The following is a 55,912-nucleotide window of genomic DNA, read 5'->3' on the forward strand; positions in this document are numbered from 1 at the left end:
CGTCACCCGGAGATCGGCGGTTTGCTGACGTTCGGCATCCCGGCGTTCAAACTGGAAAAGTCGGTGATGACTACCCGCCGTGAAATTTTCACCGGCATGGGCATTGAGTTCCAACTGAACACCGAAGTCGGCAAAGACATCATGATGGAGGCGTTGCTGGCGGAGTATGACGCGGTGTTCCTCGGCGTCGGCACCTATCAGTCGATGCGCGGTGGCCTGGAGAATGAGGATGCGCCGGGCGTGTACGATGCGCTGCCGTTCCTGATTGCCAATACCAAGCAGCTGATGGGCTTCGAAGCGCAGCCGGACGAGCCTTACATCAACATGGAAGGCAAACGCGTGGTGGTGCTGGGCGGTGGCGATACGGCGATGGACTGCGTGCGTACTTCCATCCGTCAGGGCGCATCGCATGTGACCTGTGCCTACCGTCGTGATGAAGAGAACATGCCGGGCTCACGCCGCGAAGTGAAAAACGCGCGTGAAGAGGGTGTGGAGTTCAAATTCAACGTGCAGCCACTGAGCATTGTGCTGGATAGCCAGGGCCGGGTGTGCGGCGTGAAGATGGTACGTACCCAATTGGGTGCAGCCGATGCGGCCGGGCGTCGCCGGGCTGAAATGGTGCCGGGCTCCGAGCATACGATGGACGCCGACGCCGTGGTGATGGCATTTGGTTTCCGCCCGCATAAAATGGAATGGCTGGCGGCGCACGATGTGGAGCTGGATAACCAGGGCCGCATCGTGGCACCGGAAGCGGTCGAGAACGCGTTCCAGACCAGCAACCCGAAAATCTTCGCCGGTGGCGATGCGGTGCGCGGCTCTGATCTGGTGGTCACGGCGATTGCTGAAGGCCGGAAAGCGGCCGACGGCATCATGAACTACCTGGAAGTCTAAGCGGCGTTCTTTACCGCGTACTCATCCGATAAGGGGCCTTTGCGGCCCCTTTTTTATTGCGCTCGTGTCAGCGCCATAAAAAAAACCCCGCCGGAGCGGGGCTTTTTGAGGCGTGTGCGTAGTTACTTCACGACCCGCAGGGCCGGGCGGCCGCCACGTGGCGGTTGCGGCGGCTCGTCATCCGAATCATTGCTGTTATCGGGACGGTCGCCGTCAATCACAGACATGGTCGGTTCAGGCGCGGCACCCTCTTCTCCAGGCGCTTCAAACATGCCTTCTTCTTCGTAGGCAGGTTCCGGCTCGAACATCGTACCGGCCCCGTTTTCACGGGCATAGATTGCCAGCACAGCGGCAATCGGGACATTCACCTGACGCGGCACACCCCCGAAGCGGGCATTAAAACGGACGTCGTCCGTGCCCAACTCCAGATTCCCTACCGCGCGCGGCGCAATGTTCAGCACGATTTGGCCATCACGGGCAAACTCCATCGGTACCATAACACCTGGGCGCGTGACATCCACTACCAGGTGCGGCGTCAGCTGGTTGTCGAGCAACCAGTCATAGAACGCACGCAACAGGTACGGACGACGCGGAGACATGTGCGACATCTCCATCTGAATTAACCCCGAGTATGTAAACGCATTTCGCGTTCAGCTTCAGTCAGCGACGCCAGGAAGGCATCACGCTCAAAGACGCGGGTCATGTACCCTTTCAGCTCTTTGGAGCCCGCGCCGGTAAGTTCAATACCCAGTTGCGGCAAACGCCACAGCAGCGGTGCCAGGTAGCAATCCACCAGGCTGAATTCGTCACTTAAGAAGAAAGGTTTTAACGTAAAGACGGGCGCGATTTCAATCAGTGCTTCACGCAGCTGTTTACGGGCTGCTTCTGCTTCCTGGCCGCTGCTCTGTTCGATTTTGTACATCAGCGAATACCAGTCTTTTTCAATGCGGCGCATCCACAGGCGGCTTTCACCACGCGCCACCGGGTAAACCGGCATCAGCGGCGGATGCGGGAAACGCTCATCCAGGTATTCCATGATAATGCGGGATTCATACAGCGTCAGTTCACGATCAACCAGAGTTGGGACAGATTGATAAGGGTTGAGGTCAATCAGATCCTGCGGCAGATTTCCCATATCTACCTGCTCGATCTCGACACTGACACCTTTTTCCGCCAGTACGATACGTACTTGATGGCTAAAGATGTCGGTCGGGCCAGAGAACAGCGTCATTACCGAACGTTTGTTGGCAGCGACAGCCATGTAAACCTCCAAGTTTATCTAGAAAACAGTGCGAATAGCCAACGATCAGGCTGCTATCCTGAATCATGCATCGCCAGCCAGCAGCCTCGCAGACCAGCCTGAAGAACAGGCGATCCTCAGGGCAAAGAACCAACAAAACTGCTCGGCGCTCGGGCGCAAAAGTGTTGTTAGTTTACCAGATTTTGCCTGTTTTGTGGCGGGGCAACGGTGATTTCGGCGTGAATTGTATGTCAACCGGCAAATAAGGATAGGAATGGCCGGTTTGCGGGCATAAAAAAACCCGGTGAGACACCGGGTTTTTGACGTTGTTTCTGCGCTGCGTAAGCAGCCAGAAATTAACGCTTGGAGAACTGAGGACGACGACGTGCTTTACGCAGGCCGACTTTCTTACGTTCAACCTGACGCGCGTCACGGGTAACGAAGCCAGCTTTACGCAGCTCCCCACGCAGAGACTCGTCATATTCCATCAGTGCACGGGTGATACCGTGACGGATAGCACCAGCTTGACCGGAGATACCACCACCTTTAACGGTGATGTACAGGTCAAATTTGCCAACCATGTCGACCAGTTCCAGCGGCTGACGAACTACCATGCGGGCAGTTTCGCGACCGAAGTACTGTTCCAGGCTACGCTGGTTAATTACGATGTTACCACTGCCCGGCTTGATGAAAACGCGAGCGGCGGAGCTTTTGCGGCGACCAGTGCCGTAGTATTGATTTTCAGCCATTGCCTATAATCCCGATTAAATGTCAAGAACTTGCGGTTGCTGTGCCGCGTGATTGTGCTCGTTACCCGCGTAAACTTTCAGTTTACGGTACATAGCACGACCCAGCGGGCCCTTCGGCAGCATGCCTTTAACCGCGATCTCAATCACACGCTCAGGACGGCGGGCAATCATCTCTTCAAAGGTCGCTTGTTTGATACCACCGATGTGGCCGGTGTGATGGTAATAAATCTTGTCATTACGCTTGTTGCCGGTTACAGCAACTTTCTCAGCGTTCAGAACGATGATGTAATCACCGGTATCAACGTGCGGAGTGTATTCCGCTTTATGCTTGCCACGCAGACGGCGAGCCAGTTCAGTGGCCAGGCGACCCAAGGTCTTGCCGCTTGCGTCAACTACGAACCAGTCACGCTGTACTGTTTCCGGTTTAGCTGTAAAAGTTTTCATTAAAAGCTTACCCAATTTAAGTTACACGTTGGCGAACACCCAAACGCTTAATTAACAGTGTTGGAGGTTCACACGACCATCAAGTCCAGCAAACCTACCCCTTCGAATAGCCTATGCCGGCACTAATAAAGTTTCGGGAAAAAAACTTTGTTGTAACGTGGGGTCGCAAGATTATAGAGAAGTCACCTGCAAAGATCGACTGCTTTTTTGGCGTAAATGCATAAATTCTGCCCGCCGGCCGGCGGGCAGAGCAACGGCCGCGATCAGGGCAGATGCGGCAGGCGCAGATACTCTTCGCTCTGCATCTCCTGCAGGCGTGACAGGCAGCGCTGGTACTCAAATTTCAGCCGGTCGCCGCGGTAGATGTCATGCATCCCCGCCTCGGCCGACACCACCAGTTTCACATGACGCTCGTAGAACTCATCCACCAGCGCCAGGAAGCGGCGGGCGGCATTTTCGTTGTTGGCACCCATGACCTGCACATTATGCACCAGCACCGTGTGGTAGAGCGTCGAGAGCGCGATGTAGTCGAGCTGGCTGCGCGCCTCTTCGCACAGGGTGTGGAAGTCGATCGCCACCACGCCCTCAGCCTCCTTCAGCACCGGCAGCGGCCGGTGGTTAATCTCCAGCACCCGGCCCGGGTCACCCGGTTTGCCGGCCAGGCGGGCAAACATGCTGCCGAGCTGGTCGTCTGCCGCATGCCCCAGCGGCGAGAGCCAGAGGTTGGCCTGGGTCAGGGTACGCAGGCGGTAGTCGATCCCGGCATCAACGTTCATTACCTGACAGTGGGCGTTGATAAGGTCGATGGCGGGCAGGAAGCGCTGGCGTTGCAGGCCGTTGCGGTAGAGCTGGTCCGGCGGGATGTTGGAGGTGGCGATAAGCGTGATGCCGCGCGCAAACAGCGCCTGCAACAGGGTCGCCAGCAGCATGGCGTCCGTAATGTCAGAGACGAAAAACTCATCGAAACAGAGCACATCGGTTTCAGCCTTGAAGCGGTCTGCCACCGTGTCCAGCGGGTTCTCCTGCCCCTGCAACTGCGTGAGCTGTTCATGCACCCGCAGCATAAAACGGTGGAAGTGCAGCCGCATTTTCCGCTCGCCCGGCAGGCTGTGGAAGAACATATCCATCAGCCAGGTTTTGCCGCGCCCCACGCCCCCCCACATGTACAGCCCCTGTACCGGCTGCTGCGGGGCCGGTTTTTTCCCCATCAACCGGGCAAACAAACCACCGGATGCGCGGGGTGCCTCTGTTTTTTGCGCAATCAGCGCATGGTAGATGGCATCAAGTTGCGTGACGGCCTGACGCTGCACGTCATCCGGTTGATAATCCCCGGCGTCCAGCGCCTGGTGATAGCGTGCAAGGGGCGTAATGGATTGCATGTTTTTCGACGTTCCGTGAGAAAAAAGTTATGGGTGTTTCACCGCGCTTCGGAGCCTGATCCCCCCGATTTCGCTGCAATTGCCTGCTGTGCCGGTCATGAAAAATCCGTCTTCCCTCAGGTTCAGACCCGTCAGGATTCCACTGAGACAAGGTTAACGGTTATAGTGAGTATTATTAAGTGAAAAAGTTAAGTGAAAAAGCCCTACTGGACAACGAGAGTAACATAGGAGTCATTATGACCTGGGAGTATGCACTTATTGGTTTGGTCGCCGGCCTGATTATCGGCGCGCTGGCGATGCGTTTCGGCAACCGTAAATTGCGGCAGCAACAGGTACTGCAAACCGAACTGGAAAAAAGTAAAACCGAGCTGGAAGAGTACCGCCAGGAGCTGGTCAGCCACTTCGCACGCAGTGCGGAACTGCTGGATAACATGGCGACAGACTATCGCCAGCTTTATCAGCACATGGCGAAAAGCTCCAACAACCTGCTGCCGGACATGCCGACGCAGGACAACCCGTTCCGTTACCGCCTGACGGAAGCCGAGGCGGATAACGACCAGGCACCGGTAGAGATGCCGCGCGACTACTCCGACAGCGCCTCCGGCCTGTTGCGGGGTGACCGCCCGCGCCGTAACTGATTCTCTGCACGCCGGCAGCCCCCTGCTGCCGGCCCTCCCTTCCCTCACGACCCGTCAATTTCGCACGTCAGACATGACAACCGAAAATCAGTCCCTTATTGTTAAAAGATACCCTGTTGATTGCACAAATATGTCACCACTGAGACATCATCGCGTAACAGGTGATTTTCTTTCTTAGCGTTTTTTGCCGCAGGTTGCGGGAGAGCCCACCGATGAAGATAAAATTATTATCCACTGCCCTGAGCCTCGCCATTGCCCTTGGCCTGTCCATGCCGCAGGCGGGTGCGTCTGCGCTGCCGGTCGCCGTAGACGGGCAGCCGCTGCCAAGCCTGGCCCCGATGCTGGCGAAAGTGTTACCGGCCGTGGTCAGCGTGCATGTGTATGGCACGCAGGTTGAACATCAGCGCCTGCCGGAAGAGTACAAATATTTCTTTGGCCCGAACGGCCCCTCAGACAATGAAAGCGTTACCCCGTTTGAAGGCCTGGGCTCCGGCGTGATTATCGACGCGGCCAAAGGCTATGTGCTGACCAATAACCATGTGGTCAACGATGCTGAAAAGATCCAGGTGCAGCTGAACGATGGGCGCGAATATGACGCCAGACTGCTTGGCAAAGATGAGCAGACCGATATCGCCCTGCTGCAACTGAACAACCCGAAAAACCTGACCGCTATCCGGATGGCGGACTCCGATCAGCTGCGGGTCGGGGATTTTGCCATCGCGGTCGGCAACCCCTTCGGCCTCGGCCAGACAGCCACCTCGGGCATCATCTCTGCATTGGGGCGCAGCGGCCTGAACCTCGAGGGGCTGGAAAACTTCATCCAGACGGACGCCTCAATTAACCGCGGCAACTCCGGCGGGGCGCTGATTAACCTGAACGGTGAGCTGATCGGCATCAACACCGCGATTCTGGCCCCAGGCGGCGGCAGCATCGGCATCGGTTTCGCCATTCCCAGCAACATGGCGCAGAACCTCAGTAAGCAGTTGATTGAGTTCGGGGAAGTGAAGCGCGGCATGATCGGCATCAAAGGCAGCGAGATGAACGCCGATATGGCCAAAGCCTTTAAGCTGGATGCCCAGCGCGGTGCCTTTGTTAACGAGGTGCTGCCGGACTCCGCCGCCGCCAAAGCCGGCATCAAGGCGGGCGATGTGCTGGTCTCCCTGGATGGCCGGGCCATCGAGAGCTTCGCTGAATTGCGCGCCAAAGTGGGCACCACCGGGCCGGGCAAAACCGTGAAAATTGGGCTGTTGCGTGCCGGCAAAGCGATGGAAGTCAACGTGACGCTGCAAACCAGCACTGAAATCGCGTCTGCCCTGCCGCTCTCCCCGGCCCTGCAAGGTGCGGCGATGAGCGATGGCGCGACCGAGGCCGGTGACAAAGGCATCGCGCTGGTGAGCGTGGAACCCGCTTCGCCCGCCGCGGCTATCGGCCTGCAAAAGGGTGATGTGATCATCGGGGTTAACCGTGAGCGCACCCGTAACCTGACGGAACTGCGCAAAGTGCTGGATGCCAAACCGCAGCTGGTCGCGTTGAACGTGGTACGCGGCACTGACAATATCTATTTGTTGTTGCGTTAATTTCCGTTAAAAGTGGGCACGGCGCGCTGCCGTGCCCTAAAACTTCATGCTATCCTCGCCCCCATTCTCTCCCCCTGATGACCTGAGCCGATGCTTGCTAAGTTACTGCGTTCCATTGTTCTGGGCTTAATTGTCGCCGGTATTTTGCTGTTCGCTTTGCCGACCTTGCGGCTGCCCATGGCTGAATCTTTGTTTCCGGCGCAATTCAGCGGCGATGATGAGCAGCCCCTCAGTTATAACAAAGGGGTGCGCCACGCTGCCCCGGCGGTGGTCAACGTCTATAACCGCAGTATGGGCACCTCGTCCCATAATGAGCTGGAGATCCGTACCCTCGGCTCCGGCGTCATCATGAATGACAAAGGTTATATCCTGACCAACAAGCATGTGATCAATGATGCTGAGCAGATCATTGTGGCGTTGCAGGATGGCCGGGTGTTTGAGGCGCTGCTGGTAGGGTCTGACAGCCTGACCGATCTGGCGGTGCTGAAAATTGACGCCGCCGCCCTGCCGTCCATCCCGATCAATACCCATCGCGTCCCGCGCGTCGGGGATGTGGTGATGGCGATCGGCAACCCCTACAACCTCGGCCAGACGATTACCCAGGGCATCATCAGCGCCACCGGGCGCATCGGCCTCAGCCCGTCGGGGCGGCAGAACTTCCTGCAAACTGACGCCTCCATCAACCGCGGCAACTCCGGCGGCGCACTGGTGAATACGCTGGGTGAGCTGGTCGGCATCAACACCCTCTCTTTCGACAAAAGCAACGACGGCGAAACGCCGGAAGGCATCGGGTTTGCCATCCCGACCGCGCTGGCGACCAAAGTCATGGAGAAACTGATCCGCGACGGCCGCGTGATCCGGGGTTATATCGGCATCGGCGGCCGGGAAATCAGCCCGATGCACACGCCGAACAGCGGCCTGGATCGCATCCAGGGCATTGTGGTGAATGAAGTGACGCCGGGCGGCCCGGCTACCAAAGCGGGGATGCAGGTGAATGACGTGATTGTGAGCCTGAACCACAAACCGGCCCTCTCCGCGATTGAAACCATGGATCAGGTGGCGGAAATCCGCCCCGGCTCGGTGATCCCGGTGGAGATTATGCGCAACGGCAACAAACAGACGCTCCAGGTCACGATTCAGGAGTATCCGGCCCAGTAAGCGATGCGGCGCCATAAAAAAAGCCGGCCAGGTTTCCCTGTGCCGGCTTTTTTGTTGCCGTCTGGCGGAGGCTTACGCCTGCTCGCCGCTGATGCGTTCGATGTTGGCACCCAGCGCGCGCAATTTGTCTTCAATGCGCTCATAACCACGATCGATGTGGTAGATGCGATCCACCACCGTGGTGCCTTCCGCGATGCACCCTGCCAGCACCAGGCTGGCGGAGGCGCGCAGATCGGTCGCCATCACCTGTGCGCCCGACAGCTGCGCGACGCCGTGGCAAATCACGGTGTTGCTTTCGATTTCCGCGTGCGCGCCCATGCGGATCAACTCCGGCACATGCATGAAGCGGTTTTCGAAGATGGTTTCCGTGATCACGCCGGTGCCTTCTGCCACCAGGTTCAGCAGGCTGAATTGCGCCTGCATGTCGGTCGGGAAGCCTGGGTGCGGCGCGGTGCGGATGTTAACGCCTTTCGGGCGCTGGCCGTGCATGTCCAGGCTAATCCAGTCTTCACCGACTTCAATATCCGCCCCGGCTTCACGCAGTTTTGCCAGCACCGCGTCCAGCGTGTCCGGGCGCGTTTCGCGGCAGACCACTTTGCCGCCGGAGATCGCCGCCGCCACCAGGAAGGTGCCGGTTTCGATGCGGTCCGGCAGCACGCGGTAGACGCCGCCGCCCAGGCGTTCCACGCCCTGGATGGTGATCTTGTCGGTGCCTGCGCCGCTGATTTTCGCGCCCAGCGCATTCAGGAAGCCCGCCGTATCGACGATTTCCGGCTCACGCGCGGCGTTTTCAATGATGGTGGTGCCTTCTGCCAGCGTTGCGGCGCTCATGATGGTCACGGTCGCGCCAACGCTGACCTTGTCCATCACGATATGCGCGCCCTTCAGGCGGCCTTCCACCGAGGCTTTCACATAGCCCTCTTCCAGCTTGATCTCCGCGCCGAGCTGCTCCAGGCCGGTGATGTGCAGGTCAACCGGGCGCGCACCGATGGCGCAACCGCCCGGCAGGGAGACCTGACCACGGCCGAAACGTGCCACCAGCGGGCCAAGCGCCCAGATGGAGGCACGCATGGTTTTCACCAGATCGTAGGGCGCGGTGAACTCGTTCACGCCGCTGGCATCGACAAACACCGAGCCGTTGCGCTCGATTTTGGTGCCGAGCTGGCTCAGCAGCTTCAGGGTGGTGTCGATGTCTTTCAGGTGGGGAACGTTTTGGATCTCTACCGGCTCTTCAGCCAGCAGGGCGGCAAAGAGGATCGGCAAGGCGGCATTTTTGGCCCCGGAGATGGTCACTTCGCCACTCAAACGGGTACGGCCCTGCACACGAAATTTATCCATTATGACAGCTCTCAGTGTTTAACTTTATAAGGATCGCAAAGGGCGGAACGGGCGCGGGCGTCCGGCGTCAGAAGCCGTTCAGCAGGCGGTCGCGCTTCCACTCTTCCGGCGTAAAGGCTTTGATTGACAGGGCATGGATGCGATTGTCGGCGATGTACTCCATCAGCGGGGCGTACACGGTCTGCTGCTTTTTCACACGGCTCATGCCGGCGAACTGCTCACCCACCACGATCACCTGGAAATGGCTGCCGTCACCGGTGACATGGGCTTCCTGCAGCGCCAGTGCCTGCATCAGAACATCTTTGATTTCTTGAGTATCCATAGGAGTCGATTCTGTCTAAAAGGGGATCATATCAGCCGACCATCTTAGTTGAATCCGGCGTACTCTTAAACAAAGAAAAAGCCCCTGCAAAGGCTTTCTTACAGGGGCTTTGGGGGTATTCCACTGTAAACCAGCAGAAAATGGCGGCTAAGTCGCCGCATTCACAGGGATTATCTCATCCAGATTGTAAAGCGTAATCAACGTTTCCAGCCGGTCGGTAATGCCGGTCAGCGTCAGCGGCGCACCGCGTTTTTCCGCTTCATCGCGCAGATGCACCAGCATCGCCAGGCCGGTGGAATCCACCCGGCCCAGTTGCGAGAGGTCAAGCACCCGCTTACCGGCCAGCAGCGTGTGGCGCTGCTGCCATAACGGCAGCAGCGTTTCGCGGTCAAGATCCCCTTTCAGCACCAGCGTCTGCGGCAGGGTCTCCCACTGCAACGGTGAGGTGTCGCCCATCATTTCTGCTGGTCGAGGGTGATCGGCTGGGCGGCCGCACTTTTCAGGCGGGCGGTCAGGCCGTCAACGCCCTGCTGGCGCAGGATGTCTGCCCACTCATTCTGCTTGGTGGTGATCATGCTCACCCCTTCGGCGATCATGTCATACGCCTGCCAGTTGCCGGTTTTGCTGTTTTTACGCCATTGGAAATCAAGGCGTACCGGTGGGCGGCCGCCATTGTCCACGATGGTCACGCGGATGGCGATGATGTTCGCATCCCCCAGCGGCTGGTCCGGGGCGATCTGGTAGGTCTGGCCATGGTAGAGCGCCAGCGCCTGGCCATACGCCTGTGCCAGGTAGTCTTCAAACGCCTTGAAATAGGCCTCGCGCTGCGCCGGGGTCGCGTCTTTGTAGTAGCGGCCCAGCACCAGCGCACCGGCATATTTCACCTGCACGTAGGGCAACAGCTCCTGGCGCACAACTTCACGCAGGTAGTTCGGATCCTGCTTGATTTTCGGCTGCTCGTTTTTCAGGCGGGTGAAGGTTTTCTGCGCCGCCTCTTCCATGACCCGGTACGGGTTGGTCTGATCTACCGCGTTTGCCAGCGGGGCCACCACCAGTAACGCCACCATCAATAAACGTTTAAACATGCAGGTTTCCTCTTAATTGCTGGGCGCAGCAGGCGCAGCAGCCGGAGCCGCTGCCTCCGCACCCGGTTTGGCGGCGTCATTGCCACCGCTTTTGTACAGGAACTGGCCGATCAGGTCTTCCAGCACCATGGCAGATTTCGTGTCCTGGATTGTGCCGCCCTCTTTCAGGATAGCAGTGCCCATGTCCGGGTCTTCAAACCCGACGTTGAGCGCCAGATACTGCTCCCCCAGTAGGCCGGAGGTGCGGATCGCCAGCGAGCTGGTGTCCGGGATCTGGTTATAGGTTTCGTCGATGTCCATCGCCACACGCGGCGAATAGCCTTTGTCGAGGGTGATGTCTGCCACCCGGCCGACCACCACGCCGCCGATTTTCACCGGCGAGCTGGCCTTCAGCCCGCCGATGTTGTCAAAGGTGGCGTAGATCCGGTACGTCGGCGTAGTACGCATCGACGTAATGTTTGCCACTTTCAGGCAGAGGAATAAGATCGCGCCCAGCGCAATCAGCATGAATACCCCAACCCAGATTTCACTCTTTTTCGTTTGCATTATCAGTTCCCAAACATCAGTGCCGTCAGCACAAAATCCAATCCCAGCACCGCCAATGACGAGTGCACCACGGTACGGGTCGTTGCCCGGCTGATCCCTTGTGAGGTCGGTACCGCATCGTACCCGTTGAACAGCGCAATCCAGGTCACGGTAATGGCGAAGACCAGGCTTTTAATCAGGCAGTTAACCAGATCCTGCCGCCAGTCAACGGCGTTTTGCATCGCTGACCAGAAGAAGCCGCTGTCGATGCCTTTCCAGTCCACGCCCACCAGCGAGCCGCCCCAGATGCCGACCGCGACGAAAATCGCCGTCAGCAGCGGCATGCTGATAAGCCCCGCCCAGAAGCGCGGTGCCACTACCCGCCGCAGCGGGTCGATCGCCATCATCTCCATGCTGGAGAGCTGCTCGGTGGCCTTCATCAGGCCGATTTCCGCCGTCAGGGCAGATCCGGCACGCCCGGCGAACAGCAAGGCGGTCACTACCGGCCCCAGCTCACGCAGCAGCGACAACGCCACCATCATGCCTAAGCTGCTTTCGGCGCTGTAAGTAGTGAGGATCAGGTACCCCTGCAACCCCAGCACCATGCCGATAAACAGCCCCGACACCGCAATGATCAGCAGCGACATCACGCCGACGCTGTAAAGCTGTTTCACCAGCAGCGGCCCATGTTTGCGCGGCTGGGGTACCCCCGCCAGCGCCCCGAACATCATCAGCCCGGCGCGCCCAAAGGAAAGGCACAACGAAATTCCATGGCGTCCTAATGACGCCAGCGCACGAATAAACATCAGTGTATTGACTCCCTCATCCTAGCAGCCCGGCTTTGTAATCACCGGCAGGGAAACGGAACGGCACCGGCCCGTCGGCGATGCCGTCGAGGAACTGGCGCACACGGGGGTCGGTATTGGTTTGCAGCTCGGCCGGGGTTCCTTCCGCCACCACACGCTGCTCCGCCACAATATAGGCATAATCGGCGATGCTCAGCACTTCCGGCACATCGTGCGAGACTACAATGCAGGTAACGCCCAGCGCGTGGTTCAGTTCATCAATCAGCTTCACCAGCACCCCCATGGTGATCGGGTCCTGGCCGACAAACGGCTCATCGAACATGATCAGCATCGGGTCAAGGGCGATGGCGCGCGCCAGGGCAGCCCGCCGTGCCATACCGCCCGAGAGCTCGGAGGGCATCAGTTTCGCTGCCCCGCGCAACCCGACGGCCTCCAGTTTCATCATCACCGTGGTGTGCAGCAGTTCCGGCGGAAGCTGGCTGTGCTCACGCAACGGGAAGGCTACGTTTTCATACACATTGAGATCGGTAAACAGCGCTCCGGACTGGAACAGCATGCTCATTTTCTTGCGCGTCGCGTAGAGTTTGCGGCGTGAGAGGGTGGGAATGTTCTCCCCATCAAACCAGATCTCACCCTCGTCAGGCGCGAGCTGCCCGCCAATCAGGCGCAGCAGCGTGGTTTTACCAATACCGGAGGGGCCCATGATGGCGGTGACTTTGCCGCGCGGCACCGTCATATTGATTTTTTCGAAGATAGGGCGATCGCCGCGCACAAAACTAATGCCTTTGATCTCCACCAGATTCGATGCCTTCTGGTTCATTCTTGCGGTCCCTTTTGGGGTGATTTCGCCGAGACGATACCCCTGATGTTAAAGCAAAGGCGCCAGTGCGCCGTATTTTTACAAAACCTTACTGCTGTTCCCGCTAAACTTGCCCTACGTTTTACTTTTAGGGCCTGCAAGGTCAAAATTAGCGGATAAATCTTAGCGTTATCGCCGGTGCGGGTTCGCGGCCGGCTTTAGTCAGTTTATCATTGATTCGGACAATAGGTTTTGACCTTCTGATTCACCAACGGAACAGGGGATTATACCGAATAAAGGACTCCGCATGCTGCTTGCGACCGTACTATTGATCGTTGGTTTACTTCTCCTATGTTACGCGGCTGATCGTCTGGTGTATGGTGCAGCCGTGCTGGCCCGTGCAATCGGGGTGCCGCCGCTGGTCACCGGCATGACGATTGTGGGCATCGGTATCTCCCTGCCGGAGCTGGTGGTGTCGGCCACGGCGGCGGTGGGCGGCCAGCGCGATCTGGCGATCGGTAACGCCCTGGGTTCCACGATTGTGAATATTTTGCTGATACTCGGCGGCGCGGCACTGATCCACCCGCTGCGGGTGCAGTCGGCGATTTTGCGCCGTGAATTACCGCTGATGCTGGCGATTACCGTGATGTGCGGGTTTGTGCTGTCAGATTTACAGCTCACGCGGCTCGACGGCGTGATCCTGTTGCTGGGGGCCGCCTTCTTCTGCCTGATGTCGCTGAAAATCGCCCGGCTGGCGCAGCGTGAAGGCAGTGACCCGCTGACGGCGGAGCAGATGGCCGAGCTGCCGCAGGACAGCAGCAGCACCGTGGCGGTGCTCTGGCTGGTGCTGGCCTTTATCATGATGCCGCTCTCCGCCGGGATGATTGTGGATAACGCCACGGTAATCGCCCGCTATTTTGGCGTCAGCGAGCTGGTGATTGGCCTGACGGTGATTGCGGTGGGCACCAGCCTGCCGGAGCTGGCCACGCTTGCCGCGGGTGCACTGAAAGGCGAGGATGATATTGCTTTGGGAAATATCATAGGCGCCAATATCTTTAATCTCTGTATAGTGCTCGGCATCCCGGCCCTGATCGCACCCGGCCGCTTTGCACCGGCGGCTTTTCAGCGCGATTACTGGGTGATGCTGGCGGTCAGCGGCGTGCTGGCCGGCCTGTGTCTGATGCGGCGGCACCGCATCGGCCGCCTGGCGGGCGCGCTGTTATTATGCGGTTTTATGGCTTATCTTGCGTGGCTGCTGTGCGTTCCGGCCGGCCCCGCCCTGTAAAACAGTCAGGATATCACCATGGCGAATTTTGAACTCCAACCCGGTTTCAACTTCGAGCAGGCCGGTAAAACCGTGCTGCAGATTGAGCGGGCGGGGCTGGCCCAGCTGGACCAGTACATCAACCATGACTTCACCCGCGCCTGCGAGATGATGTTCTACTGCCCCGGCAAAGTGGTGGTGATGGGCATGGGCAAATCGGGCCACATCGGCCGCAAGCTGGCAGCCACCTTCGCCAGCACCGGCACCCCGGCCTTTTTTGTGCACCCGGCGGAGGCCAGCCACGGCGACCTCGGCATGGTCAGTGCGCAGGACGTGGTGATCGCCCTTTCCAACTCCGGCGAATCCAACGAGATCCTGGCGCTGGTGCCGGTGCTGAAACGGTTGCATGTGCCGCTGATCTGCATGACCGGCAACCCGGAGAGCGCGATGGGCAAAGCGGCTGACATTCACCTCTGCGTGCATGTGCCGCAGGAGGCCTGCCCGCTGGGGCTGGCCCCGACCACCAGCACCACTGCGGCGCTGGTCATGGGGGACGCGCTGGCCGTGGCGTTGCTGGAGGCGCGCGGCTTCACGGCTGAGGATTTCGCCCTCTCCCACCCCGGCGGCGCACTGGGCCGCAAACTGTTGCTGCACGTCAGTGATATTATGCACAGCGGCAGTGAGCTTCCGCATGTCAGCCGGGATGCCTCCCTGCGTGACGCGCTGCTGGAGATCACGCGCAAAAATCTCGGCATGACCGTGATCTGTGACGACCTGATGAAAATCGAAGGCGTCTTCACCGACGGCGACCTGCGCCGCATTATTGATATGGGCATCGACTTCAACCAGGCGCGCATCGCCGATGTGATGACGCCCGGCGGCCTGCGGGTCCGCCCCGGCACCCTGGCGGTGGATGCCCTGAACATCATGCAATCCCGGCATATTACCGCCCTGATGGTTGCCGATGGCGACCAGTTGCTGGGTGTGGTACATATGCATGACATGCTGCGCGCTGGCGTAGTTTAATGAAGGAAAGGGTAAATGAGTGAGACTACAGCAACAGTGAATACCTGCTACGGCCCGGTCAGCGCCGACGTGCTGAACCGCGCGCAGCAGATTCGCCTGCTGATTTGTGATGTGGATGGCGTCATGTCTGATGGCCTGATCTATATGGGTAACCACGGCGAAGAGCTGAAAGCCTTCAACGTGCGTGACGGCTACGGCATCCGCTGCCTGCTGACCTCTGATGTCGAGGTCGCGATTATTACCGGCCGCTCGGCGAAGCTGCTGGAAGACCGTGCCGCCACGCTGGGCATCCGCCACCTTTACCAGGGGCAGTCTGACAAGCTGCTGGCGTTCCGCGAACTGCTGGAGACGCTGGCGCTGCGCGCCGATCAGGTGGCCTATATCGGTGATGATTTGATCGACTGGCCGGTGATGGCGGAAGTCGGGCTGTCTGTGGCCGTGGCCGACGCCCACCCGCTGCTGCTGCCGCGCGCCCACTACACCACCCGCATCAGCGGCGGCAAAGGGGCAGTGCGTGAACTGTGTGACCTGATTCTGCTGGCGCAGGGCAAGCTGGAGGATGCCAGGGGGCTTTCCATATGAGCAGACCAAAACTGTGGCTCACCCTGCTGCTGGGCCTCGCCGCCCTGATCCTGATTGGCCTGAACCTCACGGACAGCGATGATGACGCCGCGCCTGCGGCACTGAACACCCAGGACCCGACCTACCAGAGCCAGCATACCGTGACCGTGGTCTATGATCCGACCGGCAAGCTGAACTACAAACTGGTGGCGGACGAAGTGAAATACTACACCACGGACGAACTGAGCTGGTTCACCACGCCGGTGATGACACTTTATGATGCCAATACCGTGCCGACCTGGTCGGTTCGCGCCGATCGTGCCAAGCTGACCAAAGACCGGATGCTCTACCTGTATGGCCATGTTGAGGTCACCAGCCTGACCGCCACCTCGCAATTACAGCGGATCAACACGGATAATGCCCAGGTAAACCTGGTGACCCAGGATGTCTCCTCGGATGATGAAGTGACCCTGTACGGGGCGGCTTTCACCTCCAAGGGTTTGAAAATGCGCGGCAATTTGCGGAATAAAACAGCACAGCTGATCGAAAAGGTAAACACCTACTATGAAATCCAGAATTCAACCCCCGCTCCGTAACCTGCTGATGGTCAGTTCGCTTCTGGCTGTGAGCGTGCCGGCCTTTGCGCTGAAAGATGACACCAGCCAGCCTATCCATATCGACTCCGCGCAGCAGGCGCTGGACATGGAAGGCAACACCGTGACCTTTACCGGCAATGTGGTCGCCAAACAGGGCAGTATCGAGATCAAAGCCGACAAAGTCGTGGTGATCCGCCCGCAGGGCCAGCAAGGCAAAGAAGTGATTGAAGCCTACGGCAACCCGGTGACGTTCTACCAGTTGCAGGAAAACGGCAAACCGGTGAAGGGCCACTCGCAGAAGATGCGCTATGAACTGGCCAATGACTTCGTCACCCTGACCGGCAACGCCTATCTGGAGCAGCTGGACAGCAATGTGAAGGGTGACCGCATTACCTATCTGGTTCAAAAACAGCAGATGGAGGCCTTCAGTGATGAAGGCAAACGTGTTACCACTGTGTTAATCCCGACGCAGCTCCAGGACAAGGGCAACACGTCCGGCACACAGAAGAAGAGCAACTGATTATTTATGGCCACCTTAATCGCAGAAAAACTCGCCAAATCATACAAAAACCGTAAAGTGGTGGAGGACGTCAGCCTGACGGTCAACTCCGGTGAGATTGTGGGGCTGCTCGGCCCGAACGGGGCCGGCAAGACCACCACCTTCTACATGGTGGTGGGCATTGTGCAGCGCGATGCCGGGCGGATCATCATCGATGATGAGGACATCAGCCTGCTGCCGTTACATGCGCGGGCGCGCCGCGGCATCGGCTACCTGCCGCAGGAAGCCTCGATTTTCCGCCGCCTCAGCGTCTATAACAACCTGATGGCGGTGCTGGAAATCCGGGACGACCTCAGCAGCGAACAGCGCCGCGACCGTGCCGATGAGCTGATGGCAGAGTTCCACATCACCCATCTGCGCGACAGCCTGGGCCAGTCGCTCTCCGGCGGGGAGCGTCGCCGGGTGGAGATCGCCCGTGCGCTGGCCGCCAACCCGAAATTCATCCTGCTGGATGAACCTTTCGCCGGGGTTGACCCGATCTCGGTGATCGACATTAAGAAAATCATTGAACACCTGCGCGACAGCGGTCTTGGCGTGCTGATTACCGACCACAACGTGCGTGAAACCCTCGATGTGTGTGAACGTGCCTATATCGTCAGCCAGGGGCACCTGATTGCCCACGGCTCACCCAGCGATATCCTGGCCGATGAACAGGTAAAACGCGTCTACCTCGGCGAAGAGTTCCGCCTCTGACCGGCCGCTTCCGGCGCCGTTACCCGTAAGGACATTGAATCCATTCTATGAAGCAAGGTTTGCAACTCAGGCTTAGCCAGCAACTGGCCATGACACCCCAGCTCCAGCAGGCCATCCGGCTGCTGCAGCTCTCCACGCTTGAACTGCAGCAGGAGATCCAACTGGCATTAGAGAGCAACCCGCTGCTTGAACAGACGGACATTCACGACGAAATCGACGCCAAAGAGAGCACCGACAGCGAAGCCCTCGACACCCGCGAAGCCCTTGAGCAGAAAGATATGCCCGAGGAGCTGCCGCTGGATGCCACCTGGGATGAGATTTACACCGCCGGCACCCCGTCCGGCACCGGCACCGATTACAGCGATGATGAGCTGCCGGTCTACCAGGGTGAAACCACCCAGACGCTACAGGATTACCTGATGTGGCAGGTGGATCTCACCCCCTTCTCCGACACCGACGCGGCGATCGCCACCTCCATTGTGGATGCGGTGGATGACACCGGCTACCTCACCGCCACGCTGGATGAAATCCTCGAAAGCATGGGTGACGACAACGTCACCATGGACGAGGTGGAAGCGGTGCTGAAACGCGTGCAGCGGTTTGACCCGATCGGCGTGGCCGCGCGTGACCTGCGCGACTGCCTGCTGATCCAGCTCTCGCAGTTTGTGCCCGGCCTGCCCTACCTGGCGGAGGCGAAACTGATTGTCAGCGAACACCTGGATCTGCTGGGCAATCACGATTTCAGGAGCTTAATGCGTTCGACCCGGCTAAAAGAGGATACACTTAAAGGGGCGATGCAGCTGATCCAGTCGCTGGACCCGCGCCCCGGCCAGTCGATCAACACCGGTGAATCGGAGTATGTGATCCCGGATGTGCTGGTGCGCAAACACCAGGGCGTCTGGACGGTGGAGCTGAACGCAGACAGCGTGCCGCGGCTCAAGATTAACCAGCAGTACGCTGCGCTCGGCGGTTCCACCCGCAGCGACAGCGACGGCCAGTTCATCCGCAGCAACCTTCAGGAAGCCAAATGGCTGATCAAGAGCCTGGAAAGCCGCAACGAGACGCTGCTGAAAGTGACGCGCTGCATCGTGGAGCAGCAACAGGCCTTCTTTGAGAAGGGTGAAGAGTACATGAAACCGATGGTGCTGGCGGACATTGCCCAGGCCGTTGATATGCATGAATCCACAATTTCCCGCGTGACCACGCAGAAGTTTCTGCACAGCCCGCGCGGCATTTTTGAATTGAAATATTTCTTCTCAAGCCACGTGAGCACGGACAGCGGCGGCGAGGCGTCTTCTACCGCCATCCGCGCCCTGGTGAAGAAATTAATTGCGGCAGAAAACCCCGCGAAACCTCTGAGTGACAGCAAGCTGGCGACCCTGCTTTCCGATCAGGGCATCATGGTGGCCCGTCGTACTGTTGCAAAATACCGAGAGTCTTTGTCCATCCCGCCGTCGAACCAACGTAAACAACTGGTTTGACCTAAACAGAGAAGGAAGACATTATGCAGCTCAACATCACCGGACACCACGTTGAAATCACTGAGCCCCTGCGCGACTTTGTCACCACGAAATTTGCCAAACTTGAGCAGTTTTTTGACAGAATCAACCAGGTCTATGTGGTTCTCAGCATGGAGAAAGTGCACAAAATTGCCGAAGCAACGGTGCACGTGAATGGAGGCGAGTTGCACGCCACCTCGGAACATGAAGACATGTACGCGGCCATTGACGGCCTGATTGACAAGCTGTCCCGGCAGCTCAATAAACACAAAGACAAGCTAAAACAGCACTGACACTCACTGTAGCCAGTTGCGCTACATCGCCTGACAATCGGCTCGTTGCCCTGCGGTAACGGGCCGATAAGCCTTCAGGCGTGACCCGAGCGCTTAAGTGAAAGATGAGATGATAAACGATACGGTTATGCAGTTAAGCACTGTGCTCAGCGCAGAGTGCACCAAAAGCGGCGTCCACTGCTCCAGCAAGAAACGCGCCCTGGAAATCGTCAGCGAACTGGCCGCCAAACAGCTCAGCCTGCCCCCGCAGGTGGTGTTCGAGGCGGTGCTGACCCGCGAGCGGATGGGCAGTACCGGCATCGGCAGCGGCATCGCGATCCCCCACGGCAAGCTGGAGGAGGATACGCTGCGCGCGGTGGGGGTCTTTATCCGCCTCGATCAGCCGATCCCGTTTGACGCCATCGATAACCAGCCGGTAGATCTGCTGTTTGCCCTGCTGGTGCCGGCTGACCAATGCAAAACCCACTTACATACCCTGTCGCTGGTAGCAAAACGGCTGGCGGACAAAAACGTCTGCCGCCGGTTGCGTGCCGCCCAGAGTGACGAAGAGCTGTACCAGATCATTACCGAATAGCCGGCGGGCCGGGCCCTACTGCCGGCGCCGGTAATTAACATGCCAAGAGTGAATTGCCAGGGGGAGTGACACATGGTGCTGATGATAGTCAGCGGCCGTTCCGGTTCGGGTAAATCTGTTGCCTTGCGCGCGCTTGAAGATATGGGCTTTTACTGCGTCGATAACCTGCCGGTGGTTCTGCTGCCGCAGCTGGCGCATGCCCTGGTAGAGCGCAACACCTCAGCCGCCGTCAGCATTGACGTGCGCAACATGCCGGAAACACCGGAAATCTTTGAGCACGCCATGTCCCAGCTGCCGGAGAGCTTTTCACCGCAACTGCTGTTCCTTGATGCCGACCGCAATACCCTGATCCGCCGTTACAGTGATACCCGCCGCCTGCATCCCCTCTCCGCCCGCAACCTGTCGCTGGAGAGTGCCATTGATGAGGAGAACGAGCTGCTGGAACCGTTGCGCTCACGCGCTGACCTGCTGATCGACACCTCGGAGATGTCAGTGCATGAGCTGGCCGAGATGCTGCGCACCCGCCTGCTGGGCAAACGCGAGCGCGAGCTGACCATGGTGTTTGAGTCCTTTGGCTTCAAGCACGGCATTCCGATTGATGCCGACTACGTGTTTGACGTGCGCTTCCTGCCCAACCCGCACTGGGACCCGAAACTGCGCCCGATGACCGGCCTGGATCGCCCGGTTGCCGCCTTCCTTGACCGGCATACGGAAGTACATAACTTCATCTACCAGACGCGCAGCTACCTTGAACAGTGGCTGCCGATGCTCGAAACCAATAACCGCAGTTACCTCACCGTCGCCATCGGCTGCACCGGCGGCAAGCACCGTTCGGTGTATGTGGCTGAGCAACTGGCGGATTATTTCCGTTCACGCGGGAAGAACGTGCAATCCCGCCATCGCACGCTGGAAAAACGTAAATTATGACGGTGAAACACACGGTGGAGATCAAAAACCGGCTCGGCATGCACGCCCGGCCGGCGATGAAACTGTTTGAGCTGGTGCAGAGCTTCGACGCCGAGGTCATGCTGCGCAATGATGCGGGTATCGAGGCGGAGGCGAGCAGCGTGATCGCCCTGCTGATGCTCGACTCGCCCAAAGGGCAGCGTATCGAGATCGAGGCCACCGGCCCGGACGAAGTCAATGCGCTGAACGCGGTGGTCGAGCTGTTCAACTCCGGCTTCGACGAAGATTAAATCCGGCTCAGGCTTTCGCCGGCGATGGCCTTGAAGCTGGCGAAATCGCGGCTGCCGAGCAACCGGCTGGCCGAGCGCTCACGCACAAAAGTAACGAATAGGTCGTAGATCGCCATCGCCTCCTCATAATCCGCTTTGCTGATCGCCAGCAGGAAAATCACCTGCGCGGTCTCCCCCTGCCCCCAGGCGATGCCCGGCGGGCAGAGCACCGTCACCACCACCGTTTTTTTCGCCTGTAACCCCAGCGCATGCGGCAACGCGATGCCCTCGCCCAGCATGGTAGAGACAATCGCCTCGCGCTCCGTGACCGAGGCGTAGAAATCGCCGTCCACCACCCCTTCCTGCTCCAGCTGGCCGCACACCCGGCGGAACAGCGCCTCCTGGCTCAGCGGCTGGTCGAGGATTAAAAAATGCCCGGCATCAAAGAATTTCTCCAGCATATAGGGGCGGGTGCGATCCACCAGCACCAGCTTGCCGAGCTGCTCCAGCTGAAATTCCGTGGGGAACGGTGACATCACCACCACCGGCTTATTGCGCTCTGCCAGCCGCGCCGTGGAGATCACAAAATCCTCGTCGATCTGGCTGAGCTGCTCATAGTCACGCAGCGTAATAATGCGGGTGATCACCAGGTGCGGGTACTTGCGGCTGACCTGCGCCTGAATCATGCGGATGGTGGAGTTGCCGGTGTCGCACACCAGCAGCACCTGCGGGTGGCGCTGGTAGCCGATGTTGTAGTGCCGCTCCAGCCCGACGCCGATATGCAGCACCAGAAAACCGATCTCATTTTCGCTCAGGCTGTAGGGGGTATATTTTCCCCAGCTGGAGATGGCCGCCAGCGTGACGTCATACGCCATCGGGTAGTGCTGTTTGATGTTGGCCAGCAGCGGGTTCGGGATGGCGATCTGGTATTTCACCCGGGTAATCATGGTCTTGATGTGCGTCAGCAGGTCGGCGCGCAGCTGCTCATCGCCCTGCAAATCATAGTTATAGTGCGCATTGATGTAGGAGAGCAGGTAATCCACCAGCGCCTCTTCATCGTCGGCGTTGATCTCGGTGGGCTGCACCGCCTGGACGCGCCGCGCGGCAATATTCACCCGCAGATACGCCTCCTCGGCCGGGGCGATCTCCTTTCCCGCCCACTGGCGCAGCTGGGCCGCCAGCGCCGAGGAGACCTGCCGCACCGGCTCATCCCCCTCGTCGGCCTGGAAATCGGAGAGCGGGTAGCCGTCACGGATGCGCCGGAGCGCCACAGCGCAGTAGAGCGCCAGATAGTGCTCGCCTTCGTCGGTGAGGCGGATCCCCGCCTGAGATAACCCCTGATGCAGCGCGGCGGCCAGCGCCGGCATCTGCGCCACCGCCAGCACCGTGGGCGAATGCAGCAGCCCGGCGCTGTGTTCATCCTGCCGCTGGAACAGCAGGTCGGTCAGGCAGGCGCGGATCGCCACCTCGCTGCCGAACAGCTTCATGCCGTAGCGCGGTTTGGTTTCAATCGTCAGCGGGTAGCGGCTGAGATGCTCCCGCACCTCGGCCATGTCGTTTTGCAGCGTGCCGCGGCTCACGTACCACTCATCGGCCAGATCTTCGAGCTTCAGCGAAAATGGCGAGGTGAGAAAGCGCACCAGCAGGCAGGTCGCCCGGTCGGCGGCCGTGCGCGGGATTTGCGGCGCAGCCGCTGCGGGCTGGCGCAGCGCACTGAAGCGGGCCGCATCCTCCACCCGCAGCTGGTAACCGCTGCCGCGCGTATGCACAAACTGCGCGCCATACCTGACCAGGATCTCATTAAGTGCCGTGATGTCCGCCCGCACGGTGCGGGTGGAGACGTCAAAGCGCTTTGCCAGCTCCTCCTGCGGCAGGATCTCATCCTGCAATGCATCAAACAGATGGGCCAGACGTTGATAGGGAAACCGCACCATAATCCTTCCAGTGTTGAGATGACTGTTCGCACCGGAGCAGCATCGCTGCCTCAGGGCACCATAACCAGCTGGGACGGGCTGCCGACCGGCGTGTAGGCACCGGCGAAGGTCAGTGTGCCATGCGCCGGATCGACCCGGAAGCGGGTTATGTTGTCGCTTCTCTGATTCATGACATAAATAGTTTTCCCGGCCGGGTCGAGCGTCAGGCTGCGGGGGTAATCACCGCGCGTCCACACTTCACCGACCCAGCGCATCCCGCCCTCAGGCGTCACCGCAATCTGGCCGATGCTGTTGTGCAGGCGGTTGGCGACATACAGGTTTTTGCCGTCACGCCCCAGCACCAGCCCAGCGGCAAAGCTGGTGCCCTGATACTCCGGCGGCAGCGACGAGAGGCTGTGCAGCGGCGTCAGCGTGCCGGTGTCGTGGTTGAGGCGGTAGCTGGTCACCACCGAGGCCTCTTCGGCAATCACAAACAGCGTGTCGCCCGACGGGTGGAACACCAGATGGCGCGGCCCGGCACCGGGCGAGGCCGCCGGAATAAACGGCGGATCGTTCGGCGTCAGTGCGCCGGTTTTAGTATCGCGCCGCCACTGGTAGATCCTGTCCAGCCCCAGATCGGTGGAGAAGGCGAAACGCCCGCTGGGATCGCTCTCGATCATATGGGCGTGCGGCCCGTTATGATCGCTGATGGCGAAACTCCCCGGCACTGCCGCGGCCGGTCTGGCCGCGCCCGGCTCGCCCTGTTGCTGCTGCACCGACACCGCGGCACCGAGTTTGCCGTCAGCGGCCACCGGGAAGCTGGCGACGCTGCCGCTGACATAGTTTGCCACCAGCAGGAATTTCTCATCCGGCGTCAGCGACAGCCAGACCGGCCCCTGCCCGGCAGACGTTACCTGGTTGAGCAGCGTTAAACTGCCGTCCTGTGGGTTGATGCGGTAAGCGCTCAGCCCGCCCTGTTTCCCGCCGTTGAAATCAGCGACCTCGCTGCCCACAAACAGCAGCGTGCCTGCGGCGTTGGCGACCAGTTGCGCCGGGTTGCTGACGCGGCTGACCAGCGCCCGCTCACTGAGGCTGCCGTCTGCGGCATTCACAGCGAAGCGGTAGACGCCCTCGCCGTTGGGGTTATAGGTGCCGACATAGGCGAAGCGGGCGGTATCGGCGTACAGCGGCGCGCTGATCATCGCCAGTGCCAGACAAAGGGCGGTGCGTGTTTTCACGGCATTTCTCCTGTGTAAGAAGGCTTAGCCCACCAGCGCGCGCAGTTGCGCCAGCAGGTCGGCGACCGCCGCCGGGCGGGTGTCGCCGCTCTGGCTGTCGATAATGGAACTGTAGATATGCGGGATGATTTTGCTGACCCCGGCCTCCAGCGCGATCGCCATGATGGGCGTGAAGTTTTCCAGATCGATGCCGCCGGTGGGTTCCAGCCAGAAATCCTGCGCCGCACAGGCGCGCGCTACGGCCGCGAATTCTTCCCGCGTCTCCAGCCCGCCCATCGGGAAATATTTCACCGAGCTGCCGCCCATCTCTTTCAGCATCGCAATCGCCGTTTCTACCGGCACCGTCGCTGCCGGTTGCCCGCTGCTCAGCGGCCCGGTGGAGATGGTTACCCAGCCGACGCGGCCGGTGGGCGAAATCAGCCCATTGACCACCGTGTCACTCTGGCCGAGCAGCGCCCGGCTGCTGCCCACGCCGCTGAACACCTGGTTCACATGCTGCGGTTGCAGCGCGGCAGCAATCTGCCCGACCATCACTGACTGGCGTGGATCGCCCGCCCCCAGCCCGACGGAAATGGCATTGTTAATCAGCGCCGCGTAGTCGCGCATATCTGCCACCGCTGACGCCACATCGGGGTAATTTTTCGAGAGCACGCCCACCAGCACATGCCCTTCTGCGGCGTCATACACCGCCTGCGCATTGGCTTTGCTGCCCGCCAGCACATTCAGGCAGACGCGGTCACGGTAATAATCCGGGGTTAAGGAAGTCGGTTTCACGGGCGTTTCTCCAGCAGGGTGGCGAGGCAGGTGTAGAGGGTAGTGAGTTGATCAGGGGTGACACTGCGTACATCCACCTCGATCTTGCCTTCATTGGCACGGTAGCCACGGAAATAGATGGCGATCTCGCCGGTTTTCAGCTGCTGCACAATCTCACCGGTGCGCAGCCCCAGCGCGGCCTCATCAAAAGCGATTTCAGTGCGGGCGATGTCGCGCCCGGCGCTGTCCCACACCACGCGCGCGCTGACGCCCGGCAGGGTGTTGAGGCGCCCGATGAACGGCGTCATTTTCTCCACCAGTTGCTGGCCGCTGACCGGCGCACGGCGGACGTAACGCTCAATCGCTTCGGTCAGGCCCAGGATGCCCTCTTTACCGACTTTCATCGCCCGGCCGATGCCTTCGGACTGGCGGCGTACCCACGCCACGTAGTTGGCCCGCCCGATGACCAGCCCGCTCGACGGGCCTTCCAGCGCTTTCGCGCCGCTGTAGATCACCAGGTCCGCACCCATCTGGTAGTAGCAGGTGAGATCCTCTTCTGCGGCCGCATCCACAATCAGCGGCAACTGGTGGCGGTGCGCCACTTCCGCCGCCTCGGCGACCGTCAGCATACTTTTCTGCACCGAGTGGTGTGATTTGATGTAGAGCAGCGCCGCCGTGCGCGGGGTAATGGCGGCGGCCAACTGCGCCGCTGAGCACTCGTTGGCGTACCCGGCTTCCACCACCTTTCCGCCCCCCAGCGCCACCATGGTGCCGACCGGCGCGCCGAAATTCACGTTATGCCCTTTCGGCAGCACAATCTCGTGCGGCACCTCATGGGCGGCGCTGTGCAGGTTGACCAGCAGGTGATCGCTCTCTTTGACGATCGTTGCCGCCACCGACTGTGCGATCCCGGCCGAAGCGCAGGAGACGATCACCGCATCCTCCACGTTCAGCAGCCCGGCAATATAGGCACCGGTTTTCACCACCAGATCTTTCATCTCGAAAAAGTGGCCGAGGCCGTAATTCACCGCCGCGGCCACCGCCGGTTCCGGCGTCGAGACGCCGAGGATCGTCATGCGGCCGGAGGCGTTGATCACCTGTTTCAGCTGATATTTTTCGTAGGGTGAGGTGATGTTGTTATCAGACAGGGCTTCAGAAGACATGATAGGCATTCCCTTCTTGAGTTGGATAGAGCGCCCCGGCGACCACTGCCGCCAGCGGCACCAGGTGCTGCGGTGCATTCACGGCGGCACCGTCAGAATCGGCATACACCTGTGGCGCGTCACTGAGGGTAAACAGCGTGAGATCGGCCGTTTCCCCTACCGCCAGCCGCCCGCGCCCGGTGAGTTTCAGTGCGTCGGCGGCGTTTACCGTCACGCAGTCAATCACCTGCGGCAGTGTCATGCCAATTGCCAGAAATTTGGACATCACCGCCGCCAGGCTGTGTACCGGCCCGTGCAGGCGGTTGCGGCAGTAAATATCGGAGCTGATGGTGTGCGGCAGAATGCCGAGCGCAATCGCCTGCCGCGCCACCGCAAAGCTGAAGCTGGCGCTGCCGTGGCCGACATCCAGCCGCACGCCGCGATCCAGCGCCTCGCGCACCGCGCCACGCAGCGCGCCTTCCGGCGTCAGGATGCGGTTCGGTTTGCCGTTGTAGCAGTGGGTGATGATGTCACCCGAGGTGAGCAGATCAGCGATGCCGTCCAGATCGGGCGGATCGTTGCCGATGTGCACCATCAGCGGCAGATCGCCATTGTCATGCTGGATCTGCTTGGCGCGGATCAGCGGCCGCAGGCCGTTCTGCCCCACCACGCTGCTGCTCATGCGCGCTTTCAGCCCGACGATAAACCCGGGGTAGTCGCCAATCGCCTGTTTCACCGCTGCCGCGTCGATCTGCGCCATGTCGGCCAGCTCGTTCTGCGTCACGATGCCGGTACGGGCGATATTCAGCAGCGCCAGCACCTGCGTGCGCGCCGTGCGCGTCAGGCGGTGGAAATCTCCGACCTGATCCGCCCCGGTGCTGCCCGCATCCACCACGGTGGTGACGCCGCCGTCGATGCCGACGCGATCCGGCTCGTCGTGGTAGATCGGCGAGGCCGGGTAGCAGTGCACATGGCTGTCGATCCAGCCGGCGCTGAGGTAAACCCGGCCCGCCAGATCCACGGTTTTTTCCGCCGCCATCGCCTCCGGCAACGTGCCCAGCGCGGCGATCCGGCCGTTCTGCACCGCCAGATCCGTCACGCTGCCATCCGGCAGCCGCGCCCGGCGCAGGATCAGATCCCTCATTTCACCCGCCATCAGGAAAGCGTCACCGGGAAAATGGCACCGAAGATCATCGCGCCGAGGATTGCCCCGCCGGTGATCGGTTTCTGCCAGAGGTAGAACAGCAGCGCCCCCAGCAGCGACCCGATGCCGATCGGGATCGAGGCGGCGATCGCTGACAGGATGATCAACGGCCCGAGGAAGCGCCCGGAGGTGTTGCCCGCGCCCATCATCACATCCGCGCCGTAGGTGGAGTTGCTCTGGTTGATGGTGAATTTGCGCGCCAGGATAATCAGGTAGCCAATCGCCAGCCCGGCCACCAGCCCGGTGATCAGCGAAGCGATAAAGTTCTCCACCGGGAAGACGATGCCTGCACCGAGCAGCAGCGCCGGAATGCCCAGCCCGACGCCGGTCTGCACCGCGCCGCCGATGTCCAGCACCCCCACCAGCGAGCCTTCAATGATGCGGGCGAACAGGAAGCTGGCCCCGAACGCGGCCACCGCGCCGTAGACGCCGGTGTCCATCCCGGCGCGCAGCATCGAGACAAAGGCCACTTCGTTGAACGCGCCGATGCCGTAGAGGTAGTACATGTGGGTACCGGCAAACACCCCGGAGGAGAGCAAGCCGACGAAGATTGGGAAAGACCAGTCGGCATACCAGAACCCGGTTTTCTCCTGCGGTTCCACTTTTTCGGTGATAAGGGTCGTCATGATTATTTCCCGCTCAGAGTGTTGTGGATGTGGTCGAGCCAGCCCGGCACGCCAAGGGTGAAGGATTGCAGCAGCTTCATATCAAAGCCGCGGAAGAAGCCGCTCAGCACAAACAGCAGCACAATCACCGCCATCATGATTTTGGTGACGCGGTTCCAGCCGCTCTCCTCCACGCCCTTGCCGATCAGGATGCCGAGTACCAGCCCCGGTACCGCATTGCCCATGATCAGCTGCGCCAGCCCGCCGAACACCGTGCCCCAGAAGCCGGAGCGGCGGCCGGCATCAATGGCTGCCAGCCAGAAGATCACCGGCATCACGGTGTTCACCAGCAGGTTGGCGGCCGGTACCAGCACTTTCACCGCCGTGACCTGAAGCGCCGCCGGCACCGCCGAGGCGGTGGTATTGAGGAACGCCACCACCACCATGCCGATAAGCCCGCAGGCCAGCGCCATTTTGCGCGGGTCGTGCAGGGTTTCCGCCAGGTTGCGGTTTTTCATCATGATCGCCGCCGCCCCCCAGTTGGGGATGATGCGGTGGTCAACATCCTGGGTGAAGGCCCCGGCCGCCACGGAGGAGGCCCAGGCGTTAAAGAAGAAGCCGAGGCCGAAGGAGAAGTGTGACGCCGGATCGCCCTCGCAGGCGTTCAGCTCGCCCAGGGTGCGGAATGCGCCCATGCCCTGCACGGTGGGCGCATGGAACATCCGCGCCGCCCCGGCTCCCACACCGATCCCCACCAGCCCGCCGATAATCAGCGACTTAAGCAAAATAATAAAAAACATCAGGACTCCTTATCTCTCGCCCAGCTGTTTATAGGGTGGCGAACGTGACCAGCCCGGTATTAATGGCGGTAACGTTGACCGTAATATCCAGCGTCACGGCATAATGCCGCTTTTCACGCGGCAGAAAGAAAAACAGGAATTTCTCCTGCGTTATTTTCTCTTCCGCGCTTATTACCCGGAGATCCTGCGGCTCAATGCGCAGCAAAATTGTCTCCGTGGAATTCATTACCGCCTGCTGCACCTGGTTTAATGCAGCAGAAAAGGCGGCCGCTTTGGTATTCCCTTTTCCCTGTACCTGAACCGTGGTGGTATACAGTTGTTTCATGGCGTCTGGCCGAATTTTTTGCGCCAGGCTTCCACCAGTTTCTGGCCCAGTTCCTCTTTATCCATAAAACCGAAGCCTAATACCGTGCAGCCTTCATTAATGGCGGTGACACCCTCATCCACCGAGCGCATTCCGTGTTTGGCTTTATAACCATATTTATTTTGTGCGGTAATAGCCCCGGCACCGCCGCTGCCGCAAAACGAGATGCCGAAGGTCGCGCCTTCCGCTTTCATCACATCGCCCAGCCGCATGTCTGCGGCCATGCCCGGTACCACCACGGCCCGGCCGCCTGCGGCTTCCACGCCCTGCGCGACTTTCTGCCCTTTGCCCAGCCGGTCACCAATCACTACGGTAATATCCATTGTTATCCCCTGATTCAATTAAAGGTTATTTTCGCGGGTATTTTCTTTGGCTACTTCAAAATGCACGGAGAGCAAATAGGCCTCTTCAATCGGCAAATTACCGACGCTCTCCACTACCTGTTCCGCCATTTCCATGGAGTCAGCAGAAATATCCTCAAACAGATCTTTTTCCACTTCCGGCAGCGGTTCACCGGTGAGTGAGCGCAATACCATGGCGCGGATATGGGAATCCAGCATCTGCTGCTGCACGGCATTGGGGTAAATAGCCTTACGGCTGAGCAATGCCATTATTTCCGCCAGAACCTGTTGCGTTCTGATATTCGCTTCAGCGGTATTCACCCTGAGGGCATCATTACCCGGTGCGGTTTCATTCTTCACGGCGCCTTCTCCCTGCCGGTTATTCTGGGGTGATGGCTTTACCCTACGCGCAGCGGCGCGCAGTGTGTAGACGCACTTTTTCCAGTTCAAACTGGAAATGAAATGGGCAGGAAAGATCCAATTCGCAAAACCACGAATTCAGCAAATCAGTGAGGGGAAGGGGAAATAAAAAACGGACTGCCGGGACAGTCCGTTTTAACGATAACGCGGAGGTTATTCGCCGGCGATTTTCATCTCCGGCAACAGCACCGAGCCGCACTGGATGTTGCTGCGGGTTTCGATGTCACTGCCGACGCTGACGATGTTACGCAGCATCTCTTTCAGGTTACCGGCAATGGTGATCTCGCTCACCGGGTACTGGATCTCGCCGTTCTCTACCCAGAAGCCGGACGCGCCGCGCGAGTAGTCGCCGGTGACGCCGCTGACACCCTGGCCCATCAGTTCCGTGACCATCAGGCCGGTGCCGAGCTGTTTCAGCATGGCGGTGAAGTCGTGCCCCTGCCCGGCAATGCGCCAGTTATGGATGCCGCCCGCATGGCCGGTGCTTTTCAGGCCGAGTTTGCGCGCCGAGTAGCTGGTCATCAGCCAGGTTTGCAGGATGCCGTCTTTCACGATGTCACGGCGCGCGGTGCGTACCCCTTCGCTGTCGAACGGCGTGGAGGCCAGCCCCTTCAACAGGTGCGGGTGCTCCTCAATCGTCAGCCATTCCGGCAGGATCTGTTTGCCCAGGCTGTCGAGCAGGAAGCTCGATTTGCGGTAGATGCTGCCGCCGCTGATCGCGCCGACCAGGTGGCCGAACAGGCCGGTCGCCACTTCAGAGGCGAACAGCACCGGCGCTTTCATGGTCGGCAGTTTGCGCGGTGACAGGCGGGAGAGCGTGCGGCGGGCGCACTCCTCCCCGACCCACTCCGGGCTTTGCAGGTCGTCAATCGCGCGGCCGATGGTGTAGGCGTAGTCGCGCTCCATGTCGCCGTTGTGCTCGGCAATCACGCAGCTCGACATCGAATGGCGGCTGGAACAGTAGCTCTGCAACATGCCGTGGCTGTTGCCGAACACCTTAATGCCGACGTGGCTGTTGAAGCTGCCGCCTTCACTGTTGGTGATGCGTTTGTCTGCTGAAAGCGCCGCTTGTTCCGCCCGTGCCGCCAGCTCGATGGCGCGCTCGGCGTCCAGCTCGGTGGGGTGGAACAAATCGAGATCCGGCGCCTCAAAGGCCAGCAATTCGGGATCGGCCGCCCCGGCGTACGGGTCCGGCGAGGTATAGCGGGCGATGTCCAGCGCCGCCTGCACCGTGCGGCTGATCGCCTCCGGGCTGAGATCGGTGGAGGAGGCACTGCCCTTGCGGTTCTGCCAGTACACGGTGATGCCCAGCGCGCCATCGCTGTTGAACTCCACGTTCTCCACGTCGCCAAACCGGGTGCTGACGCTTATCCCGGTGGATTTACTGACGGCCACTTCAGCCTGATCGGCCCCGGCTTTTGCCAGTTCCAGCGCGCGGGCGACCGCCTGTTCCAGCGTTTTACGTTGCTCTGCAACTTGAGTGACTACTTTCATCGATCTGCCATAATTAATGAGATAATCGTCCGGAAACCGGCTGGGTTCGCCTGGGTTCCCGCTCCACGTCCACGGCGTTTTACACCTGATTGATAGGCTTGAGTCTAACAGAGATTCACACAAATTGATGGCGGCCGCCAATCCGCCCGGCATCTTTGCCCACAATCCGCGCCGCCTTGCGCCATAATTACCGGGCTGTGGGCGCGATCTTTGCTGCTAAATCCGGCTGTCGCTGGCGATCCACGCCGACAACCTGATAGGATTAGCCTCTTTTTTTGGAGTCCCCATGAACAAACCACACGAAGACTGGCTCGACGACGTCCCTGAGAATGAAAACGAAGAAGACGACGAGATTATCTGGGTCAGCAAAAGCGAAATTAAACGTGATGCCGAAGCGCTGAAAGACCTGGGCGCGGAGCTGATGGAGCTCGGCAAAAACGCGCTCGACAAAATCCCGCTGGATGAAGACCTGCGCGCCGCGATCGAACTGGCGCAACGCATCAAGAAAGAGGGCCGCCGCCGCCAGTTGCAGCTGATCGGCAAAATGCTGCGCGCCCGCGATCCGGAGCCGATCCAGACCGCCCTCGACAAGCTGAAAAACCGCCACAACCAGCAGGTTTCCCTGTTCCATAAACTGGAAGGGCTGCGCGACCGCCTGGTTGAAGAGGGTGATGACGCCGTGCCGGACGTGCTGGCACTCTACCCGGACGCTGACCGCCAGCAGTTGCGGGCGCTGGTGCGTAATGCCCAGAAAGAGAAAGCCGCCAACAAGCCGCCGAAAGCGTTCCGCCAGATTTTCCAGTACCTGCGCGACCTGGCCGAAGCCCAGGACCGCTAACCCCCACACCGGGAGCTGCCGGCCGGGGGAGGAACCCGCCCTGTGGCCGGCCCGGCCGCGGGGTTTCCGGCAGGGAGCCAGGGGTGCCAGTGTTATTGACGAATGTTAAAACGCAGCCCGCCTTCCAGCTCCTCCTCCGCCTCTTCAAACAGCAGCACCAGGGCGCCGAAACGTCGCTTCTTGCGTGCATTCAGGTTGACGAACTCAATCTCCACCGGCAGCCCAAGGCGGCCTGTCACCACATCCCACAGCGCATCCAGATTTGCCCCAAAACCGTCGCCCAGCGCAAACTCCCGCGCAAATTCGCCGTAAAACCGGGGCAGATCCGGTATCTGATTAAAGTCGAAAACCACTTTCCCCATGCACTTACTCCATCCTGATGAAATTTTTATAGTGATCGCGCGTCAGGTAGATTAACCCGTCGCTGGAATAGAGCAGCCGGTCGCTGCCGCGATGGCCGCAGCGGTAATTGACATCCGCCTCGCGCCACACCCGGCCCGGCTGCACCGGCAGCGCTTTTTCCCGGTTACTGAACCGGTCACCGCCGATGGCCTTGCCCGGCAGCACCCGGCACAGGTTCCCGGCGTGGGCATCCCAGCCCTGCTCCCGCGCCTGACGTTTGGTCAGGTAGTAGTCCGGCAGGCGCTGGTGCTGATGCAGATATGTCACCACCCGCTGCTGCGCGGTGAGTTGCTCTACCGGTTCACCGGCCGGTGCCGGGGTGGCGCGTAACGCCAGTGCACCCGCCACCACGATAAACAGCCCGGCTACCCAGGCAGCCGGTTTACGTTGCCACTGCGCCATTTACAGATTGCCGAGGTGCAGGGTTTTGACTTCCAGGTACTCTTCCAGCCCCAGCACCGACCCTTCGCGCCCCAGCCCGGATTCCTTCACGCCGCCGAACGGGCCGAGTTCAGTAGAAACCGAGCACTCGTTGATGCCGATCATGCCGCTCTCCAGCGCCTGCGAGACGCGAAACACCCGTTGCAGGTTCTGGGTGTAGAAGTAAGCCGCCAGCCCAAACTCGCTGGCATTGGCGCGGCGGATCACCTCCTCTTCGGTACGGAAACGCAAACAGGCCGCCAGCGGGCCGAAGGTCTCCTCATGGGTGACCTTCATCTCGTCGGTGACCTCCGCCAGCACCGTGGGCTGGTAGAAATTGCCGCCCAGCGCATGGCGCTCGCCGCCGGTAATGACGCGTGCGCCTTTGCTCAGGGCATCGTTCACGTGTTGTTCCACTTTCTCGACCCCTTTCGGCTCGATCAGCGGGCCAACCACCACGCCTTCATCCATACCGTTGCCGACTTTGAGCTTTTTCACCGCGTCACCAAGGCGGCTGACGAATTCATCATAGATGCCGTCCTGGATATAGAAGCGGTTGGTGGCGACGCAGACCTGGCCGCTGTTGCGGAATTTGTTGGCGATCGCCCCCTGCACCGCCAGATCCAGATCGGCATCGTCAAATACGATGTAGGGCGCATTGCCGCCCAGCTCCATCGAAACCTTTTTCATGGTTTCCGCGGCGTTGCGCACCAGCGTTTTGCCCACTTCGGTGGAGCCGGTGAAGGAGATTTTGCGCACGGTTTTGCTGGCCATGATGGCGTCACTGATGGCGTGGGTGTCACCCGCCACGCCGTTCAGTACTCCTTTCGGCACCCCGGCGCGGTCTGCCAGTTCCAGCAGTGCGAAAGCGGAGAGCGGGGTGTTGTTGGCGGGTTTGATCAGGCCGGTGCAGCCTGCCGCCAGTGCCGGGCCGAGTTTGCGCGTCAGCATCGCCAGCGGGAAATTCCAGGGGGTAATGGCGGCCACCACGCCAATCGGCTCGCGGGTCGCCAGAATGCGCGAGCCGGGTTTGGTGCCCGGGATGATTTCGCCGTTGGCGCGTTTTGCCTCTTCGGCGAACCACTGGATGTAGCTGGCGGCGTAGTCCACTTCGCCCAGCGCCTCTTTTAGCGGTTTGCCCTGCTCCGCCACCATCAGCTCGCCCAGGAAGGGTTTGTTTTCCTGAATCAGCTGATACCAGCGGTAAAGAATTTCCGAGCGTTCCTTGGCGGTTTTGCTGCGCCAGGCCGGCAATGCGCCGGCGGCCGCGGCAATGGCGGCATGGGCTTCCGCTTCACCCGCTTTCGCTACATTGGCGAGCACCTCGCCGGTGGCCGGGTTGAGCACCTCAAACGTCTCGCCGGCCTGGCGCCACTCGCCTGCCACAAAGTAGCCGGTTTTGAATAAGTCATTATTTTTCAGGCTGTCATTGCTCGCCATAATCGTCTCCTGATGCGCACGCGGCCTCAGCGCCGCGTGGAAAAATCGGTATACCTGCTAAGTATAGCGGCTTCTCGTGGCGCTGACGTGACGGCCCCTGGTCAGGCAATACCCTGTTACATCAGGTGATTAGCACAGCCAGCGGATAACGCGCAAAAAAAAGCCAGACCGGGGTCTGGCTTAGGGGTTACACGCTGAGCAGCGCATTTTCATATTTGTGCAGCATGTCTGCCAGCCGCTTTACCGGTTCGGTGACGTGGCGCGGTGCCTCGTAGTGCACCAGTTTCTGCTGGTACTCATTCAGCTCCTTCAGCAGCCGGTCGTAGTAATAGCGGCGCTTGACGTCATTGGTGGCGGTGACCACATGGTCGGCGGTGTTGCGGATCTGTTTGTGGAACGCCGAGAGATCCTCATTCACCGGGATTTCCGCCTGCCGCATCCGCTGGTGGGCGATGATCAGCGTCAGTGCCAGCCGGTATTTGGCGATGTCATTCGGGAACATCACCAGCAACTGGTTAAGCTGCTGATAGAGTGCCGGCAAATGGTTCTCACGGCGGCGTGAGGCCTTGGTGGTCAGCGCCGAGACCGCGCTGCTCATCAGCCGGTTCAGCAGCGTGCGGCCGGTGCGCTCTTTGGATTTATCACGGATCAGCAGAATCACCACCAGTGCCACGCCCGCGCCGATGAACTGGCCGGTGGCGCTATCCAGGAAGCTGGTGACGTTGAACTTCATCGGGTTGCTCAGCACCAGAATGTTGATGCTGCCCGCCAGCAGGCCCAGGGTGCCGAGCCGCCGCTTCTGCACTTCAACCCCGCAGATAAAGGTCAGCACGCCGAGGCAGAGGCAGAGCAGCAGCACGCTCTGCTGGGTAGCGGGCAGGATCAGCATAAAGTAGAGCGAGCCGACCGGGATCGCCACCATCATGCCCAGCACAAAGTCCATCGCCATCATGCGCGGGTTCGGCGTGCGCATCGCCAGCGCGGTCACCACGGCGATGATCACCATAAAGCCGCTGCCGGAGGTCCAGCCGGTCCAGAGCCAGATCAGGCTGCCCGCCGCCGTCGCGACGAAGGTGCGCAGGCCGTTGATCATCGCGTGGTAACGTTCAGCTGACGCGGGTTTAATCACCACCTCATCGCTCAGCACCCCCTCTTCCACGTTGTTGATGCTGCTGTTGGTGCGCACCCCTTTTGCCAGCAACAGGTAGCGGGACGCGGCCCCGACCCAGCTGGTCACGGTGACCGGCGCGCTGGCGTTGTTCGCCAGCAGGTGGCGCAGCACCTTCATCCGTTTATGCACCTCCGGCAGCGTCTCGGCCGGTTCATCAAACAGGCTGCGCACACTGGCGGAGATCTCGTCCGGGTGGTTCATCAGGATAAAGTAGGTTTCACACGCCTGGGTAATCAGCGTCAGCGACAGGGTATGCAGCACCTTCAGCCGCCGGTTGGCGCGCCCCCAGCGGGAGGATTCCATCATCAGGTGGCTGCGCATCCCATTAAGTGCGTTGCTGTTTTTCACCAGATCCGCCCACGCCTTGTCCACGGTTTCCCGTTCGGCGGAACCCAGGCAGAGCTGCATCAGCCGGTATTGGTCCACCAACAGCTTCTCTACCAGCCGGTCGATGTCCGCTTTGATGGAACGCGGCGAGAACAGCAGATCGGCGATCACCGCGCTGACAATCCCCAGCACAATTTCGCTGCACCGCTCCACGGCAAATTGCGGGGTTTGCAGCGGGGTATTGGCGGAGGTAACAATAATAATCAGCGCGGTATAGCCGGCCAGCCCCAGCGCGTAGGAGTTTTCCACCCGCACCAGTGAAGACCACCAGGTGCAGAAGCCCGCCCAGATGCAGCAGAGCAGCAGCATCACCACCGGCGCGCGGATAGTGGCGATCATGATCACCAGCGCCGCCAGGCAGCCAATAAAGGTGCCGATGATACGCAGCCAGCCACGGTGGCGGATGGCGCCGGAGAAGGGCTCTCCCCCGGCAGCAAAGGCCGGGCCGGCCACCACAATCGCGGCGGTCATCGCTGACCAGCGCGGCGTGACCAGCTCCAGATGGAAGCCGAGGATCAGCGCAAACAGAATGGCAAAAGTGAGCTTGAGCGCAAACCGCATCCGCGGAAAGGGAAACTCAACGTTGAGGCTTTTCATCGCTGCCCCTTAGCCGAACTCGCGCAAACGGTGCAGGAACTGCACAAACGGCGACTCATGCGTCACATCACGGTCGTTGGCCCCGGTGATCACCACCGTGGCCGTGGTGCCTGCCGGGTACGGGTGCGCCTGATCGGCCGCATCCAGCCGGATGCGCACCGGCACACGCTGCGCCAGGCGGACCCACTCGAGGTTGGAGTCCACGGTCGCCATGCCTTTGCTGTCCGGCGTGCTGCTGCTGTTGTTCACCCCGGCTGCCACACTGTCCACCGCGCCGTGCATGATGCGGTTGCTGCCGAGCGGGGTGATCTCCACGCGGTCACCAATGTGCACCTGCGGCAGCTTGGTCTCTTCCATGTAGGCCAGGATGTAGAAGGTGTTTTTCTTCACCAGGGCCACCGCCGTGGAGCCACGGGTGATGTAGTCACCGCCATGTACGTTCAGGTTGGTGACCCAGCCGTCTGCCGGGGCTTTCACGTCGGTGCGTTCCAGATCGAGCTTCGCCAGGTCACGTGCGGCCACCGCTTTCGCCAGCTGGTGCTGCGCGGTTTGCAGCGAGTTGTTCGACTGGTCAATCTCCTCCTGCGACATCGCCTGGATGCCCAGACGCACGCGGCGGCCCGCCTCCCGTTTCTTCTCTGCGGCCAGCGCCTGATAGTAGGCCACATCGGCTTCCGCCTCTTCCAGCGCCTGCTGATAACGCGGTTTGTCCACGGTGAACAGGATCTGGCCGGCTTTCACCAGCTGGTTATCTTTGACCGGCACGTCGGTAATCAGCCCGGTGACGTCCGGCGCGATGCCCACCACATCCGCAGTGAACTTGGCGTCACGCGTCCACGGTGATTCGGTATAAAACACCCAGGCGCGGTAAATCGCGATGGCAGCGAGGATGACCAACAGCAGGGTGATCGCAATACGAATTATTTTTATAGAAAAGGTTTTCACAGCGACCTCAGACAAAGAGACAAGAAATCAGATAGAACAGACAGCAGTACAGCGCTGTATTGAACAGTGCAGGGTGCCAGACAAAATCATAGATCCCGGTGGGTTGCAGTAGTCGCCGCAGGATGAAAAACAGCGCCAGCGCGGCGAGTATCTCGAAAAAAACCGGGGGGAACGATAATCCGAAAATCACCATTACCGGAAGCAAACTCATCATTTATTCCTTATTGTTTACTCTGCCGGGCTAATACCTCACCATACCGCGCCGGAGCTTCAGATATTTTAGGCAATATCCGGCACCTTCCACCGGAAAAGCGCGGGAAGATATTAAGAAAAAGTAAACTGAACGCAGTGCGGAGGTGTCGCGAGGAGAACTGATTGACTACAGATTCGCCCAATCAAAGGCACTTCACCCGTCGCACTATGGTAGCGTTGTTGTTATCAATCTATCTACCTTATGTGATCTAAATCACTTTTAAGCCAGAGTGAATAATGGAAAGACTCAAGCGCATGTCCGTGTTTGCCAAAGTCGTGGAGTGCGGCTCGTTTACTGCCGCAGCGCGCCAGCTGGAAATGAGCGTCTCCTCCATCAGCCAGACCGTCTCCAAACTGGAGAATGAGTTGCAGGTGAAGCTGCTGAACCGCAGCACCCGCAGCATCGGCCTGACCGAGGCAGGGAAGATTTACTATCAGGGTTGCCGCCGCATGTTGCAGGATGTGCTGGAAGTGCATGAGCAGCTCTACGCCTTTAACAACACCCCGACCGGCACCCTGCGCATCGGCAGCTCCTCCACCATGGCGCAAAATGTGCTGGCGACCATGACCGCCGACATGATGCGTGAATACCCCGGCCTGACGGTGAACCTGGTGACCGGCATCCCCGCGCCGGATTTGATCGCCGACGGGTTGGACGTGGTGATCCGCGTCGGCGCGTTGCAGGATTCCAGCCTGTTCTCCAGGCGGCTTGGCTCAATGCCGATGGTGGTGTGCGCCGCGCGCAGCTACCTCAACCAGCACGGCACGCCGGAGAAACCGGCAGACATCGTCAACTTCTCCTGGCTGGAATACAGCGTGCGCCCGGACAGTGACTTCGAACTGATCGCGCCGGAAGGGATCAGCACCCGCCTCAGCCCGCACGGGCGTTTTGTCACCAATGACTCGCAGACCATGATCCGCTGGCTCAAAGCCGGGGCGGGCATCGCCTATGTGCCGTTGATGTGGATCATTGATGAGATTAACGCCGGGGAAGTGGAGATTCTGTTTGCCCGCTACCACTCCGACCCGCGCCCGGTGTATGCGCTCTATACCGAAAAAGACAAGCTGCCGTTAAAGGTGCAGGTGTGCATCAACTACCTGACGGAGTATTTCAACCAGGTCGGGACGCTGTTCAAGCAGTACCGCGAGCAGATGCCGCTGGAAGAGTAAACGCCGGAAAGCAGACTGCCCGCAGGCGCGGGCAGTCGGTATGACTCAGGAGAGCGGGTTACGCGGTGCCGCCGACGGTCAGGGTGTTGAGTTTCAGCGTCGGCTGGCCGACGCCTACCGGCAGGCTCTGCCCCTCTTTGCCGCAGACGCCGACACCCTTGTCGAGCGCCAGATCGTTGCCGACCATGGAGATCTGCTGCATCGCCTCAATGCCGGAGCCAATCAGCGTCGCGCCCTTCACCGGTTTGGTAATGCGCCCTTTCTCGATCAGGTAGGCTTCCGACGTAGAGAACACAAACTTGCCGGAGGTGATGTCCACCTGGCCGCCGCCAAAGTTCGGCGCATAGAGGCCATACTCCACGCTGCTGATGATCTCTTCCGGCGTGGACTGTCCGGCCAGCATGTAGGTGTTGGTCATGCGCGGCATCGGCAGGTGCGCGTAGGATTCACGGCGGCCGTTGCCGGTCGGGGCGACGCCCATCAGGCGGGCGTTGAGTTTGTCCTGCATGTAACCTTTCAGGATACCGTTCTCAATCAGCACGTTGTACTGGCCCGGCACACCTTCGTCGTCAATCGCCAGCGAGCCGCGCAGCCCCTGGATAGTGCCGTCATCCACCACGGTGCAGAGTTCAGAGGCCACCAGTTCGCCCATCTGGCCGCTGAACACCGAGGTGCCGCGGCGGTTGAAATCCCCTTCCAGCCCGTGGCCGACCGCTTCATGCAGCAGCACGCCCGGCCAGCCCGCGCCCAGCACCACCGGCATCGCCCCGGCTGGGGCCGCGACGGCGGAGAGGTTCACCAGCGCCATGCGCACCGCTTCACGCGCCCAGGCTTCTGCACGCACCTCGCCGTTTTCGTTTTCCAGGAAGAAGTCATAACCGAAACGCCCGCCGCCGCCGCTGGAGCCGCGCTCACGTTTGCCGTCCTCTTCTACCAGCACGCTCACGGAGAGCCGCACCAGCGGGCGCACATCCGCCGCCAGCGTGCCGTCGGTGGCCGCCACCAGCACGGTTTCATACACGCCGGTCAGGCTGGCGCTGACTTCCTGCACGCGCCGGTCGGCAGCGCGTGCGGCTTTGTCCACCTGGTGCAGCAGGGCGATTTTCTCTTCACGCGACAGGCTTTGCAGCGGGTCAAGCAGCGGGTAGAGCGCGGTATGGTTGATCGCGCCCAGCGCATGCACTTTGCCGCTGCCGTTCTCACGCACGATGTTACGTGCCGCCTGGGCGCTCAGGTTCAGCGCGTTCAGCGTCAGCTGGTCGGCGTAGGCAAAGCCGGTTTTCTCACCGCTGACGGCGCGCACGCCGACGCCCTGATCGATGTTGTAGGAGCCGTCTTTGATGATGCTGTCTTCAATCACCCAGGCTTCATGGTAGCTGGACTGGAAATAGAGGTCGGCATAGTCGAGGCGACGCTCAGCCAGTTGACCCAATACCGAGGAAAGGTCTTGGTGCGTAAGGTTGTTCGCAGTAAGTAACTGCTCACTAGCAAAGGCCAGGCTCATAGTATCTTCACTCATTGTTATAGGGTTCCGGTGCGGCGCACCGGAGGGGGGATGTTGCGCCCGGCTACTTCGCCCCGGCCGCTTTCGGCTCGCGCAACACCTCATTAATCTTGGGTTGATCCAAGTTACCACTGATGTGGTAACGGATCAGGGAGATTTTGTTCCAGAGCGGTGCCAGCGCTTTGGTGGCAGCAAACACCGCTGCGCCAATCACCGGGTTGATCACGAATGCCGTGGCCACCCCCACAGTGGCGGAAATTTCCGGCGCGATCACCGCTTCCATCTCAATCTGCCGGCGCACCAGATCCACCTGCCCGTTCATGGCGATGTCAGCGGCCAGCCCATCCACCAGCAGGTCATCCGTGTGCAGCACGCCGTCCTTGATCCAGATGGTGGATTTGATGGAGTCGAAATAGAAACCTTTACCGAAGGTATCACTAAAATCAAGCTGCAACTTGCGCAGCAGGGCATCGAAGCTGATCAGCCGCAGCAGTTGCCCGGCACGGCCGCCGCCGAGATCGGCAATTTCCCCTTTGCCCAGCGCGCTGTTCAGCGTGCCGTTCAGCGTCGGGACAGACGGCTTCCACGGCTCGCCCTGCCAGTGCAGGTCAAACGCCACATTAAACGGCGCGCCTTTCAGTGGGGTGGAGAGGCCGAGCCAGGAGGCGGCGTCATCAATTTTCGCCCCCTGCAATTTCCCTTTCAGGCCGGTACGCGATCCGGCGCTCCCCTGTTGCCACTGGCCGTCCACCGTCAGGCGCATCTTGCCGGTGTCCACCAGCCCGTGGCTCAGGGCGAGGGTGTCGCCCTGCGGCGTGAAATCACCCTCTACCCGGCCAACATTCTGGCCGTAGAACCAGCAGCTCTGGCAGCGCAACATCACTGCCGGCCAGTTGCTGAAGGAGATGTTCGAGCCAAACGGGTTGCTGCCTGCGCTGTGGCCGCCCTCGTTGCCGGCGGCCGCCGCAAACTGCGGGTTATAATAAAGGTAGCGGATATCCGCCCGCCACGGCGCATTTTCCGCCATCTTCAGGGTGCCGTCCGCTTCATCTGCATGAACCTGTGCCTGCATACCGCCCAGTTGCTGGGTGGTTTTCACCGCGACGTTGTGCCAGCTCTGCCCGCCCGCGTCCAGCACCGGGGTGGTCAGCGTCACCTGTTTCGGGAAATGGAACGTCAGCCCGGGCGCGGCACCGCCCGCTGCCGGGGCGGCCTGCGTCGGTGACAGCAACGCCAGCCAGCTTTCGCCGTCCAGCGCCGGGAGGTCAAGCGTCAGGCTGCTGTCGCTGGGCAACGGCGGTGGGGTCGCGCTGTGGCGCTGCCAGGCGGCGCGGTCAAGGGTCAGCGCCTCCCCCAGCAACCAGCGGCTGTTGAAGGCGTTCTCTTTGCCGACGCGCCCGGTCAGGTCAAAACTTTTCAGGCCGCCTTTCGCATTGGCCGTCAGCAGCAGCGGCTCACCGGCCGCTTTCGCCAGCGGCGCCGGTAAGTGGCTGCTTACTCCTTTCAGGTCCACGCTGGACTCAACCTCATACTCCGGCTTGCCCTGGTGCGGCAGAGTAATGCCGACCTGGCTTTTCCAGGCGGCGCTGCCGCCCAGTGCCGGAATGGCCGCCGCCGGTAAGCCGGGCAGTTTGGCCGGTTGCCAGTCACCGGAGAGATTCACCTTGATGCCCATGCTCTGCGGCTGCTCCTGCGTGGAGAAATCCACCGCCAGCGGTTGCCCCAGCCAGTTGCCCTGCATCGGCTCACTCTGCAGGTTGCCGTTGTCATAACGGAAGCGCCCATTCAGGTTCTTGATGGTGGTATTCAGCGGTTTAATCAGCAGGCTGTTATTCGCCAGTTGTACATCACCGGTGGCCCTGACCTGCTTGCCATTCAGCGGAATATCGAGATGTAAGCGCCCACTGACGTCACCGCCAATCTGCAATTCATCCAGCGCGGCACCCAGCGAACCTTTTAGTGGCGTCTGGTTGAAGTAATTTCCCACTTCTTTACCCGCGCCCTGGATATCGGCATCTACCAGCAGCTTCTGTTTCAGGTAATCCGGGATCGCGGCCACCACATTATTGCCCTGCACCTGCCCCAGCAGGGTATGCGGCGCTTTCATAAACAGGCCGTCATTAAGGAAATTGAGGTCGATGTCCAGATTCTGCAACGCGGGCCAGCCCGGCTGGAAGCGGAAGGTGGCGGCACGCAGCGGCACAAAGACCTGGAACTGGCCGTCATTATGTTTGTAAGGGAACAGATGCGGGTTCCCGGCATACACCAGCGTGGCGTTCTCCACCTGCCCGCCCTGGATCGCCCCGCTCAGGTAATCCACCAGATGGGTGCCCATCAGCGGCTCCGGGAAGTAGCGCCAGGCGTCGCCGGCGTCATACAGCCGGATGCCGGAGAGAATCGACAGCCACGGCGTGCCGTTGGCGGGTTGCAGGTAGTCGAAATTGCCGGTGGCCCACAGCGAGCGCGCCTGTACGTCCAGCCCGCGCCCCCACAGTTCCAGCCGGTCACTGTTGTTGACCCAGCCAATCGCCCCCCGGGCACGGTGCACCTCCAGCGGCGCACGGAACATCTCGCCATACGGCAGCACGCTTTCGTTGAGATCGAGATCCAGCCGCCCCTGCGGCACGCTGCCGCTCAGCGTTCCGGCAAAATGGCTGATGCCCGGCAACACTTTCCAGTGCTGCCAGCTGACGTCATGCCATCTGGCCTGAAAACGGGTCAGCTCCGGCTGCTTGAGCGGGATGTCGAGCGCCAGCGCATCGATGTGGCCGGCGGGTTTCAGGTCATTCCAGCGGTCCAGCAGATTGGGTGAGAGGAACGCCACCATCGGCAGCAGCGGCCCGAGGCGCTCAATCTGGATATTGCGGGTGCGCAGGCGCAGCTCCTCATCCTGATTCGGGCCGAGGAAATCAGTGTTTTCCGGCAGCCACAGCGCGGAGATGCCGCCGCGCGGCCAGGGTTGCCCATCGGTCTGCAACGCCAGTTGCGGCACATCAAATTGCCAGCCGCGTCCCTGACGCTTCGCATGGAGGGAGAGATCCGTGACCTCAAGCCGGTGCGGCTGGCCGTCGATGTTCCAGCGCGCCTCGCCCTGCCGCACGCGGGCATCGCCGCCGGCAATCTCGCCGTTTTGCACCTGAAGCCAGGCCGCCAGGCTGACGCTGCCGGTTTGCAGGCCGGTGTTGTGGCGCAGCCAGCGCCCCAGCCAGGGTTTGAGATCCACGCCGTCCGCCTGCAAATAGACGGTGCCATTGTTCAGCAGCCCCTGGCTGTCGTGCAGGTCCATGCGCAGCTGCACCACGCCGTGCTGGCCGGTAAAGGTCGAGAGGCTGAGCTGCCCCTCCGCCCGGTGGCGGTTGGCGCTGTTAAGCCAGGTCAGCTGCGGGATGTCAAACACCGCACGCGGCCCGGAAGGCGTCAGGAAGGAGATGCGGCTGTTGCGCAGGTCGAAGTGGTCCACCTGCTTGAGGAACAGGTTGCTGATTTCATTCGGCTCCACCGAGCTGCCCTGGTGATCGCGGCCGCCGAGGGTGGAGTCGAGGTCAAGCTGGAGGTTATAGAAGGTGAGATCGCGGAACTGCCAGCGCCAGTGCAGCAGCGATTGCCAGACATCCAGCGCCAGGGTGACGCGCTCCAGCTGCCAGGTGGAATCCGGCAGGCGCGCCTGTAACCCGTTGACTTCCAGCGTCGGGCCAAACGTTTCCCAGCGGCCGGAGAGTTTCTCCACCCTGACCGGCACCCCGCTGACCGCCTCGATTTTGCTCAGCAATTGCGGGCGGAATGTGTCCAGCTTCGGCAGCGCCAACCGTAACCCACTGATCAACAGCGCCACCATCACAATAATGGTGGCGCAGGTGGTTAACAGAATACCCGGCACTCGCCTCACGCGTTTCTCCTTTCATCCCGTTGTCATCAGCACGGGATTACGACATCAAATTAGTGTACAGCCATGCGTGACGCAGGGGCGACAACATGCCGGCAGCCTCGTGCCGCCGGCCAGGTTACATCATGACGACGTCAAATTGTTCCTGGTTATAGAGCGGTTCGATCTGCACTTTGACCTGCTTGCCGACGAAAATTTCCACTTCCGCCAGCGCATGGGACTCCTCGCCTTTCAGCGCTTCGCCCACTGCCTGCGAAGCGTAGACCAGGAAGCGGTCAGCATCATACGCGTGATGCACGCGCACAATTTCGCGCAGGATCTCATAACAGACCGTTTCTACCGTTTTCAGCGTGCCGCGGCCATGACAGGTTGGACAATCATGGCAGAGCACATGTTCCACGCTTTCACGCGTGCGTTTGCGCGTCATCTCCACCAGGCCGAGCTGCGAGAAGCCGTTGATGCTGGTTTTCACCCGGTCTTTGCTCAGCGCCTGCTCCAGCGAATGCAGCACGCGGCGGCGGTGGTCCTCGTTGCTCATGTCGATGAAGTCGATGATGATGATGCCGCCGAGGTTACGCAGCCGCAGCTGGCGGGCGATCGCCTGCGTCGCTTCAACGTTGGTGTTGAAGATGGTTTCATCGAGGTTGCGGTGGCCGACAAACGCCCCGGTGTTGATGTCGATGGTGGTCATCGCTTCGGTCTGGTCGATGATCAGGTAGCCGCCCGATTTCAGTTCGACCTTGCGCTCCAGCGCCCGCTGGATCTCGTTCTCCACATCGTAGAGATCGAAAATCGGCTGTTTGCCGGTGTAGTGCTCCAGCTTGCTGGTGAGTTCCGGCATATATTCGCCGGTGAACTCCAGCAGCAATTCGTAGGTGAGGCGTGAGTCGACGCGGATGCGGTCTAACGCCGCACCGGCAAAATCACGCAGGATGCGCTGCGCCAGCGCCACTTCGCCATACAGTTTGCACTTGGTGATATTGCGTTTTTTACGTTCGGTGACTTTCGTCCAGAGGCGTTTGAGGAAGGCAGCGTCCTGCGACAGCTCCTCCGCCCCGACCCCTTCGGCGGCGGTGCGGATAATAAAGCCGCCCAGATCGTCGCAGTAGGCGGAGACGATTTTCTTCAGGCGGTCGCGCTCCGCCTCACTGGCGATGCGCTGCGATACGCCGACATGCGCCGCCCCCGGCATAAACACCAGGTAACGCGACGGCAGGGTGATGTCAGTGGTGAGGCGTGCGCCCTTGGTACCGAGCGGATCTTTCACCACCTGCACCATTAAATCCTGCCCCTGGCGTACCAGCTCGGCGATGTCGCGCACGTGGAAATTTTTCCGCTCGTCACCGGCCACACACTCGGTGTGCGGCATGATGTCAGAGGCGTGGAGGAAAGCGGCTTTGTCGAGGCCGATGTCCACAAAGGCGGCCTGCATCCCCGGCAGCACGCGGCTGACGCGGCCTTTGTAGATATTACCGGCGATGCCGCGTTTGGCCTCGCGCTCGATGTGAATCTCTTGCAGTATGCCGCCATCAATATAGGCGACCCGGGTCTCTGAGGGGGTGATGTTTACCAGTAATTCAGCGGTCATGGTCTCTCCTTACCTTGCGGACAGCCATAAACTGGCTGAACAGCTCCTGCGTTTCCACCAGCGGCAACCCGACCACGGCCGGGTAGCTGCCGCGGATCTCCCGCACAAAACAGCCGCCTTTGCCCTGGATGCCATACGCACCCGCCTTGTCCATGGGTTCGCCACCGGCGATATAGTGTTGAATTTCGTCTGAGGAGAGCACGCGGAAAGTGACATCCGTCATCACCAGCGTGCAGAGCAGATCGCCCCGGTCGGCAATCGCCACGGCGGTCATTACCTGATGCTGCCGGCCGGAAAGCGCCTGCAACATCTCTGCAGCGTGTGCCGCGTCACGCGGCTTCTCCAGCACCTGCCCCTCCAGTACCACGATAGTATCAGAACCGAGTACCGGCAAATCCTGTGGTGCGGCGGCCACCCCGGCCAGCGCTTTGTCCTGGGCCAGCCGGCGCACATAACCTTCCGGGGTCTCTTCCGGGCGGCGCACCTCTTCCACCTCAGCCACGATACGCTCGAAGGGGATCTCCAGCAGGGAGAGCAATTCATGCCGCCGCGGGGAAGCGGAAGCCAGATAGAGTGAAGTCATGTCAGTCCTCATTGTACGGCAAATTGACGGCGGATTTTACGCATCAACAGGAACAGCCACGGCCACAGGATGCCGTCAACCACACTACTCCAGAACACTTCCGGGCGGAACGAGACATTTATCACCAGGAATTCGGCCCAGAACACCACCACATGCATCGCCAGCGAGAGCAGCATCACAATCAGTGCCTGCTGCCACAACGCCATGTTACGGAACAACTGGAACTTGAACGCCACCAGATAGGCGATGATCCCCAGCGCCAGCGCCCTGACCCCCAGCGTGGAGCCGAGGATCAGGTCAATCAGCAGGCCGAGGATAAAGCCGGTGCCGACATTCACCCGGTGCGGCAGCGCCATCACCCAGTAAATGAGGATCAACGTCAGCCAGGAGGGCCGGAACATGTAGATCTGATCGGGCCACGGCATGATTTGCAGCAACATGGCGATAAAGAATGAGATCCAGATTATCCAGCGTCCGTGGCTGCGGTAGCGGTTCATGGCTGTGTCCCCCTGACGGGCGGTGCCGGTGACGTGGTGGTACCGTGGGCGGGTGCGGCACCGTTCGCCGGCACCGCATTATTCACCGGGGCCGCGCCGGTGGCCGGGGCGGGTGGCCCCATTTCATTGGCGCGCGGCAATACCTGCGGCATCATCTGCGTCAGGCGTTCATTGGCGACGCGGTGCACTTCGTCCGGCGGTAGCGGCATGTCCCCGTTGCGGTCAGACCCCCACAGCAGCAGCAGATAACGCAAACGCTGCAGGCCGGCCGTTGGCCGCGCCTGAATCACCGTGTAGGCGCGCTGGCTGTCCACTTTTACCGAAGAGACCACCGCCACCGGGTAACCTTCCGGGAAGCGGCCGCCCAGCCCGGACGTCACCAGCACATCGCCGACACGGATGTCGGTGTTGCTCGGCAGATGCTCCAGCTGGAGGTCGTCAGCGCAACCGCTGCCGGCCGCGATAACCCGGATGTCATTACGCAGCACCTGAATCGGCAACGCGTGCGACGCATCGCAGATCAGCAGGACGCGGCTGGTAAATTTCGCGACCGCCACCACCTGCCCTACCACACCTTTGTCACTGATCACCGGCTGGCCTTCATAGACGCCGTTTTCAGAGCCTTTGTCGATAACCACCTGGTCGCTGTATGGGTCGGTGCCGGTGGAAATCACCTGCGTCACCATTTTCTGCTCATCCTGACGCAGGGGCGAGCCCAGCAATTCACGCAGGCGGGCATTCTCCTGCTTGAACTGGCCAAGCAGCAGTTGGTCGCTGTTTTTCAGCAACAGCTCCTGACGAAGCGCACGGTTTTCCAGCTCGAGCTGCTGACGGGTCGCCAGTGTGTCAGAGACGCTGTCGAGCAGTTTGCGCGGGCCATTAGACAAGAAATAGAAGGGACTGACGGCCGTATCCATGTAGGTACGGATCTTCATGAAGGTACCGAGACGGCTGTCGGCGATAATCAACGCAATCGCCGCGACAATAGCCAAAAAGAGACGTAATTGCAGGGAAGGTCCCCTGCTAAAAATCGGCTTCATAAATTATGCGGATTCCTCGACGACAGAAGGGGTAGCCACACGGCGTGAAAGCCGTTCACGCCGGGACACGCAGGTAAACCAAACCAGGCTTTCCGGCGCACCCTGCGGCGGGTACGCCCTTTATGCCGTGACACAGTGGTTTATGCTTGCGCACCGCGACGTGCGCCACCCCTTCCCAGGGCTGATGAGATGTTGCGCGGATTACTCTTCGCTGAACAAATCGCCGCCGTGCATGTCGATCATCTCCAGCGCCTTGCCGCCGCCACGGGCGACACAGGTCAGGGGATCTTCCGCCACGACCACCGGGATACCGGTCTCTTCCATCAGCAGGCGATCGAGGTTACGCAGCAATGCGCCACCGCCGGTCAACACCATGCCGCGCTCGGAGATGTCGGAGGCGAGTTCCGGCGGGCACTGCTCCAGCGCCACCATCACCGCGCTGACAATGCCGGTCAGCGGCTCCTGCAACGCTTCGAGGATCTCGTTGGAATTCAGGGTAAAGCCGCGCGGCACACCCTCTGCCAGGTTACGGCCGCGCACTTCAATTTCGCGCACTTCGTCACCCGGGTAGGCGGAGCCGATCTCATGTTTGATGCGCTCTGCGGTGGCTTCGCCGATCAACGAGCCATAGTTACGGCGCACATAATTAATGATGGCTTCGTCAAAACGGTCACCACCGATACGGACAGAGGAGGAGTAAACCACGCCGTTCAGGGAGATCACCGCCACTTCAGTGGTACCGCCGCCGATGTCCACGACCATGGAACCGGTCGCTTCAGAGACCGGCAGGCCGGCACCGATCGCCGCTGCCATCGGTTCTTCAATCAGGAAAACTTCACGTGCGCCTGCGCCCTGCGCCGACTCACGGATCGCCCGGCGTTCAACCTGGGTCGCGCCAACCGGCACGCACACCAGCACACGCGGGCTTGGGCGCATAAAGCTGTTGCTGTGGACTTGTTTGATGAAGTGCTGAAGCATTTTTTCAGTCACAAAGAAGTCAGCAATCACGCCGTCTTTCATCGGGCGGATAGCCGCGATGTTGCCGGGCGTACGCCCCAGCATTTGTTTGGCGTCATGGCCCACAGCCGCAACGCTCTTAGGAGAACCGGCACGATCCTGGCGAATGGCAACCACCGACGGTTCATTCAATACAATGCCTTGCCCTTTAACATAGATCAGGGTATTGGCCGTACCCAGGTCGATGGACAAGTCATTGGAAAACATGCCACGGAATTTCTTAAACATAACGAAAGGATAATCCTGCAAGCTGGGGGCGGAAAATAAAATCCGCCTACTTTACCAACCACACGAAGCAGCGACAAGGCGCATAAATGGTCTGCTCCGGTGAAAAAATAGTCTGCGATGTTGACAATTTATCGGCCATAAAACAAGGGCTGCCCTGATTTTTCGGCACCGCTTGCAGCGTCTTTTTCTGGCACGTTATAAAGGCGTTCACATCACACATAAGTCACAACAGTACACATAACGCGTTACATTGTGCCCGATTTGGGAAGTTGGTAGGTACTTACCAACACCCCTGCCGACGGGCTGGCTCATTCTACGTCAATTCGGCTTAATGGATCAGCGTATTGCTATCAGTTATGGGAATATTTTTTGTTGCTTCTTTCAACAAGCGCCGGCAACGCAAAATAATCCCCCTGCCCGCCCTGCACCCCTTTCTCTTTCAGGGTTTGCCACTCTTCAGCCGTTCTTACCCCGGAGGCAAACACCTGCACCTGGGTACCGTCGCAGGCATTGACCAGGCTCTGGACAAACAGCTGGTTTTCAACCCGCCGGTCAATACTGCGCACCAGGCCGGGATGAAGCTTCACCAACTCTACCGGCAACGATTTAATGTACGTGGTGCTGACCACCGTCAAACCGGCCTGCGCCACCACCAGCCGGCACCCCAACCCATGCAGTAACCGCAGCACCGGCCGTAAACGGTCGATATGTTGACAGAGATCCGCCTCTGCAAGTTCAATCATAATTCTCCGCCGCTGGCTTTTTTCACATTGCAGCAGCGTATCGCGCAGCCATTGCTGGAAGGGCCGTTGCAACAGCGCATCCACCGTCAGCGGGAATGCCAGTATCTCTTCCGGCCAGGCGGCCAGCAGCGGCAGGATCTGCGTCAGCGTCTGGCGGTCATAGCGCTGCGCCAGCCCAAACAGCATGGCGAACGGAATAAATTCCGCCGCCGGCAGTTCCTGTTCGCCATCAAAGATACGGCGCAGGATCTCAATATGGTGCCGCTGCCCGTCGCGGGTCAGGGACGGTTTTTGGTAAAGCCGCAGCCCGTCGCGCGCCAGCGTATGCTCCAGCAGGGTGCGCCACCTGACGCTGCCGCGCCCGCGCTCCGGCACCCGGCTGTCATGCACGACCCAGCCGTTGCTGCCCTGTAGCGACGCCAGGCGCGCCGCCTGCTCGGCGTTGTCCATCACCTGCTCCGGCGTCTGGCCGAAACGGTAAGTGCTGATGCCGATCGAGAGCAGCGCTTCCCTCCCGATAGGGTGGGTCGGCAATGCGCCCACCGCATTTACCAGTTGCCCGGCGATCACATCCGCCTCTTTCAACGTGCTGTGCGGCAGCAACACGGCGAAGTCACTGGCGAAATAGCGTGCCAGCAGCGCCGCCGGGTAGCGCATCACAAAGGTGGAAAGCAGGTTAGCCACGGCGTTCAGCAGATCCTGAACCGCCGGGCGGCCATGTATATCCCGCAGGGTATCGACATCCGGCAGGCGGATCAGCATCACCACGCCATACGCCCCGGCATCTTCCAGCTGTGTGGTGAGCTGGTTGTCAAAAAAGAGACGGTTATTGAGGCCGGTGCCCGCATCCTGCGCGGCAAAGGTACGGATCAGCGTGTCCACCCGGCCGCGCTCCTCCTGTGCCTCCCGCAGTTCCCGCAGCAGCCTGTCCAGCGCGCTGCTGGCGGTGGGGGGCCATTCGTGTATGTCGCCCTGCATCACGCTGTCACGCTCACCGCGCAAAATCTGCCGCGCCCGCGTTTCCAGCCGCTCATAACCGGCAATCTGCCGCGTCAGCCAGCGGTAACTCAGCCCCATCACCCCGATCATCGCCAGGATGGCAAGGCTGATGGGCAGCGACGAACGCAGGGAATGGGTGTACCCGGCAATCGGGTCGAGGTAGGTCAGGTGGATAAACGAGCCGGGGTGCTGCAACAACGGCAGCCTGATGTCCCGATATTCCGAGGCCAGCGGCGGGCGCGTGCTGTCGGGCGGCAGCGCCAGATGGTAGAAAAGATTGTGGCCGTTGACCACATTGACCTCAGAAACCCCCACGGTGCGCATTGCCAGCGGCAGCCAGTTACGCACCGTGCCGGGCGGCTGGCTCAGCAGCGCCTGATCAAAGGTGGTGGCCAGCGTCGTCAGGCGGTCGTGCATCCGTTGATGGCTGAGATTAAAAAAGCTGAACGCGCATCCCAGCAGCATTAACAGCATGGCCAGCGCCACCAGCAGGGTAATAAAGGCTGAAAGTTTGGTCGTGAATCGCATCCCTGTGCCTTGCGTACCGCGGTTGAGTAAAAGGACGGCCTTCCGTGATGGCGCGCTGCTATAAAATAAAAAAGCCTGGCGTAAGTGGCGTTAACCCCGCCTGCCGGCCTCGCTATTCTACGGATAACCGCATAACGGAAAAAAACAGGCTTTATGGCGTTTTTTGTCCTGCCGCATCCTGTTCCCGCAACGGGGCGTTTATATTCATACACAGACAACACGGCTTCCAAATAATTCATATTTTATATAGAGAGGTTCTATGAAAGCACTTTTGCTTGAGCAACATGAGGGGCAGATTGCCGCCGGGGTACAGGAAATTGACGCAAACCAGCTGCCGGAAGGCGACGTGACGGTCGGGGTTGGCTGGTCGGGGCTGAACTATAAGGATGCGCTGGCGATCACCGGCAAAGGCAAAATTGTGCGCAACTTCCCGATGGTGCCGGGCATCGATTTCGCCGGTACCGTGCAGGAAAGTAAAGACAGCCGCTTCCGGGCCGGCCAGCAGGTGGTGCTCACCGGCTGGGGCGTCGGTGAAACCCACTGGGGCGGGCTGGCGGAACAGGCGCGGGTCAATGCTGACTGGCTGGTGGCATTGCCGCCGGCGTTGTCGGCCCGCCAGAGCATGATCATCGGCACCGCCGGGCTGACGGCGATGCTCTGCGTGATGGCGCTTGAAGAGGGCGGCGTGGTGCCGCAGAGCGGTGAGGTGCTGGTCACCGGGGCCAGCGGCGGCGTCGGCAGCACGGCGGTGGCGCTGCTGGCCCAGCAGGGTTACCGGGTGACGGCAGTCAGCGGCCGCGCCCATACCCACCAATACCTGCGCGAGCTCGGCGCCGCGCACATTCTGCCGCGTGAGGAGTTTTTCGAAGCGGCGCGCCCGCTGGAAACCCAGCGCTGGGCCGGGGCGATCGACACCGTGGGCGATCGCCTGCTCGCCAACGTGCTGGCGCAGATGAACTATAACGGCGTGGTGGCCGCCTGCGGGCTGGCCGGCGGTTACCTGCTGCCCACCACGGTGATGCCGTTTATCCTGCGCAATGTACGGTTGCAGGGTATCGACTCGGTGCGTGCGCCGCTGCATCGCCGCCAGGCAGCCTGGGAACGGCTGGCCGGCCTTCTGCCTGCCCACTTCTATGAGCAGGCGGCCACAGAAATTACCCTGGAACAGGTGCCGGAGGCGGCTGCCGCGCTGATGGACAACCGCATCACCGGCCGGACACTGGTGCGCATCGGCGGGTAAAGCCCGGTAACAACATTGTCAACCTGCGCGATAATGTGTAACAAATGGCGGGATTGGCTGTCAGAATGGCGGTTAACAGCAATAATAGAGCCATTGCCCGCCGTTCTGGCCCCTGTTCTCCCGGAGATCGCCCCCTATGCGCAAGCCACGCAAACTCACCGAGGCTGACGTTACCCCCGAAAGCCTGTTTATGCTGGACCGACGCCGGATCATGCAGGCGCTCGGCATCTCTGCGGCCTCTCTGGCGCTGCCCGCTGCCGCCCGTGCCGACATTCTCTCCTGGCTGAAAGGCAGCGAGGCTCCCAAAGCCCAGCCCGGCAAGCCGCTCACGTTCAGCAAACCGGCGGCCTGGCAGCCGGACTGGCCGCTGACACCGGAGGACAAAGTCACCGGCTACAACAACTATTATGAGTTTGGCCTGGATAAAGCCGACCCGGCCGCCAACGCCGGGACGCTGCAAACCGCCGACTGGAAAATCCGTATTGAGGGTGAAGTCGCCAAACCGGTCACCTTCAGCATGGATGACCTGCTGAAACGTTTTCCGCTTGAGGAGCGCATCTACCGCCTGCGCTGTGTCGAGGCGTGGTCAATGGTGGTGCCGTGGGTTGGCTTTGAGCTGGGCAAGCTGATCAAAGCAGTGGAACCGACCGGCAATGCGCGTTTTGTGGCGTTCCAGACGCTCTACGACCCGGAGCATATGCCCGGCCAGAAAGATCGCTTTGTGGGCGGCGGGCTGGCCTACCCTTACGTGGAGGGGCTGCGGCTGGATGAGGCGATGAACCCGCTCACCCTGCTCACCGTAGGCGTGTACGGCAAAACGCTGCCGCCGCAGAACGGCGCGCCGATCCGCCTGATTACACCGTGGAAATATGGCTTTAAAGGGATTAAGTCGATTGTAACAATCCGCCTGACCCATGACCGGCCGCCGACAACCTGGAACCTCTCTGCACCGGACGAGTACGGCTTTTACGCTAACGTGAACCCGCATGTTGATCACCCGCGCTGGTCGCAGGCCACGGAACGCGCCATCGGCAGCGGCGGCATTCTGGACGTGAAACGCCAGCCGACCCTGCTGTTCAACGGTTACGGCGATCAGGTGGCATCGCTCTATAAGGGCCTCGATCTGCGGGAGAATTTCTAGGTGAAGCGGTTGACGGCAAAACAGATTACCGGCCTGAAAGTGCTGATCCATCTGGCGGGGTTGCTGCCGCTGGTGTGGCTGGTCTGGTCAGTGACCCAGGGCGGCTTCAGCGCTGACCCGGCCAAAGACATCCAGCACTTTACCGGGCGGACGGCGCTGAAATGGCTGCTCGCCACACTGCTTATCACCCCGCTGGCGCGTTACGGCAAACAGCCGCTGTTGATCCGCGTGCGCCGTTTGATCGGGCTGTGGTGCTTTGCCTGGGCCACACTGCACCTGCTGAGCTATTCGTTCCTGGAGCTTGGCATCAGTAACCTCGGGCTGCTGGGCAGTGAGCTGATTTCCCGCCCCTACCTGACGCTCGGCATCCTGAGCTGGCTGGTGCTGCTGGCGCTGGCCGCCACCTCGACGCTGGGCGCACAGCGCCGGCTGGGGAAAAACTGGCAACGGCTGCACAACTTCATCTATCTGGCCGCGATCCTCGCGCCCATCCACTACCTCTGGTCAGTGAAAACCCTGTCGCCCCAACCGCTGATTTATGCCGTTTTTGCTGCGATATTGCTGGCATTCCGTTACAAAAAGGTCAGGCAATGGTGGCATTAACCGGGGTGATTTTTCTGTGTTGTGCGCCACATAATAGGGGCCAATCCACTGTTTAGTGTCGATAAAGGGTTGATTATCTTCGCTGATAAGACCAGTATTTAGCTGCGATTTGCCTCGATATCATTATAATGCCCCACTTTGGTGGCCAATACACAGGCGATTGGCCGCTAAAAAGGTGACAAAACGATGACATCGGGTTATTTTCTACAATACAGGTCAAATTGACGGAGATAGGCGCACGATGGCAGACAAATTTCAGATCTTACTTCTCAACGGCCCCAACCTGAACCTGCTGGGTTCACGCGAGCCGGAGAAGTATGGGCACACCACGTTGCCGGAGATTGTCAGCCGTCTGGAAAGCCAGGCCAGCGAATTGGGCGTAGCCCTGAGTCACCTGCAATCCAACGCGGAACATGCCCTGATTGATCGCATCCATCAGGCGCGTGGCAACACGGATTTTATCCTGATTAACCCGGCGGCGTTCACGCACACCAGCGTGGCCCTGCGCGATGCCCTGTTGGGGGTAGCGATCCCGTTTATCGAGATTCACCTCTCCAATGTGCACGCCAGGGAGCCGTTCCGCCACCACTCCTATCTTTCTGATATTGCCGTCGGCGTCATCTGCGGACTGGGGGCTGACGGTTATACCTTTGCATTACAGGCAGCGGCGCGCCGCTTGTCACAATCCAATTAAATCAAGCAAAAAGAGTACGGAATCACACTCATGGATATTCGTAAAATCAAGAAACTGATCGAACTGGTTGAAGAATCCGGCATCGCTGAACTGGAAATTTCTGAAGGTGAAGAATCAGTTCGTATCAGTCGTGCCCCGGCCGTGCCGAACTACCCAATGATGCAGCAGGCGTATGCTATGCCGATGCAGCAACAGCCGGCCCTGGCCGCTGCCGTTGCCCCGGCTGCTACCGTAGAAGCCGCCCCGGCTGCTGCGGCTGCCATCAGCGGACACATCGTTCGTTCACCGATGGTCGGCACCTTCTACCGCACCCCAAGCCCGGACGCCAAGCCGTTCATCGAAGTGGGCCAGAAAGTGAATGCGGGCGATACCCTGTGTATCGTTGAAGCCATGAAGATGATGAACCAAATCGAAGCTGATAAATCGGGTGTGGTGAAAGCCATTCTGGTAGAAAGCGGTCAACCGGTTGAATTTGACGAGCCACTGGTCGTCATCGAATAACGAGGCGCCTCATGGTAGATAAAATCGTCATCGCCA

Annotated in this window: 58 protein-coding genes and 3 pseudogenes (1 of these 61 cut by a window edge); 23 read left to right on the plus strand and 38 right to left on the minus strand. The window is 60.3% G+C overall.

The window, feature by feature from the left end; translation table 11 throughout:
- Positions 1-891 (plus strand): FAD-dependent oxidoreductase (locus tag CYR55_RS18820; RefSeq protein WP_165699630.1); only part of this gene is annotated, 891 nt, incomplete at its 5' end.
- Between the two features lie 122 nt (positions 892-1,013).
- Here CYR55_RS18820 and sspB read toward each other — a convergent pair.
- From sspB to zapE, 5 genes are all read right to left on the minus strand, one after another.
- Complete coding sequence (gene sspB, locus CYR55_RS18825; RefSeq protein WP_072931755.1) at positions 1,014-1,505, minus strand: ClpXP protease specificity-enhancing factor; 492 nt, start codon at positions 1,503-1,505, stop codon at positions 1,014-1,016.
- A gap of 5 nt (positions 1,506-1,510) precedes the next feature.
- Positions 1,511-2,152: a stringent starvation protein SspA gene (gene sspA, locus CYR55_RS18830; protein ID WP_072931753.1), complete on the minus strand. Its 642-nt coding sequence runs from the start codon at positions 2,150-2,152 to the stop codon at positions 1,511-1,513.
- 335 nt (positions 2,153-2,487) lie between these two features.
- Positions 2,488-2,880, minus strand: a complete 393-nt coding sequence (gene rpsI, locus CYR55_RS18835) for a 30S ribosomal protein S9 (protein ID WP_011091939.1) — start codon at positions 2,878-2,880, stop codon at positions 2,488-2,490.
- 15 nt (positions 2,881-2,895) lie between these two features.
- Positions 2,896-3,324: a 50S ribosomal protein L13 gene (rplM, locus tag CYR55_RS18840; RefSeq protein WP_072931751.1), complete on the minus strand. Its 429-nt coding sequence runs from the start codon at positions 3,322-3,324 to the stop codon at positions 2,896-2,898.
- 263 nt (positions 3,325-3,587) lie between these two features.
- Positions 3,588-4,703 carry a cell division protein ZapE gene (gene zapE, locus CYR55_RS18850; RefSeq protein ID WP_101817898.1) on the minus strand — a complete coding sequence of 372 codons (1,116 nt, stop codon included), beginning with the start codon at positions 4,701-4,703 and terminating at the stop codon, positions 3,588-3,590.
- A 236-nt stretch (positions 4,704-4,939) separates the two neighbouring features.
- Between zapE and zapG the strand changes: the two genes are divergently transcribed.
- From zapG to degS, 3 genes are all read left to right on the plus strand, one after another.
- A complete protein-coding gene (gene zapG / locus CYR55_RS18855; protein WP_101817899.1) occupies positions 4,940-5,341 on the plus strand; it encodes a Z-ring associated protein ZapG in 402 nt (133 codons plus the stop codon).
- 212 nt (positions 5,342-5,553) lie between these two features.
- The gene (degQ, locus tag CYR55_RS18860; protein ID WP_101817900.1) at positions 5,554-6,918 is read left to right on the plus strand and encodes a serine endoprotease DegQ; all 1,365 of its coding nucleotides are present in this window, start codon (positions 5,554-5,556) and stop codon (positions 6,916-6,918) included.
- A 90-nt stretch (positions 6,919-7,008) separates the two neighbouring features.
- Positions 7,009-8,076, plus strand: coding sequence for an outer membrane-stress sensor serine endopeptidase DegS (gene degS, locus CYR55_RS18865; protein ID WP_101817901.1), 1,068 nt, complete (start codon positions 7,009-7,011; stop codon positions 8,074-8,076).
- Positions 8,077-8,148: 72 nt separating this feature from the next.
- On the opposite strand, the gene murA is transcribed toward degS, so the two are convergent.
- The 7 genes from murA to mlaF form a co-directional block, all read right to left on the minus strand.
- On the minus strand, positions 8,149-9,414 hold the full coding sequence (gene murA / locus CYR55_RS18870) for a UDP-N-acetylglucosamine 1-carboxyvinyltransferase (RefSeq protein ID WP_101817902.1): 1,266 nt from the start codon (positions 9,412-9,414) through the stop codon (positions 8,149-8,151).
- A 67-nt stretch (positions 9,415-9,481) separates the two neighbouring features.
- Positions 9,482-9,736 carry a BolA family iron metabolism protein IbaG gene (gene ibaG / locus CYR55_RS18875; protein WP_101817903.1) on the minus strand — a complete coding sequence of 85 codons (255 nt, stop codon included), beginning with the start codon at positions 9,734-9,736 and terminating at the stop codon, positions 9,482-9,484.
- 147 nt (positions 9,737-9,883) lie between these two features.
- On the minus strand, positions 9,884-10,192 hold the full coding sequence (gene mlaB / locus CYR55_RS18880; RefSeq protein ID WP_420912741.1) for a lipid asymmetry maintenance protein MlaB: 309 nt from the start codon (positions 10,190-10,192) through the stop codon (positions 9,884-9,886).
- Positions 10,192-10,821, minus strand: a complete 630-nt coding sequence (gene mlaC / locus CYR55_RS18885) for a phospholipid-binding protein MlaC (protein ID WP_101817905.1) — start codon at positions 10,819-10,821, stop codon at positions 10,192-10,194. The genes mlaB and mlaC overlap by 1 nt, the downstream gene beginning before the upstream one ends.
- A 12-nt stretch (positions 10,822-10,833) precedes the next feature.
- Complete coding sequence (mlaD, locus tag CYR55_RS18890) at positions 10,834-11,367, minus strand: outer membrane lipid asymmetry maintenance protein MlaD (protein ID WP_101817906.1); 534 nt, start codon at positions 11,365-11,367, stop codon at positions 10,834-10,836.
- Between the two features lie 2 nt (positions 11,368-11,369).
- The gene (gene mlaE / locus CYR55_RS18895; protein WP_072931721.1) at positions 11,370-12,152 is read right to left on the minus strand and encodes a lipid asymmetry maintenance ABC transporter permease subunit MlaE; all 783 of its coding nucleotides are present in this window, start codon (positions 12,150-12,152) and stop codon (positions 11,370-11,372) included.
- Positions 12,153-12,168: 16 nt separating this feature from the next.
- Positions 12,169-12,972 (minus strand): phospholipid ABC transporter ATP-binding protein MlaF, encoded by an 804-nt coding sequence (gene mlaF / locus CYR55_RS18900; RefSeq protein ID WP_101817907.1) that lies wholly within the window; start codon positions 12,970-12,972, stop codon positions 12,169-12,171.
- A gap of 286 nt (positions 12,973-13,258) precedes the next feature.
- On the opposite strand from mlaF, the gene CYR55_RS18905 reads away from it, so the two are divergent.
- From CYR55_RS18905 to npr, 11 genes are all read left to right on the plus strand, one after another.
- Positions 13,259-14,236 carry a calcium/sodium antiporter gene (locus tag CYR55_RS18905; RefSeq protein ID WP_101817908.1) on the plus strand — a complete coding sequence of 326 codons (978 nt, stop codon included), beginning with the start codon at positions 13,259-13,261 and terminating at the stop codon, positions 14,234-14,236.
- A gap of 18 nt (positions 14,237-14,254) precedes the next feature.
- Positions 14,255-15,241, plus strand: a complete 987-nt coding sequence (gene kdsD / locus CYR55_RS18910; protein ID WP_101817909.1) for an arabinose-5-phosphate isomerase KdsD — start codon at positions 14,255-14,257, stop codon at positions 15,239-15,241.
- Between the two features lie 15 nt (positions 15,242-15,256).
- Positions 15,257-15,823, plus strand: a complete 567-nt coding sequence (gene kdsC / locus CYR55_RS18915; protein WP_101817910.1) for a 3-deoxy-manno-octulosonate-8-phosphatase KdsC — start codon at positions 15,257-15,259, stop codon at positions 15,821-15,823.
- Complete coding sequence (lptC, locus tag CYR55_RS18920) at positions 15,820-16,398, plus strand: LPS export ABC transporter periplasmic protein LptC (RefSeq protein WP_101817911.1); 579 nt, start codon at positions 15,820-15,822, stop codon at positions 16,396-16,398. The genes kdsC and lptC overlap by 4 nt, the downstream gene beginning before the upstream one ends.
- Positions 16,367-16,918 carry a lipopolysaccharide ABC transporter substrate-binding protein LptA gene (gene lptA / locus CYR55_RS18925; RefSeq protein ID WP_101817912.1) on the plus strand — a complete coding sequence of 184 codons (552 nt, stop codon included), beginning with the start codon at positions 16,367-16,369 and terminating at the stop codon, positions 16,916-16,918. The genes lptC and lptA overlap by 32 nt, the downstream gene beginning before the upstream one ends.
- 6 nt (positions 16,919-16,924) lie before the next feature.
- Entirely contained in the window at positions 16,925-17,650 is a 726-nt protein-coding gene (gene lptB / locus CYR55_RS18930; RefSeq protein ID WP_101817913.1) for an LPS export ABC transporter ATP-binding protein, read from the plus strand.
- A gap of 47 nt (positions 17,651-17,697) precedes the next feature.
- Positions 17,698-19,131, plus strand: a complete 1,434-nt coding sequence (rpoN, locus tag CYR55_RS18935; RefSeq protein ID WP_101817914.1) for an RNA polymerase factor sigma-54 — start codon at positions 17,698-17,700, stop codon at positions 19,129-19,131.
- A gap of 23 nt (positions 19,132-19,154) precedes the next feature.
- Positions 19,155-19,442, plus strand: coding sequence for a ribosome hibernation promoting factor (gene hpf, locus CYR55_RS18940; RefSeq protein WP_072931703.1), 288 nt, complete (start codon positions 19,155-19,157; stop codon positions 19,440-19,442).
- A 97-nt stretch (positions 19,443-19,539) separates the two neighbouring features.
- Positions 19,540-20,016 (plus strand): PTS IIA-like nitrogen regulatory protein PtsN, encoded by a 477-nt coding sequence (gene ptsN, locus CYR55_RS18945; protein ID WP_175558180.1) that lies wholly within the window; start codon positions 19,540-19,542, stop codon positions 20,014-20,016.
- 72 nt (positions 20,017-20,088) lie between these two features.
- The gene (gene rapZ / locus CYR55_RS18950; RefSeq protein WP_072931701.1) at positions 20,089-20,943 is read left to right on the plus strand and encodes an RNase adapter RapZ; all 855 of its coding nucleotides are present in this window, start codon (positions 20,089-20,091) and stop codon (positions 20,941-20,943) included.
- Positions 20,940-21,212, plus strand: a complete 273-nt coding sequence (npr, locus tag CYR55_RS18955; RefSeq protein ID WP_101817915.1) for a PTS phosphocarrier protein NPr — start codon at positions 20,940-20,942, stop codon at positions 21,210-21,212. Before rapZ ends, npr begins: the two co-directional genes overlap by 4 nt.
- Here npr and CYR55_RS18960 read toward each other — a convergent pair.
- The 12 genes and pseudogenes from CYR55_RS18960 to pmbA all read right to left on the minus strand — a co-directional run.
- A pseudogene (locus CYR55_RS18960) lies at positions 21,209-22,519 on the minus strand (BglG family transcription antiterminator); the annotation flags it as partial. The gene npr and the pseudogene CYR55_RS18960 overlap by 4 nt on opposite strands.
- Positions 22,520-22,611: 92 nt before the next feature.
- Positions 22,612-23,125 (minus strand): annotated as a pseudogene (locus CYR55_RS24250) (BglG family transcription antiterminator); the annotation flags it as partial.
- A 50-nt stretch (positions 23,126-23,175) separates the two neighbouring features.
- Positions 23,176-24,306 (minus strand): lactonase family protein, encoded by a 1,131-nt coding sequence (locus tag CYR55_RS18965; protein WP_101817970.1) that lies wholly within the window; start codon positions 24,304-24,306, stop codon positions 23,176-23,178.
- 60 nt (positions 24,307-24,366) lie between these two features.
- Positions 24,367-25,116, minus strand: a complete 750-nt coding sequence (gene dagF / locus CYR55_RS18970) for a 2-dehydro-3-deoxy-phosphogluconate aldolase (protein WP_101817916.1) — start codon at positions 25,114-25,116, stop codon at positions 24,367-24,369.
- Positions 25,113-26,228 carry a DgaE family pyridoxal phosphate-dependent ammonia lyase gene (locus CYR55_RS18975; protein ID WP_101817971.1) on the minus strand — a complete coding sequence of 372 codons (1,116 nt, stop codon included), beginning with the start codon at positions 26,226-26,228 and terminating at the stop codon, positions 25,113-25,115. Before CYR55_RS18975 ends, dagF begins: the two co-directional genes overlap by 4 nt.
- 19 nt (positions 26,229-26,247) lie before the next feature.
- The gene (locus tag CYR55_RS18980) at positions 26,248-27,381 is read right to left on the minus strand and encodes an amidohydrolase/deacetylase family metallohydrolase (RefSeq protein ID WP_101817972.1); all 1,134 of its coding nucleotides are present in this window, start codon (positions 27,379-27,381) and stop codon (positions 26,248-26,250) included.
- Between the two features lie 11 nt (positions 27,382-27,392).
- Positions 27,393-28,067: a DUF4310 family protein gene (locus CYR55_RS18985; RefSeq protein ID WP_101817917.1), complete on the minus strand. Its 675-nt coding sequence runs from the start codon at positions 28,065-28,067 to the stop codon at positions 27,393-27,395.
- 2 nt (positions 28,068-28,069) lie between these two features.
- On the minus strand, positions 28,070-28,846 hold the full coding sequence (locus tag CYR55_RS18990) for a DUF4311 domain-containing protein (RefSeq protein ID WP_101817918.1): 777 nt from the start codon (positions 28,844-28,846) through the stop codon (positions 28,070-28,072).
- Between the two features lie 28 nt (positions 28,847-28,874).
- Positions 28,875-29,171 (minus strand): DUF4312 family protein, encoded by a 297-nt coding sequence (locus tag CYR55_RS18995; RefSeq protein WP_101817919.1) that lies wholly within the window; start codon positions 29,169-29,171, stop codon positions 28,875-28,877.
- Positions 29,168-29,533, minus strand: a complete 366-nt coding sequence (locus CYR55_RS19000) for a glycine-rich SFCGS family protein (protein WP_101817920.1) — start codon at positions 29,531-29,533, stop codon at positions 29,168-29,170. The genes CYR55_RS18995 and CYR55_RS19000 overlap by 4 nt, the downstream gene beginning before the upstream one ends.
- An 18-nt stretch (positions 29,534-29,551) precedes the next feature.
- Positions 29,552-29,872: a glycine dehydrogenase gene (locus tag CYR55_RS19005; RefSeq protein ID WP_277622345.1), complete on the minus strand. Its 321-nt coding sequence runs from the start codon at positions 29,870-29,872 to the stop codon at positions 29,552-29,554.
- Between the two features lie 252 nt (positions 29,873-30,124).
- Positions 30,125-31,465, minus strand: a complete 1,341-nt coding sequence (gene pmbA, locus CYR55_RS19010) for a metalloprotease PmbA (RefSeq protein ID WP_101817921.1) — start codon at positions 31,463-31,465, stop codon at positions 30,125-30,127.
- Between the two features lie 286 nt (positions 31,466-31,751).
- Between pmbA and yjgA the strand changes: the two genes are divergently transcribed.
- Positions 31,752-32,303 carry a ribosome biogenesis factor YjgA gene (yjgA, locus tag CYR55_RS19015; protein WP_101817922.1) on the plus strand — a complete coding sequence of 184 codons (552 nt, stop codon included), beginning with the start codon at positions 31,752-31,754 and terminating at the stop codon, positions 32,301-32,303.
- Between the two features lie 92 nt (positions 32,304-32,395).
- Here the strand turns inward: yjgA and CYR55_RS19020 are convergent, their stop codons facing one another.
- The 6 genes and pseudogenes from CYR55_RS19020 to aaeX form a co-directional block, all read right to left on the minus strand.
- Positions 32,396-32,665: a barstar family protein gene (locus tag CYR55_RS19020; protein WP_072931676.1), complete on the minus strand. Its 270-nt coding sequence runs from the start codon at positions 32,663-32,665 to the stop codon at positions 32,396-32,398.
- 4 nt (positions 32,666-32,669) lie between these two features.
- Positions 32,670-32,999, minus strand: a pseudogene (locus tag CYR55_RS19025) (ribonuclease domain-containing protein); the annotation flags it as partial.
- 108 nt (positions 33,000-33,107) lie between these two features.
- Entirely contained in the window at positions 33,108-34,565 is a 1,458-nt protein-coding gene (locus CYR55_RS19030) for an NAD-dependent succinate-semialdehyde dehydrogenase (protein ID WP_101817924.1), read from the minus strand.
- A 187-nt stretch (positions 34,566-34,752) separates the two neighbouring features.
- Positions 34,753-36,720: a p-hydroxybenzoic acid efflux pump subunit AaeB gene (gene aaeB, locus CYR55_RS19035; protein WP_101817925.1), complete on the minus strand. Its 1,968-nt coding sequence runs from the start codon at positions 36,718-36,720 to the stop codon at positions 34,753-34,755.
- Positions 36,721-36,729: 9 nt separating this feature from the next.
- Complete coding sequence (gene aaeA / locus CYR55_RS19040; protein WP_101817926.1) at positions 36,730-37,665, minus strand: p-hydroxybenzoic acid efflux pump subunit AaeA; 936 nt, start codon at positions 37,663-37,665, stop codon at positions 36,730-36,732.
- A gap of 7 nt (positions 37,666-37,672) precedes the next feature.
- Positions 37,673-37,876: a p-hydroxybenzoic acid efflux pump operon protein AaeX gene (gene aaeX, locus CYR55_RS19045; RefSeq protein WP_072931669.1), complete on the minus strand. Its 204-nt coding sequence runs from the start codon at positions 37,874-37,876 to the stop codon at positions 37,673-37,675.
- 278 nt (positions 37,877-38,154) lie between these two features.
- Between aaeX and aaeR the strand changes: the two genes are divergently transcribed.
- Positions 38,155-39,087: an HTH-type transcriptional activator AaeR gene (gene aaeR, locus CYR55_RS19050; protein ID WP_101817927.1), complete on the plus strand. Its 933-nt coding sequence runs from the start codon at positions 38,155-38,157 to the stop codon at positions 39,085-39,087.
- Positions 39,088-39,145: 58 nt separating this feature from the next.
- On the opposite strand, the gene tldD is transcribed toward aaeR, so the two are convergent.
- From tldD to csrD, 8 genes are all read right to left on the minus strand, one after another.
- Positions 39,146-40,591: a metalloprotease TldD gene (tldD, locus tag CYR55_RS19055; RefSeq protein WP_101817928.1), complete on the minus strand. Its 1,446-nt coding sequence runs from the start codon at positions 40,589-40,591 to the stop codon at positions 39,146-39,148.
- Between the two features lie 64 nt (positions 40,592-40,655).
- Entirely contained in the window at positions 40,656-44,477 is a 3,822-nt protein-coding gene (gene yhdP / locus CYR55_RS19060; RefSeq protein ID WP_101817929.1) for an AsmA2 domain-containing protein YhdP, read from the minus strand.
- Between the two features lie 115 nt (positions 44,478-44,592).
- On the minus strand, positions 44,593-46,062 hold the full coding sequence (gene rng, locus CYR55_RS19065; protein WP_101817930.1) for a ribonuclease G: 1,470 nt from the start codon (positions 46,060-46,062) through the stop codon (positions 44,593-44,595).
- Complete coding sequence (locus CYR55_RS19070) at positions 46,052-46,645, minus strand: Maf family protein (protein WP_101817931.1); 594 nt, start codon at positions 46,643-46,645, stop codon at positions 46,052-46,054. The genes rng and CYR55_RS19070 overlap by 11 nt, the downstream gene beginning before the upstream one ends.
- Before the next feature lie 8 nt (positions 46,646-46,653).
- Entirely contained in the window at positions 46,654-47,142 is a 489-nt protein-coding gene (gene mreD, locus CYR55_RS19075; RefSeq protein WP_101817932.1) for a rod shape-determining protein MreD, read from the minus strand.
- Positions 47,139-48,182 (minus strand): rod shape-determining protein MreC, encoded by a 1,044-nt coding sequence (gene mreC / locus CYR55_RS19080; protein WP_101817933.1) that lies wholly within the window; start codon positions 48,180-48,182, stop codon positions 47,139-47,141. Before mreC ends, mreD begins: the two co-directional genes overlap by 4 nt.
- Positions 48,183-48,383: 201 nt before the next feature.
- The gene (gene mreB / locus CYR55_RS19085; protein WP_003855260.1) at positions 48,384-49,427 is read right to left on the minus strand and encodes a rod shape-determining protein MreB; all 1,044 of its coding nucleotides are present in this window, start codon (positions 49,425-49,427) and stop codon (positions 48,384-48,386) included.
- A gap of 350 nt (positions 49,428-49,777) precedes the next feature.
- On the minus strand, positions 49,778-51,697 hold the full coding sequence (gene csrD, locus CYR55_RS19090; RefSeq protein ID WP_101817934.1) for an RNase E specificity factor CsrD: 1,920 nt from the start codon (positions 51,695-51,697) through the stop codon (positions 49,778-49,780).
- Positions 51,698-51,956: 259 nt separating this feature from the next.
- Here csrD and acuI point away from each other — a divergent pair, with 259 nt between their 5' ends.
- From acuI to accC, 6 genes are all read left to right on the plus strand, one after another.
- Positions 51,957-52,937, plus strand: coding sequence for an acrylyl-CoA reductase (NADPH) (gene acuI / locus CYR55_RS19095; protein WP_101817935.1), 981 nt, complete (start codon positions 51,957-51,959; stop codon positions 52,935-52,937).
- A 136-nt stretch (positions 52,938-53,073) separates the two neighbouring features.
- On the plus strand, positions 53,074-54,078 hold the full coding sequence (gene msrP / locus CYR55_RS19100; RefSeq protein ID WP_101817936.1) for a protein-methionine-sulfoxide reductase catalytic subunit MsrP: 1,005 nt from the start codon (positions 53,074-53,076) through the stop codon (positions 54,076-54,078).
- Positions 54,079-54,681, plus strand: coding sequence for a protein-methionine-sulfoxide reductase heme-binding subunit MsrQ (gene msrQ, locus CYR55_RS19105; protein WP_101817937.1), 603 nt, complete (start codon positions 54,079-54,081; stop codon positions 54,679-54,681).
- A gap of 241 nt (positions 54,682-54,922) precedes the next feature.
- Positions 54,923-55,375, plus strand: coding sequence for a type II 3-dehydroquinate dehydratase (aroQ, locus tag CYR55_RS19110; protein ID WP_101817938.1), 453 nt, complete (start codon positions 54,923-54,925; stop codon positions 55,373-55,375).
- 30 nt (positions 55,376-55,405) lie between these two features.
- The gene (gene accB / locus CYR55_RS19115; RefSeq protein ID WP_101817939.1) at positions 55,406-55,876 is read left to right on the plus strand and encodes an acetyl-CoA carboxylase biotin carboxyl carrier protein; all 471 of its coding nucleotides are present in this window, start codon (positions 55,406-55,408) and stop codon (positions 55,874-55,876) included.
- Positions 55,877-55,887: 11 nt separating this feature from the next.
- Positions 55,888-55,912 carry the 5' portion of an acetyl-CoA carboxylase biotin carboxylase subunit gene (gene accC, locus CYR55_RS19120; RefSeq protein ID WP_101817940.1) on the plus strand. The gene runs 1,325 nt beyond the window's last position, so the window shows 25 of its 1,350 coding nt (coding positions 1-25); it begins with the start codon at positions 55,888-55,890; the stop codon falls past the right edge of the window.

The sequence above is a fragment of the Chimaeribacter californicus genome (assembly GCF_002858675.1).
Lineage (GTDB): Bacteria > Pseudomonadota > Gammaproteobacteria > Enterobacterales > Enterobacteriaceae > Chimaeribacter > Chimaeribacter californicus.

Bases quoted from the DNA above. Each gene is read 5' to 3' on its own strand.
- sspB (WP_072931755.1), bottom strand. From the start codon at position 1,505: ATGGAGATGTCGCACATGTCTCCGCGTCGTCCGTACCTGTTGCGTGCG.
- sspA (WP_072931753.1), bottom strand. From the start codon at position 2,152: ATGGCTGTCGCTGCCAACAAACGTTCGGTAATGACGCTGTTCTCTGGC.
- rpsI (WP_011091939.1), bottom strand. From the start codon at position 2,880: ATGGCTGAAAATCAATACTACGGCACTGGTCGCCGCAAAAGCTCCGCC.
- rplM (WP_072931751.1), bottom strand. From the start codon at position 3,324: ATGAAAACTTTTACAGCTAAACCGGAAACAGTACAGCGTGACTGGTTC.
- zapE (WP_101817898.1), bottom strand. From the start codon at position 4,703: ATGCAATCCATTACGCCCCTTGCACGCTATCACCAGGCGCTGGACGCC.
- zapG (WP_101817899.1), top strand. From the start codon at position 4,940: ATGACCTGGGAGTATGCACTTATTGGTTTGGTCGCCGGCCTGATTATC.
- degQ (WP_101817900.1), top strand. From the start codon at position 5,554: ATGAAGATAAAATTATTATCCACTGCCCTGAGCCTCGCCATTGCCCTT.
- degS (WP_101817901.1), top strand. From the start codon at position 7,009: ATGCTTGCTAAGTTACTGCGTTCCATTGTTCTGGGCTTAATTGTCGCC.
- murA (WP_101817902.1), bottom strand. From the start codon at position 9,414: ATGGATAAATTTCGTGTGCAGGGCCGTACCCGTTTGAGTGGCGAAGTG.
- ibaG (WP_101817903.1), bottom strand. From the start codon at position 9,736: ATGGATACTCAAGAAATCAAAGATGTTCTGATGCAGGCACTGGCGCTG.
- mlaB (WP_420912741.1), bottom strand. From the start codon at position 10,192: ATGGGCGACACCTCACCGTTGCAGTGGGAGACCCTGCCGCAGACGCTG.
- mlaC (WP_101817905.1), bottom strand. From the start codon at position 10,821: ATGTTTAAACGTTTATTGATGGTGGCGTTACTGGTGGTGGCCCCGCTG.
- mlaD (WP_101817906.1), bottom strand. From the start codon at position 11,367: ATGCAAACGAAAAAGAGTGAAATCTGGGTTGGGGTATTCATGCTGATT.
- mlaE (WP_072931721.1), bottom strand. From the start codon at position 12,152: ATGTTTATTCGTGCGCTGGCGTCATTAGGACGCCATGGAATTTCGTTG.
- mlaF (WP_101817907.1), bottom strand. From the start codon at position 12,972: ATGAACCAGAAGGCATCGAATCTGGTGGAGATCAAAGGCATTAGTTTT.
- CYR55_RS18905 (WP_101817908.1), top strand. From the start codon at position 13,259: ATGCTGCTTGCGACCGTACTATTGATCGTTGGTTTACTTCTCCTATGT.
- kdsD (WP_101817909.1), top strand. From the start codon at position 14,255: ATGGCGAATTTTGAACTCCAACCCGGTTTCAACTTCGAGCAGGCCGGT.
- kdsC (WP_101817910.1), top strand. From the start codon at position 15,257: ATGAGTGAGACTACAGCAACAGTGAATACCTGCTACGGCCCGGTCAGC.
- lptC (WP_101817911.1), top strand. From the start codon at position 15,820: ATGAGCAGACCAAAACTGTGGCTCACCCTGCTGCTGGGCCTCGCCGCC.
- lptA (WP_101817912.1), top strand. From the start codon at position 16,367: ATGAAATCCAGAATTCAACCCCCGCTCCGTAACCTGCTGATGGTCAGT.
- lptB (WP_101817913.1), top strand. From the start codon at position 16,925: ATGGCCACCTTAATCGCAGAAAAACTCGCCAAATCATACAAAAACCGT.
- rpoN (WP_101817914.1), top strand. From the start codon at position 17,698: ATGAAGCAAGGTTTGCAACTCAGGCTTAGCCAGCAACTGGCCATGACA.
- hpf (WP_072931703.1), top strand. From the start codon at position 19,155: ATGCAGCTCAACATCACCGGACACCACGTTGAAATCACTGAGCCCCTG.
- rapZ (WP_072931701.1), top strand. From the start codon at position 20,089: ATGGTGCTGATGATAGTCAGCGGCCGTTCCGGTTCGGGTAAATCTGTT.
- npr (WP_101817915.1), top strand. From the start codon at position 20,940: ATGACGGTGAAACACACGGTGGAGATCAAAAACCGGCTCGGCATGCAC.
- CYR55_RS18965 (WP_101817970.1), bottom strand. From the start codon at position 24,306: ATGATCAGCGCGCCGCTGTACGCCGATACCGCCCGCTTCGCCTATGTC.
- CYR55_RS18980 (WP_101817972.1), bottom strand. From the start codon at position 27,381: ATGAGGGATCTGATCCTGCGCCGGGCGCGGCTGCCGGATGGCAGCGTG.
- CYR55_RS18985 (WP_101817917.1), bottom strand. From the start codon at position 28,067: ATGACGACCCTTATCACCGAAAAAGTGGAACCGCAGGAGAAAACCGGG.
- CYR55_RS18990 (WP_101817918.1), bottom strand. From the start codon at position 28,846: ATGTTTTTTATTATTTTGCTTAAGTCGCTGATTATCGGCGGGCTGGTG.
- CYR55_RS18995 (WP_101817919.1), bottom strand. From the start codon at position 29,171: ATGAAACAACTGTATACCACCACGGTTCAGGTACAGGGAAAAGGGAAT.
- CYR55_RS19000 (WP_101817920.1), bottom strand. From the start codon at position 29,533: ATGGATATTACCGTAGTGATTGGTGACCGGCTGGGCAAAGGGCAGAAA.
- pmbA (WP_101817921.1), bottom strand. From the start codon at position 31,465: ATGAAAGTAGTCACTCAAGTTGCAGAGCAACGTAAAACGCTGGAACAG.
- yjgA (WP_101817922.1), top strand. From the start codon at position 31,752: ATGAACAAACCACACGAAGACTGGCTCGACGACGTCCCTGAGAATGAA.
- CYR55_RS19020 (WP_072931676.1), bottom strand. From the start codon at position 32,665: ATGGGGAAAGTGGTTTTCGACTTTAATCAGATACCGGATCTGCCCCGG.
- CYR55_RS19030 (WP_101817924.1), bottom strand. From the start codon at position 34,565: ATGGCGAGCAATGACAGCCTGAAAAATAATGACTTATTCAAAACCGGC.
- aaeB (WP_101817925.1), bottom strand. From the start codon at position 36,720: ATGAAAAGCCTCAACGTTGAGTTTCCCTTTCCGCGGATGCGGTTTGCG.
- aaeX (WP_072931669.1), bottom strand. From the start codon at position 37,876: ATGAGTTTGCTTCCGGTAATGGTGATTTTCGGATTATCGTTCCCCCCG.
- aaeR (WP_101817927.1), top strand. From the start codon at position 38,155: ATGGAAAGACTCAAGCGCATGTCCGTGTTTGCCAAAGTCGTGGAGTGC.
- tldD (WP_101817928.1), bottom strand. From the start codon at position 40,591: ATGAGCCTGGCCTTTGCTAGTGAGCAGTTACTTACTGCGAACAACCTT.
- rng (WP_101817930.1), bottom strand. From the start codon at position 46,062: ATGACCGCTGAATTACTGGTAAACATCACCCCCTCAGAGACCCGGGTC.
- CYR55_RS19070 (WP_101817931.1), bottom strand. From the start codon at position 46,645: ATGACTTCACTCTATCTGGCTTCCGCTTCCCCGCGGCGGCATGAATTG.
- mreD (WP_101817932.1), bottom strand. From the start codon at position 47,142: ATGAACCGCTACCGCAGCCACGGACGCTGGATAATCTGGATCTCATTC.
- mreC (WP_101817933.1), bottom strand. From the start codon at position 48,182: ATGAAGCCGATTTTTAGCAGGGGACCTTCCCTGCAATTACGTCTCTTT.
- mreB (WP_003855260.1), bottom strand. From the start codon at position 49,427: ATGTTTAAGAAATTCCGTGGCATGTTTTCCAATGACTTGTCCATCGAC.
- csrD (WP_101817934.1), bottom strand. From the start codon at position 51,697: ATGCGATTCACGACCAAACTTTCAGCCTTTATTACCCTGCTGGTGGCG.
- acuI (WP_101817935.1), top strand. From the start codon at position 51,957: ATGAAAGCACTTTTGCTTGAGCAACATGAGGGGCAGATTGCCGCCGGG.
- msrP (WP_101817936.1), top strand. From the start codon at position 53,074: ATGCGCAAGCCACGCAAACTCACCGAGGCTGACGTTACCCCCGAAAGC.
- aroQ (WP_101817938.1), top strand. From the start codon at position 54,923: ATGGCAGACAAATTTCAGATCTTACTTCTCAACGGCCCCAACCTGAAC.
- accB (WP_101817939.1), top strand. From the start codon at position 55,406: ATGGATATTCGTAAAATCAAGAAACTGATCGAACTGGTTGAAGAATCC.